The sequence below is a fragment of the Nitrincola schmidtii genome (assembly GCF_008973715.1).
Classification (GTDB): Bacteria; Pseudomonadota; Gammaproteobacteria; order Pseudomonadales; family Balneatricaceae; genus Nitrincola; species Nitrincola schmidtii.
Genome location: NZ_WBOL01000009.1, coordinates 57,672 through 115,342, shown reverse-complemented (window position 1 = coordinate 115,342; position 57,671 = coordinate 57,672). Strand labels below are relative to the sequence as shown.

Genomic DNA, 57,671 nt, shown 5'->3' with positions numbered 1-57,671 from the left:
GGTCAACAGATCAAGCACCTTGAAGCACAACAAGCTTTATGGAAGCGCTTTGGCTATGACCAATTAGAAATTCTGGATGCTAATGGTATTCGCTCTGTCGTCGATACCGATCGTTATGTCGGCGGAGCACTGGACCATCGAGGTGGACATATTCATCCATTAAATCTAGCACTCGGTGAAGCAGCTGCACTGGAATCACTGGGTGGTGTTATTTACGAACACTCTGCGGTTACTGACATAAAACAGGGTGAACCCGTTCAACTGGTTACCGCTAACGGCTCTGTGAAAGCCCGCTTTGCCGTGGTTGCTGGTAATGCTTACTTAGGTGACCTGCTGCCTCAACTCGCCTCAAAATCGATGCCATGCGGCACACAAGTGATTACCACTGAACCCTTGAGTGAAGAGGTGGCTGCTCGTCTGCTTCCACAAGATTATTGTGTAGAAGACTGTAACTACCTGCTGGATTACTATCGACTGTCAGGTGACAAGCGCCTTATCTATGGCGGCGGCGTGATTTATGGCGCACGCGACCCCGATGATATTGAACGCATTATTCGCCCTAAAATGTTAAAAACCTTCCCAGAGTTAGAGAAGGTTAAAATTGAATATACTTGGACAGGTAATTTTTTGTTAACCCTGTCTCGTTTACCGCAAATGGGCAGAATTGGTAGCAATGTCTATTACTCCCAAGGCTGCTCAGGCCATGGTGTCACCTTTACCCATGTCGCTGGAAAAGCTTTGGCACTCGCGATTCAAGGTCAAGCAGAGCGTCTGGATGCCTTTGCCAGCCTACCGCATTATCCTTTCCCAGGTGGTCGATTATTCCGTATTCCCTTTACCGCTTTGGGGGCAACCTACTACACCCTTAGAGATAAGTTAGGGATCTGATCAGGAGTTTATTTATGCGTAATGTCACAGTTGCCGCCACACAAATGGCTTGTGGTTGGGATGTAGAAGAAAATATTAGTCACGCTGAAGCATTGGTAAGAGAAGCACATGCACAAGGTGCTCAGATTATCCTGTTACAAGAACTATTCGAACGCTGCTATTTCTGTCAAAAACAGATTTATGATTATCTGAAATTTGCCACAACTATTGAAGAGAATCCTGCTATCGCTCATTTCAGTGCGCTTGCAGCTGAACTTCAAGTGGTATTACCTATCAGCTTCTATGAACGTTGTAATAATGCGTTTTACAACAGTATTGCCATTATTGACGCTGATGGAAGCATTCTAGGCATCTATCGTAAAAGCCACATACCAGATGGCCCGGGCTATTCGGAGAAATTTTACTTCACCCCAGGCGATACTGGATTTGAGGTTTGGGACACTGCTTACGCTCGTATCGGTGTTGGTATCTGCTGGGATCAATGGTATCCAGAGTGTGCTCGTGCCATGGCATTAATGGGTGCAGAACTGCTGTTTTATCCAACGGCAATTGGCAGTGAACCCCATGACACTGGATTAGATTCTCGTGACCATTGGCAAACCGTTCAATGCGGGCATGCGGGTGCGAATTTGGTTCCGTTAATTGCCAGTAACCGAACAGGGCGTGAAACCGAAGGTGACTCTTCCATCACTTTTTATGGATCTTCATTTATTGCCGATGAAACCGGAAAACGTGTACAAGAATTTGATCGCAACGATACAGGCGTTTTAGTTCACAACTTTGATTTAGATGCCATTGCTCATAAACGCCATAGCTGGGGGGTCTACCGTGATCGTCGTACCGACCTTTTCCCTGTGCTGTTGAGCAAAGATGGAGAAACTTGGTAATGGCAAGTGTCACTCTTAGCAGTACTCCGCAAGCCGATGGTTTTAGCATGCCAGCGGAATGGCAGCCACACAAGCAAACCTGGATGATTTGGCCTGAGCGCACTGATAACTGGCGTTTAGGTGCAAAACTGGCACAGAACGCGTTCTGCAACGTGGCAAAGGCTATTGCCGAGTTTGAACCGGTCACGATAGGAGTCTCCGCTCGACAATATGAAAATGCAGCCGCACACTTAGCTGAATATCCCGCCATACGGATTGTCGAGATCAGTAACAATGATGCTTGGATGCGTGACACTGGCCCTACCTTTGTTCGCAATGCAGCGGGTAAAGTCAGAGGCATCGATTGGGTGTTCAATGCCTGGGGAGGCTTGCAAGGTGGCTTGTACTTCCCTTGGGACCAGGATGATTTAGTCGCTCGTAAAGTGCTGCAAATTGAGGGTATCGATCGCTACCGTGCTGATATCATATTGGAAGGAGGAGCCATTCATGTCGATGGAGAAGGGACTCTACTGACCACCGAATACTGCTTACTCAATTCAAACCGTAATCCTGAACTCACTAAAGAGCAGATTGAAGAGCGGATGCGGGAATATCTCGGCATCGAAAAAGTACTTTGGTTACCGCGCGGCATAGTAGACGATGAAACCGACGAACATATCGACAACGTTGCCTGCTTTATTGCCCCCGGTGAAGTACTACTTGCTTGGACGGATGACTCAAGCGACCCTCAATATGCTCACTCAGTGGCAGCATTAGAATACTTAAGCCAGCAAACAGACGCGCAAGGGCGGCCAATCAAGGTGCATAAGCTGCCTGTGCCAGGTCCCTTATACATGACTGCAGAAGAGGCCGCTGGAGTCGACCCTATTGATGCCACCCAACCTAGAAGGGAAGGTAATCGCCTAGCTGGCAGCTACATCAACTTCTTGTTCTGTAATGGTGGAATCGTCATGCCTGCATTTGATGACCCAATGGATAGTGTGGCTAAAGAGATAATCCAATCACTTTGCCCGGATCATCGAGTGATTCAAGTGCCGGGACGAGAGATTCTTCTGGGCGGTGGAAATATCCATTGCATCACTCAACAACAGCCTATCGACAACTGGCTGTCGAAAACTGCTTAGTTAGTGATCAATATTGAAAATATTTGCAGAAAATTGATAAAGGTGTTGACGTAAGCGCTTAAATTTATTTTAATACGCGCCTCGGTTAGCCCGGATAGCTCAGTCGGTAGAGCAGAGGATTGAAAATCCTCGTGTCGGTGGTTCGATTCCGCCTCCGGGCACCATTACTTTAAAAGCTTGCACTCAAATGCAGGCTTTTTTTGTTTATGAAACACGATATCAAACAATCTCGTCACATTGTTTTACGCTCTAAGCGTTTAATTCCGGATCACTCGGCACTACACTCAAACGCATACACCTCAATTGGTAAATAAATATGCATGAAGCAAGCCGGCCCTCATTTGCCGTTACTAATTTAGTGCTTATCAAGATTTTTCTAGCGACCTTTCTTTACCTGCTTTTAACGTGGATTATTTTAACCCTGTTTTCTCCAGATCGCGGAGCTACTCTATTTTACTTAACAACCGGTTACGCACTCGCTATCGTTCTACTAGGTGGCAGGGTATTTTTACTATCGGTCTTAATAGGCTCTCTTACGGCCAACCTTATTTTGGGAGACCCGCTGTTTAGTAGCCTGATTGGGGCATGCGGTTCAGCAGGCAGTGCATGGCTGGGCAGCAAACTCATTGGAAATATTAACAACTTCGATAAGCGCTTAACTCGGCTCAAAGATACATTACATATTTTTGTGTACGGCGGACTAATTGGTTGCGTTATTTCGCCACTAGCTGGTACAAGTATGCTATTGATTAGAGGTATTATTGAAGCCAATGACATTGTTCCTACAATGGCAACCTGGTGGCTAGGGGATGTGCTAGGTGTTGTACTTTTAACTCCAGCAATACTTCTATGGGCGGACTTCATCAAAACACGCCGCACCTTGATGAGTAACAGCTCGATTTTCGAAGAAAGATTATTTGAACTAGTCAGTCTATTTAGCCTTACATTTTTGATTTCTTGTATCATTTTTTTTGATCTTGGACGCTTACAACTAGATGCCCCAAAACAACTTTGGCTAGACCTGGTTGCTGAACCTTATTGGCTATTCCCACTGGTAATCTGGTCATCGCTGCGATTTCATCAACGCATGGTGTCAATACTGATTATCATGATTGGAGGGATAGCGATCATGGGCGCCTATCAAGGCCTAGGAGCTTTTCATGCAGAAGACTTGAGTGCTAGCTTAATAAGTTACTGGGGGTTCATGGTCATTTTGTCGATTACTGCACTGTTATTAAATGCCTTTTTAGCTGAACGTAGAGAGGTAGAACAACAGTTACACAACAGTATTTTGGCACTTAATCAAATGGCTAATTATGATGCACTGACTGGGCTACCTAATAGAAGCTTACTTCTAGACCGACTTCAGCAAACGTTAGCCTACAGTCGTCGACATCAATCCACCTTTGCACTGTTATTCATTGATCTTGATGGATTTAAACAAGTAAATGACCAGTTTGGTCATGGTGTTGGAGACGAATTACTTAAAGCTGTCTCAAAACGAATGCGGAAAGAGTTACGAGAAATCGATACTTTATCGAGAATAGGTGGTGATGAGTTCGTTGTATTGATGCAAAACATAAATAAACAGGAGCTAGAGTTCGTTGCACAAAGACTATTGAAGTCTGTTGCTATGCCAATTTTAATTGACCAACTCTCCATTCAAATTTCGGCTAGTATTGGGGCAAGGTTGAACAACCCAGATACTCAACATGATCATCAATCATTACTGAACCAAGTTGATCAAGCCATGTACCGAGCAAAAGCTGCTGGTAAAAATAACTACATCATTGATTAAGTATATATTTCAACATTTGGAGTTCCATCATGCTACCTAACCTAACCCTTGAGCCGAAACAACCTGCCGATAGCTGCGTCATCTGGTTACACGGGTTAGGAGCAGATGGGCATGATTTTGCACCGGTTGTTCCAGAACTAAACCTACCTGTATCACTCGCAACCCGATTTATCTTTCCTCACGCCCCGGAAATTCCTGTGACCATCAATGGTGGCATGGTGATGCCTGCTTGGTATGACATTTTAGAAATGCAATTGGAACGCAAAATTGATATTGAACAACTAAACTCATCCGCTGATGAAATCGTAAAAATCATTAATCAGCAAATTGATCTAGGGATTCCTGCGGAGCGAATCATCGTCGCAGGATTTTCCCAAGGAGGAGCGGTGGCATATCAGGTAGCTCTCAGCTTTCCTGAGGCTCTAGGCGGTCTATTAGCGCTATCAACCTACTTTGCCACTGAGAAAACCATTCGTAAGCATCCAGCGAATCAAAACATACCTATCTTAATCATGCATGGCAGTCATGACGATATTGTTCCTGAAAGCTTAGGCACCAAGGCCAAAATCCATTTAACCGGGCTAAACTATAAAGTGGATTATGTGAGCTATCCCATGCCGCATTCTGTTTGTCTTGAACAGATCAAACAGATAGGCAAATGGTTCCAAAACTGTCTCAAAATAGGTTGAGTTGAAAGCAAGTCATTTCTGTACCAGACTATTAATAATTAACCCTACTCAAACCTATTCATGAGGCTCCTAGTGCTGAAACGCCTTATAACATTTATTCTGATGCTAATACTTTCAGGAGCTAGTTTTTCAGAAAGCGATTTCCCTAGCCGTCCTGTTACTCTCCTGATTGGCTTTGAACAAGGCGGCACATTATTTACACAAGCAGTCACTCTAGCTGAAATTTTATCCGAAAAACTTGGCCAACCAGTCACTCTTGAGACTAGAGCAGGGCATGGCGGTGGCACGGCTGCGGCAATGATCGCCAGTAGTAAAAGCGAAGGGTACATATTATTGTTCACCCCTTCTTTTCCTTTGACTGATTATCCTGCTCGTCTTCAGGTCTCCTATAAAATCGATGATTTTAGTTATATAGCAGCTATATCTGCCGATCAACACGCGTTTGTTACCAGTCAATGGACACCATTTGACGACTGGGCTGGCTTCTTAGACTATGCACGTCAACAAACTGAAATTCGCTATGCCTCTCAGAACCTCACTGACCGTTTAATTATTCAGGAAATCGCCGAAAAAGAGGGATTTAAAGTTAGAGTAATTCCTGTATCAGGTGGCGCCGGAATGGCACCCTTAATTCTTTCTGGTGACGTAGAACTCGCCTTCAGCGGTGGTACACATAGTCGCTATACTGATTCAGGCGAAATGCGAGTCCTCGCAGCAACTGGAGTAGATCGACTAAAACATTACCCTGAGGTTCCAAGTCTGCATGAGCTTGGATACGATCTAGGCATGCAATCTGTCAGGCTAATTGCTGCACCACAAAACACTCCTCAATATCAAATAGATATTTTATCCAAAAAAGTTAAACAAGTAATCAATGACGATCGTTTTATACATGTAACAGAAAATGTCATTAGACAACCACTATTAACATTTAAAGACAATGACTTAAAGTTATTTCTACACTCCCAAGAACAGCAATTACTGCGCTTAATAACCAAACAAAATTCTCAAGATTAAAAATATACATTGTGGAAATATACATTTTTATCTAAGGTCTAATCATTAAAGTTGTTATTTCCAATTACTGACAAACTCTTGAGATTACCATCAATGAAGGTATTAGTTTTTGTAATAATTAGCCTCTACATTTTGTCTGTTCCAGCAATTGCGAACGACTTCCCAAGTCGCCCGGTAACACTCTTACTCGGTTTTGAAAAAGGCGGCACCATGTACACGCTTGCAGAAACGGTTGCAGAAGTCCTTTCTGACAAACTGGGCCAACCTGTTAATATTGAAGCTCGATCTGGACATGGTGGAGGAACAGCAGCAGCAATGCTTGCAAATAGTAATAGTAAAGGTTACATACTGCTTTTAACACCTTCCTTTGCTATTACTGACTATCCTATCAGGCTCCAAGCATCCTATGAAATCGATGACTTTATTTTTATTGGCTCTGTGTTAGCTGATCAACATGCACTTATTACCAGTCATCATGCGACTTACAGTACTTGGGATGAGTTTATTAGCTTCGCACAAGAAAAAGGCGAGATACGCTATGCCTCTCAAAACTTAACTGATCGTTTAATAATCCAAGAGATAGCAAAGCAAGAGGGTTTCAGTGTCCGCATTATTCCTGTGTCGGGAGGCGCTGGAATGACACCTCTTGTTTTATCTGGCGATGTTGATCTTGCTTTCAGCGGTGGTACACATGCACGCTTTACAGATTCAGGAGAAATGCGTGTACTAGCGACTACAGGAAGCGAAAGACTAATACACTACCCTAACGTACCAACGCTTCAAGAACTTGGGTATATATTGAGGATTCAATCAGTAAGCTTAATAGCAGCCCCAAAGAACACCCCCGATTACCAAATTGAAAAATTAACTATCGCACTTGAAGCGATGATAGATGACCCTCGATTCATTGATGTAACTGAGAATGTTATTCGACAACCTCGTTTGTTTATTAAAGGTGAAGAACTCCGTGCTTCGTTACAACTTCAACAGCTAAATATTATGCGCTTGATGTCCAATCACATGAACAATGACTAATGGATAATTGCATGAAATTAAAAAGAAGCGTTAGCAAAATGAAATAAATACAGCTAAGATCATATTTAAACATAGCTTTAACATACACCTTTATTTTGTAGTGCTTTTAAGGGTTAATTGATACTAAAACTACAGGTTTAAATGCATGAAAAAGGTAGCGATTCTTCTGTTATTACAGATACTTTTATATTCAGCATGTGCTACCGCCAAAGACTTCCCCAGTAAGCCTCTAACGTTGCTTATTGGTTTTGATCGTGGTGGAACTGTGTTTACCCAAGCAGAAGCATTAGCTGAAGTATTAACTGATATACTGAATCAACCTGTGACGGTTCAGGTTAGATCAGGACTAGGGGGCGGCATAGCTGCTGCAATGGTTGCTCAAAGTCAAAGTGAAAGCTACATCATGCTATTCACTCCGTCTCTTTCCATTACTAATTCGCCTCATACGCAACCTGCTTTTGAAGTTGATGACTTTCGCTATTTGGGTGCCATCTCAGAAGATCAGAATGCATTAGTCACATACAGTGATGCTCCTTTTTCTAGTTGGACTGAGTTTCTAGAATACGCCAAACAAAAAGATGAAATTCTTTACGCTTCACAAAACTTAACAGACCGACATTTTATTAACGTGATCGCTGAACAAGAAGGTCTCAATATTAGGATCATCCCTGTATCCGGAGGGGCAGGAATGGCTCCTTTAGTTCTTGGAAAAGATGTTGATCTGGCGTTTAGCGGCGGAACTCATAACCGCTACGTTGACAGCGAGCAAATGAAAGTAATCGCTTCCGTCAGTGTTAATAGGCTTTCCGAACACCCAGATACACCGACCTTACAAGAGCTAGGCTATGGCATAGGTTCACAATCTCTTAGAATCGTAGCTGTACCTAAAAACATACCCGAAGATCATTTTACAATCCTAGCGAATGCTCTCAAACAAGCAGTGGCTGACCCAAGGCTTATTCAAGTTATTCGTGATGTTATTCGTCATCCTGTGATGTTTATGGATGAAAGTGAATTACATCGATTCATCAGAGATAATCGCTCCCAATATCTTGAACTAATCACTACGATAGAAAACGAGAATTAATATGCGTTTAGGTAAGCCATGGGCATTAACCTTTACCACCCGAATAACACTTATATTTGGTGCTCTTGGCTTACTCGCACTTTTAGTTGCTTCTGTTTATGCCGCTCGTACGAGTCAAATTCAATTAAATGCAGAGATTCAGAATACTCTTGAACAACGACATAGAGCGGTACAAAGTTTAATAGAAAATCGATTAGATATCCTAAACACCTATCTTGATGTTGCTTCTTTCAATCACTCTTTCGCTTCACTGATATCTAACGAAACTGAAATTAGACGCTTCTCAACTGATATGAGCTTGATGTTTCAAGACTCTGAAAGTGCAGCCATGCTGGATCTGTTTTTTTTACTTTCTCCAGATGGAACAATGCTCTTTGACGGGGGAATGCCATTATATGATTCTCAGTATGCCTTAACCCAGATTGACTCACCTATTCTTTTTACAACAAACTGGCGACAAATAGGTTTTGACAGACGTGCCGCTTTGATTCGGGCAACGCCCATCTTTGATCCTGCAACTATTCAACTTCAGGGATATATGGTTGCAGGGCTTGCCATTGGGCAGAATCGGTATTTCATCCAACATTTACTTCGCTCAGCAGATGTAGACCACATAGCGATACATAATCATAATGGAGAAGTATTACTTAGCGCGACTAAAGCTGATAACAATGATGATGTTGCTATATTAAACTTTTCTGACTTGGATGCTGCTGAGGTACATCGACTCTATCAAACGTTAAATTTATTTGGCCAACCTAGCGAATTATCTGTATCAATTAGCCTGAGATCTGATCGATTTTTAAGTCAAGCGGGACAATTTGTTCGATCCTTTCTATTTCTATCAGGGATCTTTTTGGGATTACTTGTTTTTGCAGGATGGCTTTTACATCTTAGCCACAGCCATGCTATTTCACGTTTATTGAAGTTTATCGATGAAACGCAGAAAGGAATGAAAGGTAGTAAATTTGAAGGCACTGGCATTACAGAATACAACCGTGTAGGCAAGGCAATGCAACACATGGTCGATGATTTAAATGTTGCAGCAACGGTTTTTGAGTCTGGTGAAGGCATGATCGTTGCTGACGTTCATTGCACCATCCTGCGCGTCAACCAAGCATTTACTCGTATTACCGGATATGAAGCTGAAGAGATCACCCGCAAACACCTAAACAGCATTAAAATTAAAGACGACAAGATTGATTTTGATGTGATTCAAAAAACTCTATTACATCAAGGTGTTTGGCAGGATGAAATATGGAGTAAACGAAAATCAGGCGATCGTTTTTTACAATGGACCAGTATATCTGCCGTATTTAATGAGCAAGACAACACCATCGTTAACTATGTTGTGACATTACTAGATGTCACTGATCGCAAAGAAGCTGAAATTAGAATACGTCAACTAGCATTCTATGATCAACTGACAATGCTTCCCAATCGACAGTTGTTAATGGAACGTCTAGAGCATGCTTTAGAAAGAAGTCAACGTAGTAAAAAGCTTGGGGCAATTCTCTATTTGGATTTGGATGATTTCAAAACTTTAAACGATACCCGAGGACATCATATTGGAGATCTTTTACTTAAACAGGTTTCAGAGCGTCTATCATCCTGTGTCCGACGTGTAGATACCGTAGCTAGACTAGGTGGCGATGAGTTCATTATCCTTCTTGAAGATATGGGAGACGACCGAGAACAAGCAGGTGTTCTTGTTGAAAAACTTTGTCAAAAGATATTAGACAGCCTGTGCAAACCCTATAAGTTTGATTCCATCGAACATTTCAGCACACTCAGTATTGGTATTGCGTTATTTATTGGCAGAGAAGAAGGTATTGATGAACTACTAAAGCAAGCAGACCTTGCTATGTACCAAGCCAAAGCTGCTGGACGAAATACCTACCGCTTCTTTGATCCAGCAATGCAGGTAAAAGTAACTGAACTCGCAACCCTTGCTAGAGACTTACGCTTGTGTATCCAAGAAAATGGCTTCCATTTGGTATACCAGCCTCAAGTAGACCAGTATGGTAATCTTTTTGGTGCAGAAGTGTTATTGCGCTGGCAACATCCTGAAAAAGGCTTTATATCTCCGGTTGAGTTTATTCCTGTAGCGGAAGAAACGGGTCTTATTTTACCAATTGGGCAGTGGGTGTTAGACGAATCCTGTCGTCAACTGGCTATTTGGCAACAATCTGATATGAGCAAAGACTTAGTACTCGCTGTGAATATAAGCCCAAAACAGTTTCAACAACAAAACTTTGTTAGCTCTCTTCTCGAATGCATCGAAAAACACAACATTAAACCAACTACATTAAAGTTAGAAATTACTGAAAGTATGCTACTAGACGATGTAGATGAAACAGTTGCCAAGATAGACACCCTTAAAGAGCACGGCATTAGTTTTTCACTTGATGATTTCGGTACAGGTTACTCATCGCTTTCATATTTAAAACGATTACCTTTGGATCAACTTAAAATTGACAAGTCCTTTGTAACAGATATGTCGCAAGATCAACATCATGCCGACATTGCACGAACCATTGTGTCTTTAGCTAAAAGCATGGATCTTGCCGTGATTGCTGAAGGTGTGGAAACAGAAGAGCAACTTAAAATGCTAGAAAGCTTTGGTTGTTATGCCTTCCAAGGGTATTATTTTAGCCGCCCACTCACCTTGGAAGACTTTACTAAGCAGTATCTATGATCCATATACTATTGTTTCAACCCGAAATCCCGCCTAATACAGGTAATGTTATTCGCTTAGCGGCTAATACTGGCTGCCAATTACACTTAGTCGAACCTCTTGGCTTTTCGATGGAAGAAAAAGGATTACGGCGCGCGGGGTTGGATTATCATGAATTTGCCAAGGTGAAAATATGGCCTGATTTTGAGCAATTCAAAAAAGAGGTTGCGCCTAAGCGAATATTTGCCCTATCTACCAAAGGGAAAGCCTACTATCACCAGGTCAGCTTCGATGATGGTGACTGCTTCATGTTTGGTCCAGAAACACGAGGCCTACCCATGGATATTCTAGAAAGTCTTCCTTCTGAACAAGTGTTAAGACTTCCGATGCATCCTGGTAGCCGTAGCTTGAATCTTTCTAATACGGTTGCAATTCTTGTCTATGAAGCACTGAGACAGCATAATTTCAGTGGTTTAAGCTAAGTCTGATAATTTGTTTACCAAGCCAATTCATCAGTGATGCCGAATATCGACAATGCACTCCTAATGCATATGACATTTACGACACGCAGCTTTTTAACGCTGTCATAAATGTCATATTCCCCACTTGACTTTTCACTCCCACCTGTCAAACCACTTCAGAAAATCCAATACATAATTTATATAAATCAGATACCTATCGAGAATTTCTGAGACAAAGGAAATTATTGGCATTGATATTGCTTTATACATAACAATCAAACTGACTTTTTAAAAGTTATGTATTTAATACTGGAGAAGTATATGAGCCATGCACATCAAGAAGCCTATGAAACTATTGGTCTTGTTCCATCAATTGCGCTAATCGTCGGCGGTTTCTTAGTCGCGATTTTGCCAGTAATTGTTCAAGTTAGCTTACACGTTGTATAAGCACTGAGTTACGCACTCAATTTGTTTAGCTGCAATAACTGATCTTCACCCGATTAGTTAGCACCTCACTCACCCAATTAAGATTTATGCAGCAGCCTGCTCAGTTTACTGAGTGGGCTTTTTTTTGATTGTTAATAAGTAAAACTCGAATTTCATACATAACTAGAAACCTAGTTATTGATTCCTATGTATTAGGCAACGAGAAACTAAATTAATAAATGTGCGGGTAATATCAAGAATGGTGCAGATGGGGAGACTCGAACTCCCACGCCCGTGAAGGCACTAGCACCTGAAGCTAGCGTGTCTACCAATTCCACCACATCTGCGTTTTGAGTGGGGCGAATTATACTCACCCCACCAAGGCTTGTGAAGCCTTTTAAACTAAAAAGATTATCCCTCTAAACAACCACTAAAAGCATCAGCTAACTGCTGAAGATACTCAAGATATGCAGTTGCAGAGGGCGTAAAATCACGGGCTAATGGATCCAGCACACCGTGACCAACACCGGTACCGCGCGTAATGGTTTCGACCACTGCGCTGGTGAATTGTGGTTCGCTAAACACACACACCGCATTACCAGCATCAAGCTGTTGACGGATTTGCGCTAAATGACGAGCACCCGGTTGACGTGCTGGATCAACAGTAAAGTAGCCTAGTTGATTCAAAGCATAATGATCAACAAAGTGCCCATATGCATCGTGGAAGACAAAGAAACCCTTTTCCTGAACTGGCTCTAATTGCGCTTTAATCGATAGATCCAGCTCTTCTAACCTTTCTTTAAAGGTTACGAGATTTTGCATCAACTGTGGTTCATGCTCCGGCATTAATCGGGTTAAAGCCGCTGTCATGCGAACAGCTATTTCTGCTGCATTTTTAGGGTCTAACCAAATATGAGCATCGTGATCATGATCGTGATGATCATCATGTCCATGTGAACTGTGATCATGCTTGTCATGGTCATGCTTGTGACCATGGTCATGTTTATTTTCATGCCCATGATCGTGCTTATGCTCTTCTGAATGATCATGGTTATGGCCTTGATCATGTCTGTGCTCTTTAGCATGATCGTGTTCGTGGTCATCGTCATCTTTATAAAGTTGTACTATCTTTGCATCAGTACGCTGTAATGGACGGACTAAAAACTGCTCCATATCAGGACCTACCCAAAAGATCACATCAGCATCGGTAATAATTTGCATATCCGAAGGACGCATAGAGAAGCTATGGGGGGAGGCATTATCAGGCAGAAGCTGCACAGGCTCTGCAACACCATCCATTACTGCCGATGCAATTAACTGCAAGGGTTTAAGAGTGGTAACGACTTGGTGCGCTTGAGTGTGACCAGCAAAAAGAAGCAGTGCTGCCATTGGCAAACTACGGGCTAGGTGTTTAAATTTTGGCATGTTAGTCTTAATCCTGTTTTTAACTTATTTAGGTTATAATATAACAAAACACTTTGGATCGCATCTGCCATGTCTGAAATTAACTCGGGTTTTGCTTGTTCATCTAATCACCAGCACTGTATCAATGATGCACTAGCAGCCGCAAAAGCCTTATGTCGCGAACAACAGCTACGTCTGACACCCATTCGCGAGCTTGTACTGCGCTTAATATGGCAAAGCCACAAACCCTTAGGTGCTTATGATTTGCTTCCAGCGCTTGCTGAAGCAGGTTTCAACTCGGCTCCACCTACGGTTTATAGGGCACTTGAGTTTTTACAGGAGCAGGGGCTTGTTCATCGATTGGCTTCGTTAAATGCCTACATGGGCTGCAATCATCCAGGCAAAGAACATTCGGGTTGTTTCTTTATTTGTGAATCTTGTCAACAAGCCTTGGAAATTGATGCCAACCCCATTCAACAAACCCTAAATCAACAGGCCAAGCACATGGGATTTAGTATTCATAAAGAAACCATCGAAGTGCTAGGAACCTGCCCTACCTGCCTTGCTAATCAGGATGACGCATAAAACCATGTCCACACCGCATCAAGACCTCGTTCGCTTAGAGGGAATCTCTGTTCGTTACGCCAGAGAAGATGTTCTAAGCAATGTAACGCTTTCATTACATGACAATTGTATAACCACCCTAATAGGTCCCAACGGTGCAGGAAAAACGACACTGGTTAGAGTAGTCCTAGGTCTGATTAAACCTACTTCAGGGAATCTTTGGTGTCAGCCTAATCTTCGCGTTGGCTACATGCCACAAAAACTGCATATTGACCGCACCATGCCATTGACGGTTAGACGCTTCTTGAATATCGGATTGAAACCTGAAAAAGCTCAACTGGAACATACCTTAGAGCAGGTAGGTGCTCAACATCTGTTAAAACACTCTTTTCACGACCTGTCGGGTGGCGAGACCCAACGTGTGTTACTGGCGCGAGCACTGCTGCGTGACCCACAACTGCTGGTATTGGATGAACCCGTACAAGGCGTTGATGTGAACGGTCAAACAGAGCTCTATCAGTTAATTAGTGCGATACGTCAACAACGACAATGTGGCATTTTGATGATCTCACATGATCTTCATCTGGTGATGTCGTCTACTAACCACGTGGTCTGTCTGAATAAGCACATCTGCTGCTCTGGGCATCCCGAACGCGTCAGCAACGACCCTAAATTTATTGAACTGTTTGGGCGCTCGCAAGCGGATGCCTTTGCTCTGTATAACCACCATCATGACCATACGCATGATCGGCTAGATAGCCATCCAGAGCTGTTACGCGAGAACTGCTTACATCAGGAGCCCTCCAAAAATGCCTGAATTTATCTTGATTGCATTACTGGGTGGCTTGGGTGTCGCGGCAATCACTGGACCTTTAGGTGCATTTGTTGTTTGGCGTCGTATGGCATACTTCGGCGATACCCTTGCTCATTCGGCGTTAATGGGCGTCGCTTTGGGCTTCCTGTTTAATATTAACCTTAATCTAGCGGTAATGGCCTGCTGCGTATTGCTGGCAATTTTACTGGTGGCGATGCAAAAACAGCACTTTGTCGCCACCGATACATTACTCGGTATTATGGCGCACAGTACTTTGTCGATCGGTTTAGTGGCTGTCTCTCTGTTAGATCATATTCGTATCGATTTAATGGAGTATCTTTTTGGTGATCTCCTAGCCATTGCGCCAGCAGATCTGTTGTGGGTGTTTGGTGGTGGATTACTAGTTTTACTCACCTTATGGCGACTGTGGCATCCCTTGTTAGCCATTACCATTAATGAAGAGCTTGCTCAAGTTGAAGGGGTGAACGTCACCGCTACTCGCTTAGCTTTGATGTTGATGATCGCTCTGGTCATTGCCGTCGCCATGAAACTGGTGGGTATTCTGCTAATTACCTCCTTATTAATCATTCCGGCGGCGGCCGCCAGAAGACTCGCTGCTACACCTGAACAGATGGCGGTCATTGCATCGTTTCTTGGGATGCTCGCTGTGACTGGCGGTATTTGGGGCTCTTGGACCTTTGATACACCTGCGGGACCTTCGGTTGTGGTGACTGCGTTGATCATTTTCCTAGTGCTTTACAGCTTGCCTCAACGTTACGGACGCTAATGTTTTCCTCGCTGATACGTTACCGTCCGGATCGCGCATCACATCAACGCGTATGGCAACTTGCTTGGCCCATGATGTTATCCAATATCACCGTGCCTTTGCTGGGTCTTGTGGATACAGCCGTTATGGGTCATCTACCGGAACCTCGCTACTTAGCCGCCATTGCAGTGGGCGGAGTTATTTTTACCAGCATCTATTGGACCTTTGGCTTTCTTCGCATGGGAACCACGGGGCTTGTCGCACAAGCACATGGACGTGATGATGGTTCGGGCATACGTCGCTATTTAGGACAGTCCTTGTTGATCGCCAGCGTCATCGGCATATTGATCTGGCTATTACGAGGTCCCTTAATTGAATTAGCTTTACAGCTTACTGGTGCGGCACCGGATGTTATTGATGAAGCGCGTCGTTACGCGCTAATTCGTGCTTGGGGTGCACCGGCAGTCTTGTGTAACTTTGTTCTTCTGGGCTGGTTCGTCGGTAATCAAAATACACGCATTCCTCTATTGCTGCTGACCCTGACCAATGTTATCAACATTGTATTAAACCTATTATTTGTTTTTGGTTTGGGCATGCGTACCGAAGGAGTCGCGCTGGGAACCGTGATCGCTGAATACGCTAGCTTATTAATGGGATTATGGTTTTGTAGAAAGCTGCTGTTAAATCTATCCGGTGAATTTAAAGCAAAAGCCTTACTTTACTGGCATGATTACGCTGAATTGTTTCACGTGAATCGTTATCTGTTTGTACGTACCTTACTTCTACTGTTTTGCTTTGCCTTTTTTACCGCGCAAGGGGCGAGAATGGGTACCGATGTGGTTGCAGCCAATGCGGTTCTGCTTAACTTTTTAATGCTGATTTCTCATGCCTTAGATGGATTTGCGCATGCAACCGAAGCACTGGCGGGCAGGGCATTAGGACGAAAGAAGAAAAGAGATTTCTATCAAATTATCCTGACGGCAACTCTATGGTCTTTAATCTCAGCGATGCTAATCACACTCTTCTTTGCTATCGCAGGAGAGACAGTGATTAGCTGGCTAACCAGCATCAATGAAGTCAGAGCCATAGCGGGGCAGTATCTACCTTGGTTAGTCGCCTTACCTCTACTGGCTGTCTGGAGCTATCTGTTGGACGGTATCTTTATTGGTACGACACAAGTGAAGGTGATGCAAAACACCATGATTATTTCGGTGATCTTGGTGTTTTTACCCGTCTGGTGGCTCACTCAGGGCATGGGGAATCATGGCTTATGGTTAGCCTTTTCAAGCTTTTTTATCGCCCGAAGCCTGACAGGTGGCTGGGTGTACTGGCGCCTTACTCAGCAAAACCGCTGGGGTTTAGCGCCAGAGTGAACCGGTAGAATAGCGATGAACCATAAGCCAGAATTGAAGATGGCTTTGATCAAGACTTCCCTGGATCAAGCAACCGAATGGGCTCGGCTTTAACCTCTTTGGGTTTGGTGGCTTGAGCAGAAAGTCGATCCTCGTGCTTTTCTTTGTGCACACGAGTGTCGATCTCTTTTGGTTCAGGACGGCCATCTAAGCGCAAAGAGTCACTAAAACCACACTCAATACACTCACGATGTTCACGCTCTTCGTCTCGATGCATTCGCACCGAGTCCATTTTTCCACAGCGAGGGCACACAGCCCCTGCAATAAAGCGCTTTACTGGTTCCATAATACCCTCAGGCTGCTTTAACAATACCATTGTGACGTAATAGCGCGTCGACCTTAGGCTCACGTCCTCTGAAGGCAACGAACAGTTCCATCGGCTCTGCAGAACCACCTTTCTCTAGAATGTTGCTACGGAAGGCTTCGCCTGCGGTTGGGCTAAATACACCGTCCTCTTCAAAACGTGAGAAGGCGTCGGCTGATAAAACTTCTGCCCATTTATAGCTGTAATAGCCCGCTGCATAGCCTCCCGAGAAGATATGACCAAAACTGTGTTGGAAGCGATTCTCTTTCGGCGGCGTCATCACAGCAACTTGTTTTCTGACTTCGTCCAACACTTGCTGAACGTCGGTGACACCGGCTTCAAAACATTGATGTAGTTTGAAATCAAATAGCGAGAACTCAAGCTGTCTGACCATCATCATACCGGCTTGGAAATGCTTAGCGGCAAGCATATTTTCCAGTAGTTCATTGGGCAGTGGTTCATTGGTTTCGTAATGACCCGACATCAGCGCTAAGCCTTCCGGTTCCCAGCACCAGTTTTCCAGGAACTGACTTGGCAATTCAACCGCATCCCAGGCAACACCATTGATACCGCTCACCTCTGGATAATCCACGCGAGTAAGCATGTGGTGTAATCCATGACCAAATTCATGGAACAAAGTCGTCACTTCATCATGCGTTAACAGCGCAGGCTTATTGCTCACGGGTGGAGTAAAGTTACAGACCAAATAGGCAACGGGAAGCTGTATTTGACCATCGGCTAGGCGACGACGATCTCGGCAATCCGCCATCCACGCACCACCGCGCTTATTGCTTCTGGCAAAGGGATCTAAATAACAGTAAGCGAGGGTCTCACCGTCACGTGACAATCGGAAGAATCGAACATCCTCATGCCAAGTATCGGCATCTGCTTGTTCTTCAATGCGAATACCAAATAAACGCTCCACAATGCCAAACAATCCATTCAACACTTTTGGTAAGGGAAAGTAGGGGCGAAGTTGCTGTTGAGACACCTGATAACGCGACTGCTTTAACTTATCGGCATAATAGCTGACATCCCAAGGCATCAACTGTTCAGTGCCATCCAACTCTTTGGCAAAGGCGGTTAGATCCGCTAAATCCTGTTCAGCAACGGGGCGGCTTTTTTCGGCCAAATCATTTAAAAAGCCAATCACCTGATCACCGTTTTCAGCCATCTTGGTGGCCAGTGACAGATCCGCATAGGTTGTAAAACCCAATAATTTTGCCAACTCTTGTCGTAATGCCAAAATCTCATTCATGATCGGGCCATTATCCCAACGCCCAGCATCCGGCCCTTGATCAGAGGCACGCGTCGAGTAGGCTCGATAAAGCTGCTCACGCACGGCTGAGTTGTTGGCATAGGTCATCACAGCGTAATAAGAAGGGAAGTCCAAGGTGATGACCCAACCATCCAATTCGCGCGTTTTGGCGGCATTTGCGGCAGCTTCAATCGCATCGTCAGGCAAACCTTGCAGATCTGATGGATCTTCCGTATGAAAATACCAACCTTGCGTGGCATCTAACACATTTTCAGAAAAGGTATTGGTTAACTCGGAAAGGCGCTGCTGTATCTCTGCATAGCGCTGTTGTTCTGCTTCCGGCAAGGCAATACCTGAAAGCTTAAAATCACGCAGCGTATTCTGTAATACCTTCTGTTGAGCCTTATCCAGCGAGGCGAAGTGCTCACTTTTCGCTAAAGCCTCATAACCCGAGAAGAGTCCTTTATGCTGCCCCATTTCAGTCCAATAGGCGGATAACTTCGGCAAACAGGCATTGTATGCCTGACGTAACTCATCGGAATTCATCACACCATTCAAATGTGATGCGATAGACCAAGCGTAACTCAACTTATCACTGGTATCTTCTAAGCGTTGTACAAAGGAGTCCCAATCATGGTCTTGCTCTGTTTCGGTGAGGGCGTTGACTAGATGACGATTTTCTTCAATCAATGCATCGATGGCTGGCTCTATCTGATCAACCTTGATTTGGCTAAAAGGCGGTAACTGCTGGGGATGAAGTAAAGGGTTTTGCATAATCTGCCTCGTATAAGTGAAAAGCCTTTCAACAGGCCAATCCGTGATCTGTATCAATCTTGTAGTATACAATGGGGAAAAGTCTGTCACTTTTCAACTGATCAATAGGGTATTCCATGCATATACGTTCATATCAGGGTAAACAGCCCATTCTTGGCAAGGCCGTTTTTGTCGACCCTACCGCCGTGGTTCTTGGAGACGTAGAAATAGGGGATGACTCTTCTGTCTGGCCGTTAACCGTGATTCGCGGGGATATGCACCGTATTCGTATCGGTCGTTGCACCAGCATTCAAGATGGTTCTGTACTACATATCACACATGCAGGCCCCTTCAACCCTGACGGCTTTCCGCTCGTCATTGGTGATGAGGTCACTGTAGGCCATCAAGTCACCCTGCATGGTTGTACCATCGGTAATCGCGTACTGGTTGGCATGGGTAGTATGGTGATGGATGGCGCGGTTGTGGAAGATGAGGTGGTGATCGGCGCAGGAAGCCTCGTGCCACCGGGTAAACGCTTAGAAAGCGGTTATTTATATGTTGGTCGTCCTGCCAAACAAGTGCGACCTCTGACCGAAAAAGAGATGGCGTTTTTTAGCTACAGTGCAAATAACTATCGGCAGTTGAAGGATCTGCATTTGCAGGAGGAGTGGAGTCAGTAAGCTGAGCTTAGATTTTGACCTTTCAAGCTTCTAAACAGATTTAGAAGCTTGAATCAGGCTCTTTTAAAAACTCAACTTCTTCATCAGTCGATACACGCCCTAAAATACTATTTCGATGTGGATAACGTCCAAACCTATCAATGATCACCTTATGTTTACGCTCGAATTCCAAGCTATTTGCATTGCCCAAAGCTTCAAAGAGCTTGATTGCCTGTTGATGAATGACTTTAGACTCACTGTGCATAAAGGGAAGATAAAGAAAACTCCTCTCCGTAGGTGGTAATTCAAGATCAAACCCTTTGGATATCGCGAACTGTGCTAATGCCAAGGCAAGAGGGTCAGATGCAAAAGATTCTGACGTGTCACGAAAGATATTACGAGAGAACTGATCAAGAACGATGACTTCAGCCAGACTACCTGACGGCGTTTCCCGCCATTCAAATAACTCGCCCGCTTTAGCCTGTTGATGTAGCGAGCCAAATTTAGTCTGAATCATTAAATCCAACTGGTGGTTTTTTTCCCACCATTGCTTAGGTTCAAGTTCTTTAAACCAAAAATCTAACACGTGTGACTGCATAAACCTTCTCCATTAAAGGGGATGGGGGATATCGACTTGAACCGATGCCAGCAAATGACTTGCTGCGGGAGATGTTACTCCGACCCCGATCTCCCTACATCCCCATCAATATCCAAACCAACGGCAGAAACAGTGCGGTAAACACTCCCGTTAATCCCATTCCCAAAGATGCAAAGGCGCCAGCAGTGGGACTGATTTCAAAAGCTCTGACGGTGCCGATGGCGTGGCCGTTGATGCCGAGGGCAAAGCCAAGGATGCGGTGATCTTCTATTTTCAGCCAGCGACCTAATAGGTTGACCCAGAGGGTTGCCATCACACCGGTGACCAACAATCCACCCATCAGAATGGGAATAGAACCACCCAGTTGTTCAGTAATGCCTATGGCAATTGGGGCGGTAACAGATTTTGGTGCAAAGGAAGCAAGGAGTTCAGGCGGAGCACCTGCTAACCATGCAAGTAGAATCGCGTATAAAGCGGCCATGATCGCTGCTAATGGAAGGGTAAACAGAATCGGTTTCCACAGTGCGCGAATATGATGTATTTGCTGAAATAGCGGTACCCCTAAGGCCACTGTAGCGGGACCGAGTAGCAGTATGATCCATCGAGCACCTTCTTGATATTGAACATAGTCGATACGCAGCAGGATCAATATCAACACCACAATTAATGCCGCGATTAATATACCCGGGCACCAGGTAGGGCGTCCCATTTTTTGGAAGATGGCATTACCCAAAAAGAAGGCAAGCAGTGTAATCGCAATCGCGGCGATCGGTGTGGCGGTTAAATGGTCAATTAAGGCTGTGTAGCTTGCTAGAAAGTCACTCATCTGCCTGATCCTGCTTTGGCTGGCGCGGCATCATTCGAGACATTAACCAAAGCGTGGTAAGCACACTAAGCAAAGTGCCCAATACTAAGGCTAGCAAGGCTGCCAACCAGTATTGTGAGTAATCCCCCAGTACAAAGAACACACCAACCACACCCGGCATAATCAGCATGGCGAGGAGGGTAATCAAAGGTTGGCTGATGGCGGCAATATCATCATGCATTCGACCTCTAACCAGCAACCAGCCTGTTAGTAACAGCATTCCAATCACGCCCGCGGAGATGGGCAAGCCTAGCAAAGTAACGACAACATCGCCCAGAAGCAGGAATCCAAGAAGATAGAGAAATCCTTTTATGACATTCATGCTGATACCGTTAGGGCTTAGCCTTAGCAATTTCTCGCAAACGTTTAACCACCAGTGCGTTAATGCTTCGCTGGGTAAAGTGACCATCGGCTTTAAGTTGACCAGCCTTACGTCCCATCAATAGCTCTAAACATTGATCCACATGACTGACGGCATGAACCGAGAATTGCCCCGCTTTAACGGCATCAACCACATCTTTTTTCAGCATCAAGTTACGCACATTGGCTTTGGGAATAATCACACCTTGATCGCCGGTTAAACCACGTGTTTGACACAAACGGAAGAAGCCTTCGATCTTTTCATTCACGCCGCCAATCGCTTGGACTTCGCCATACTGGTTAATCGAACCCGTTGTCGCAAACTGCTGCAGAATCGGTATAGCGGTTAAGGCAGAGATTAAGGTGCAGATTTCTGCCAGTGACGCACTGTCGCCATCGATATAACCGTAGGATTGCTCCATGGCGATACTCGCGGACAAGGTCATAGGGAAATCATGTGCATATTGATGACCTAAGTAACCGGATAAAATCAGCACGCCCTTAGAGTGAATCGGCTGTCCTAGCGTGACTTCACGTTCGATATCGACAATGCCTTTATTGCCTGGATTAACCGTGGCAGTAATGCGTGCGGGTGTGCCGAAGGAAACATCACCGACTTGCAACACAGTTAAACCATTGGCACAACCTACTGCACTGCCTTCGGTATCGATCAGCACGGTACGGTTAAGCATACTTTCTAGAATTTTTTCTGATAAGCGTCCTGTTCTGCGCTCTTTACCTTGTAATGCCATTTCGACGTGCTGAGCACCGATCAAGTCATCGCCTTTTTGACGGCGCCTGAAATCGGCTTCACAAAGCAGATCCACTAACTCGCCGATATGCGCTGAAAGCATCTCTTGATCTTCCGCCATCCGTGAACTGTGCTCTGTGAGGCGAGCTACGGCCTCACGCTTCAGTGGCGCCAAGCCTTCTTCTACAGCGAGTGTCTTCATTAAACGGGCATAGTTACGGACACTGGCAGGTGATCGTTTCACATCTTCATCGAAATCGACCACTACACGAAACATCTTTTCAAAGTCGTGATCTAGCTCTTGCAGCAGATAATAGATATCACGCCCACCGACCAAGATCACCTTTACTTTCAGCGGAACCGGTTGAGGGTTCAAGGTGATCGTACTCACCCCCGTGTATTCACTGACAGGGTTTTCGATGCGAATTTCATGCGACTTCAACGCGCGTTTTAATGCACTGTAGACAAAGGGCTGTTCTAATAGCTTTTCCGCTTCTAGTAGAAGATAACCACCGTTGGCTCTGTGTAAGGCTCCGGGACGAATCAGGGTGTAGTTAGTGACTAGTGCACCCATTTCGCTATTGTATTCCACTCGACCGAAGAGATTTTCATAACTAGGATGAGCTTCATAAACAACAGGCGCACCTTTGGTCTTGTGATTGTCAACGAGCAAGTTGATGCCGTAGTTTTCTTCTAAAAACTGCTGGCGCATCTGATCGGTTTTAATCTCTAAACTGCGCTCATCTCCAACGATTTCGGCGACATTTTTAATCAGATCTTTTTCAACATAACCCAAATATTTAATGATATTGGCATGGTGGACATAACGGTCACGTAACTGTGCAATTAACGGCAAAATCGATTTACGCGTGGTTTCACTGTCTAAATTACGGATCTGAGCCGCCGCTTCACGTCGCCATTTAGGTAGTTCAGTCAGCGCTTCATTCAACTGATCTTCTAGATCGGATATATTTTGTTGAATGGTATCTCGCTCTTCCTCTGGAAGTTGTGAGAAGGCCGCTTCATCCATTGCTTGACCATCTGCTAAGGGTGTAAAGCCGATGGTACCGGCATCACGATAAACAGCGATATTCACATCACGCGCTTTACGCTCGACAGAATCTACGGCTTGATCATAACGTTTGGTGAAATCACGCTCGATACGGCTTTTCATGCGCTGATAGCCAGGGCTTTCAAAGGCGGCAGGAAGCTCTGTTAACAGGTTTTCGAAAAGATTTTCGACATCTTTTTTGATTTGCTGTGCTTTTCCCGCTGGAAGCTGAAGCACAACAGGGTAACGACCATCGGATAGATTATTGATATAGCACCAATCCGCTGGTTTTTGATCCTTCTTGGCATAGTTTTTAAGATTTTCCATGGCAAAAGAGAAGCGACCGGTATGCGGGTTGCCCATGACAAACAGGTTATAGCCATGCCGCTGCATACTGATGCCGAAATCCATGGCTTCTATGGCACGTTCCTGCCCAAAGAAACCATTAAACGGCTCTATCGATTCAGTGGTCAGAAAAGGCAGGTCTTTGGGGTCACAAACACGGTATAACTGGTCTGCGCAAAGAAGGGTGGTGTCAAGTCGCGTGGAATCTGTCATATATGCCATCCAAAGACAGGAGTATTTAGTGTCAGGTTATAACGCTAATGTGACAATCGATGCAAGGTTATGAGTCCTGAAAAACCTACCAAACCATTATTGATGAGCCAAACTTTGTCTCAGTAAAGCGATCACCGGAGCGGTTTCAGGACGGACACCTCGCCAGCATAAAAAAGCTTCTGCTGCTTGCTCCACCAACATCCCTAACCCATCAATGGCTCTGGCGGCTGAGTGGTCAATTGCCCACTGACAGAAGGCCGTTGGTTTTGTCCCATACATCATGTCATAACAAAGTGTGTTAGCACTGACTACGCTTGTGTTGACCGGCGGAAGGTTACCGACCAAACTGGCAGAGGTACCATTGATGATCACATCATAGGCTTCAGTGTTTTCTAAATCTTCATAGCCACCCGCAGCTAATTGCTGATCTGATGGCAATATCTCACTAAAGTGAGTGGCTAATGCGTGTGCTTTTTCAGCTGTGCGGTTAACAATCATTATTTTACGACAACCTGCTTCGATAAGTGGCTGCAAAACCCCGCGAACAGCACCGCCAGCGCCAAGCATTAATAGGCTGGCACCCTCTAACTTGACACCGTTATTATGTATTAGGTCGTTAACCAAACCCACGCCATCCGTGTTGTCCCCGCAAATACGCCCTTGTTCATCACGCCACAGAGTATTCACCGCACCTGCGCGTTCTGCACGAGGGGTTCTTTGTTCTGCTAAGCTCCAAGCTTGTTCTTTAAAGGGAACCGTGACGTTAAGACCTTTACCTTCTGCTTGCAGAAACTGTGATACTGCTTGGGCGAAGCTATCTAAGGCTACTTCAATTGCCCGATATTGCATCTGCTGATTTTGCTGACGTGCAAAACAGTCATGAATAAAGGGCGAACGGCTATGGGAAATGGGATTGCCAAAGACTGCATACTGATCAAGCATCATCTTCTCCAAGCCAATCTTTTGATATTAGAAAATCTGTGTACAAACGCGCCTCTTCCGATCCAGCTTCCGGTGCCCAGTCATAACTCCAGCGAACCGTCGGTGGTAAAGACATCAGAATTGACTCTGTTCGACCGCCAGACTGAAGACCAAAGAGGGTGCCACGGTCGTACACCAAGTTAAATTCAACATAGCGGCCCCGACGATGTAACTGAAAATCACGTTGAGCCTCTGTCCAAGGGGTATCACGTCTTTTTTCAATGATGGGTCTATAAGCATCTATGTAGGCATCACCTACTGACCGCATAAAAGCAAAGCTGGTTTCAAAGTCTGGTGTATTGAGGTCATCAAAAAACAAGCCACCGATACCCCTAGGCTCATTTCGATGCTTCAAAAAGAAATAGTCATCACACCACTTCTTGTAACGCGGGTAATAGTCTTCACCAAAGGGTTGGCATGCCTGCTTTGCAACTTGATGCCAATGAACACAATCCTCTTCAACGCCATAGTAGGGGGTTAAATCGAAACCACCACCAAACCACCACACCGGATCTTCACCTTCTTTTTCTGCAATAAAGAAACGCACATTGGCATGGGATGTCGGAAGATGAGGATTATGCGGGTGTATCACCAGAGAAACGCCCATCGCCTGAAAAGAACGACCGGCTAATTCGGGTCGATGCGCGGTTGCAGAGGCAGGTAAACCTTCACCAAACACATGGGAAAAATTCACTCCGCCTTTCTCGATGATATTACCATCGGATAGTACACGACTGCGCCCACCACCGCCTCCGGGCCTATCCCAAGCATCCTCAATAAACACTTGTCCGTCTAACTCAGTGAAAGCCTGACAGATACTATCTTGCAGTGCTAACAGATAGTCTTTAACCCGTTTAGTATCAGGCTGTTGCATTGAGCTCTCCTAAAAAAGTTCTAAAACAGTAATTATCAATGTAAGTGCTCACTATGATCTTATCGTTGATAGACTGGTGATTGATCGAATGGTACTGGGCCTATTTGAGCCACCTAGTTCACCATTGACTATATAATCTAGCCTTGAGCCGAAGTATGTCTTCACTCTCAATGCAGATTTTGCGGGTTCAGCAGTCGCAGGATTCGCAGAGGTTGACACGATAGGTCCACCCCATGCATCACATAAATGCTTGACTAACGGATGCGCAGAAACACGAATGGCTACCTCTGAATGATGACCTTTAACCCAACTCGGAACAAGATCATAAGGATCAGGCAATAGCCAGGTGTTAGGGCCTGGCCACGTCTGCTTTAATTGCTCTAATTGTTGATCAGAAAGACCCTTCAAGAGTTCTGAAATCTGCGCCTCGGAACTCGCGACCAAAATTAACCCTTTGTGTTCGGGTCTACGCTTTAACTGTAATAGGCGCCTGACTGCACTTTCATTATAGGGATCACAACCCAGTCCCCAGACAGCTTCAGTGGGGTAGGCAATCACTCCACCTGAATGCATCACATCAACAGCTCTTTTAATTGGCCAGTTATTCATCTATAAACGCTCCTTACTTCGGCACGAAACGATAGGGGACAACTATACAGCCACGCAGGTAAACTTAGGCTCAGGAGCATTGGGAAGATGCTGTGATACTAGGCGCACTTGCTTGATCAAGCTGGTTAAGTCATCAGCAACAACGTTGATATGACCTAACTTACGTCCTGAACGTTCACTTTTACCGTACAAATGAAGATGAACGCCCTCCAAAGCCAAAATATGCTGGGTATCGCCCATTTGACCGATAATATTGATCATGCAAGTTGGCTTGAGAGCCTTAGTAGAACCAAGCGGCAGGCCTTGAATGGCTCGTAGATGATTTTCAAACTGACTGGTTATGGAGCCGTTTTGTGTCCAATGCCCTGAGTTATGAACTCTGGGAGCCATTTCATTGGCGAGTAAACGTCCGTCTGCACACTGGAACAACTCAAGTGTTAGGACACCAACATAGTCGAGACTATCTAAAAGTTTATGAATATAAGCTTCTGCTTGATGCTGAACTGCATCAGTGACATCGGGTAAAGGGGCCAGCGAATAGCGCAGAATACCTTCGGCATGATGATTTTCCGCCAAAGGGTAGAAAACCACATCACCTTGACGGCCCCGAACGGCGATAATAGATACTTCGCGAACAAAGTCTACAAACGCTTCAACAATCAGGCGTGAATGACCTATCTGTTGCCACGCAGTCTCTGCTTCTGATGGATCTTTCAACACCGCTTGACCCTTGCCGTCATAGCCCTCTGTAATAGATTTAGCCACCACGGCAGCCGCACCCTGCTGCATCAAGACTTGGCATGCCTGTGCAAGCTGTTCGGCTGATTCGACAACACGGTAAGCCGCTACGGGGATATTAAGACGATCAAAAAGTGCTTTTTCAGCTTCACGATTTTGGCAAACCCGCAAGGCCTCAACGCCGGGATACAAGGCTTTGCGCTCCGCAACACGCTTAACTAAATCTAAGGGTAGGTGTTCAAACTCATAGGTAACCAAGTCAACCTGAGACAGGAAACTTTCCAATTGATCGCCAGAGGGGTCGCAAAGGGTTTCACCAATTTCAGCACTCGGGCTGCCGGTGGTATCGAAAAATGAGAAACGATTACTTAATGGATAGCCCGAAAGAGCTAACATTTGCCCCAATTGTCCAGCGCCTAGCACACCAATTTTCATCGATCTAATTACCTATTATTCGCCACGTGGATCTGAATTTTCTAATACGGTACGTGTTTGTTCTTCTCTAAACGCTGTCAGTGCCTGCTTAACCTGGGCATCTTGAAGTGCAACAATTTGTGCAGCCATAATGCCAGCGTTAGTAGCGCCTGCTTTACCTATGGCCAACGTTCCAACCGGAATGCCGCCTGGCATTTGTACAATAGATAACAGAGAATCCATTCCACTTAAGGCTTTAGATTCAACCGGCACGCCCAACACAGGCAGGCAGGTTTGTGAAGCAGCCATACCAGGCAGGTGCGCTGCGCCTCCTGCTCCAGCAATAATCACTTGCAGACCACGGTCAGCGGCCGATTTGGCGTATTCAAATAACAGATCTGGCGTGCGATGAGCAGAAACAACTCGAGTTTCATAAGGAACGCCGAGCTTTTCAAGCATTTGCACCGCATGTTCCATGGTTGGCCAATCTGACCGAGACCCCATAATTACGCCTACTTTTGGCTGCATTCTTTCAATCCTGTATCAAAGTCATTATTACAAACGCTGCGCGCCTGCCGAAAAAGAAAGCTCGACAGGATACTCCTATTCCTATTGTGGGAAAAGCAAACTGACTCTAAAGTGATCAATTCAACACAACGCCAGATAACGATCACCCATGACATCTATTTTACCTTCAAGCTGTAAGTTTATCAGCATTTGCTGTAGCTCACTGATCGTGATGGTGGTTTCTGCATGTAATTGGTCTAAGGTTATTGCTGACTGCCGAATTCGCTGGAGTAACATTGTTTCTTTATCAGAAAGATTTTCCACTCGTGTTGTGACGTCTTTGAGTTTATCTTGAGCGACTTGAGTGATTTGATCAGCCAAAAATCCCAGCATTGGAGACAAAGGCTCACAAATCTGCTGCTGATTTTCAACGAGTAGAGCCCCTTGGCGAATAAGCATGTGACAGCCTTTAGCTAAAGGGTTATGAATGCTTCCAGGAATAGCAAACACTTCTCGACCTTGCTCCATGGCCAACCTTGCGGTAATTAACGAACCGCTTCGGACAGCAGCCTCAACCACTAAGGTACCAACGGCCAGCCCAGAAATAATTCGATTTCGTTTTGGAAAGTTTTCTGGTCGCGCTTTAGATCCCGGTGGAAACTCAGAGACGAGCAAGCCACCACTAGAGACAATATTGTCAGCCAGATGTTGATTCACTGCTGGATAAATAAACTCTGGACTGGTTCCCAACACCGCAAGCGTGGGTCTATCGGCTTTTAAAGCTCCTTTATGCGCTGCAGTATCAATACCCTGAGCTAAACCACTGGTGATAATGAAGCCACTGCTGGCTAGGGATCGGGCAAACTCAAAAGCACTGGAAGCGCCAGCTACTGAGGGCTTACGACTGCCTACGATGGCTAGCTGAGGTTGTTGTAGCAATTCAATGTTGCCTTTTAACCATAACAAGGGCGGTGGATCATCAATCTCTTTCAATAAAGAAGGGTAGGATTCACTGTCGATACTGATTAAGGTTAACCCTAGCGCTAAGCCACGTGTAATAACCGCATCGGCCTGTGCTAGTAACGACTTAAGATTGATAGTATGAAGGGCATGACGCGTGTCCGCTCTTAAACGAACATCTTCGGGTAATTGGAAAGCTAAGAGTTGAGCTGGAGAGATTCCTTGAGCTGTCAGCTTGGAAAGGGTTGCCGGACCTAAGCCCGGCAACTGGCTGACAGCGATCCACTCCCTTGGATCGCTAGACATGACGCATCCTTTTTAATCAGGGTTACGAATTTCATCACCGATAGAAACAACATTAGTCGCACGCATAATTAAGCCGTAACTGACTTTATCGAAAGATTTAAAGACCATCAGGATAGCGGCGTGCTCTGAAGGCAGTTGAATTTGACCACCTGCGATAGGATCGCGAACCACTTCACCAGTTCGGTAAACAGAGAACACATGTCCTGGCTCTACCGCTTCACGTTGGCCCACATTGAGCACGACAGCATCAAATTGACCTGCACTGGAGACCCCTTTCAATAAACCAATAATCAAACCTTCAACACCTTCTGGGGCAGGTTTGGGATGGAATACTGACTGAATACGAGTCTCTTCAGTTGGCAACACTCGATAGGTCGCACGAACTTCTTCATTCGAACGAACCAAATCCATCGTAATAATATCGTCGTTAACACTGGTCACCCGAGTGTCTGCAACCTTGAATAACTCATAACCCAGAAACTCACCAGTAACTGGATCAATGTATTCAGTTGCGGGACGATAAATTGCTTGGTTACGATCATCGCGAATTAACTCACCACGACCATAAACACGATCACCTGCACCACTGATTAAGCGGCGGTTTTCACCCGCTACGACATATGGAGCTTGACTAAGAACATCTTCTTGTACAACTAAGTTGTCACTAATGAAGCTGTTAATATCTCGAAGAGGTATTGCAGGAATAGCTTGTTCCAGCGGCAGTTCTCGTACACGTGGACTCAGTCGCTCTTCACCTGGACGCAAGCCAAGCCTCGGTTGTCCATCTACCCATGTCAGGTAAATAACATCCCCCGGATAGATAAGATGTGGATTGGCAATTTGCGGGTTAACCCCCCAAATTTCTGGCCAACGCCAAGGTCGATTAAGAAAATGCCCCGAAATACCCCAAAGCGTATCGCCCTTAACCACGACATATTCAGTCGGATGATTAGGCTTTAGCTCTAGTGGAGCCTGTGCAGTCTGTGCCGTAGCGACACTGGAAAAGAGTAAGCCTGCTACAAGCAGACCGCAAAGCAGTTGTTTCATATCCGCTTCCCTTTGATCAGAAAGTATTCAGCGTTCAATTTTTGATCTATTCAACGCAGATCAACCATCATAACAATGCATTCAGTTGTGTATTCAGTATAATAGGCATATTAAAGCATTACGACACCTATCTTATCCATTCTAGACCTATTAATGATGTATACCTATGTCCAAGCTCAATATTCTTGAATTTCCTGATCCCCGTTTACGCACCATTGCAGAACCTGTCGAAAAGGTAGACGATGATATTCGCAAACTTATCGATGATATGTTTGAAACCATGTACGAAGCCAACGGTATAGGTTTAGCGGCTACTCAGGTTAATGTCCACTTACAGGTTGTAGTTATCGACCTGTCTGATGACAGCACTGAACCTTTGGTTTTAATCAATCCTAGCTACACAATCATTGAAGAAGAATTAGACGAGATGCAAGAAGGCTGTTTATCAGTTCCTGGGTTCTACGATACCGTAGAAAGACCACGTCGCATCGCTGTCGAATCACTTGATCGCAACGGTAATCCACAAAATTTTGAAGCAGATGGTTTATTGGCGGTCTGTATTCAACATGAGCTTGATCACCTCGATGGTAAACTGTTTGTTGACTATCTTTCTAAACTTAAGCGCCAACGAATTCGCAGTAAGCTGGAAAAGCAGCATAAACTTGATCAGCAAGCACAGCGCTAAACGACTGGAGTGGTTTTGATGGAGGTTTTAATGGGGGGTGAGTTGGATAGTTCGAAGAATTCACCACTGCGCATTGTCTTTGCGGGCACACCTGATTTTGCAGCCAGTAGCTTAGCAGCATTGATTGATCATGATTATCAGATTGTGGGGGTTTATACACAGCCTGATCGTCCTTCGGGTAGAGGTCAAAAATTAACCGCGAGTCCGGTTAAACAATTAGCGTTGAAACATCAGCTCCCTGTATATCAACCTTTAAACTTCAAATCTGAAGAGGCTACTCAAGAATTAGCTGATTTGAATGCTGACCTAATGATTGTGGCAGCCTATGGATTGTTGTTACCACAAAAGGTCCTTGATTTACCAAAGCTGGGCTGCATCAATGTGCATGCTTCTTTGTTACCTCGCTGGCGTGGAGCCGCACCTATTCATCGAGCGTTATTAGCAGGCGATACCGAAACCGGCATTACCATTATGCAAATGGCATTGGGGTTAGATACGGGTGACATGCTTTACAAGAAGCATACTCCCATTTATCACGATGATACTGCGGGTAGCTTACATGATCGATTGGCAGTTTTGGGAGCTGAATCCCTTATTGAGAGCTTACCGCTTTTGGAACAAGGGAAACTAACGGCTGAAATTCAGGATGAAGGTTTAACCTGTTATGCCAGCAAATTGCTTAAGGAAGAGGGGAAACTAAATTGGTCGATGTCTGCAGAACAACTTGCTCGGCAAATAAGAGGCTTAAATCCTTGGCCGGTGGCTTTTTGTCACGTTGATTTTGATCAAAGCGGTGCTAACCCTGCAAATCTTCGTATCTGGTCAGCTGATTCCAACGCAGACCACTATCAAGAGGAACCAGGAACACTGGTCAAAATTGAAAAAAATGCGTTAGTCATCGCCACTGGGCAAGGAACATTAAGCGTTACCCAAATTCAGTTACCGGGTAAAAAAGCCCTTCCAGTCAACGCAATTTTAAATGGCCAACACTCATTTTTTGAAGGCATGAGGTTTAACTAGTGACTGATGTCCGTTTGGCAGCAACACAGATACTGACTTCGTTACTTCAACAACAGGGCTCATTGAGTTCACTGTTACCGGACTACCTTAAACAGGTCAGTGCAAGAGATACCGGACTATTACAACAATTGGTTTATGGCACTACACGAGAATATTTTCGTCTTGATGCATTGACGCAATATCTGCTTAAAAAACCTTTCCAAGCTAAAGATGCGGACCTTCAAGCCTGTTTACTCATAGGTTTGTATCAGCTTCGTGAACTACGTATTCCAGAACATGCGGTTATTCATGAAACTGTCGAATTAGCCAAGCGCCTCAATAAAGAGTGGGCGACAGGCTTAATCAACGCTGTATTGCGTCGCTATCAACGCGAAGCGGTTGAGCTGGATCAGCAACTGTCACAGCAGAGTGATTTGTATCACTGGAATCATCCAGAGTGGATGGTAACCAAACTGCAGCATAACTGGCCTGATCATTGGCAACAGATACTTATTCAAAATGATATTCGCGCACCGATGACGCTCAGGGTCAATAAGCACTTACTCACTACAGAGACATTCCACAGCAAGCTGGCAGAAGAGGGTATTCATGCTCAACTGGGTCAATTATCGGCCCAAGCGATTATACTTGAAGAGCCAATGGATGTGCTCGACATTCCCGGTTTTGATCTGGGTGAATGCAGTGTGCAAGATGAAGCTGCTCAGCTCAGTGCAGCGTTACTCGATGTTCAACCCGGTGAACGTGTGTTGGATGCATGTGCAGCACCCGGTGGTAAGCTCTGTCACCTATTAGAACATCACGCAAATAGCGCTGCTCAGGTCGATGCTGTTGAACTTAATCCCCTGCGCATCCCTCGTATTCGTGAAAACCTTAACCGACTTCAATTATCAGAATACTGTCGTGTTTTCGAAGGTGATGCGTCCAGCCAAGACTGGTGGGATGGGGTTGCCTACGATCGTATTTTGGTAGATGCACCCTGTAGTGGTAGTGGCGTCATTCGACGCAATCCAGACATTAAACTACTACGCCAAAATGAAGATCTGTTAAAGCTAGCCACCCTGCAAATGGCGATCCTTGAGAATCTATGGCAAATACTGAAACCCGGTGGAACCTTACTCTATGCCACTTGCTCGATCTTCCCACAAGAAAATGAACGCATCATAGAGCGTTTTTGCAAGCAGCACACAGACGCCCTTCATCAGCCTTTAGCTATTTCTACTGGGTTAGTGCGTCCATATGGCACACAATTTTTTCCTCAATTAAACAGCCATGATGGCTTTTTCTATGCCAAACTAATTAAGTTACCCGCAAACGGAATCAGCGACGCATGAACATCATTATTTTAGGCGCAGGGCAGGTCGGTGGAACTTTAGCTGAAAACTTAGCCAGTGAGTCCAACGATATTACTATCATTGATACTGACTCTGCTCGTCTAAGAGAACTGGCTGATAGGTTGGATATACGAACAATAGAAGGACCTGCTTCTACTCCTTCTATGCTTGCCCAAGCCGGCGCTCAAGATGCTGATATGCTGATTGCGGTAACCAACTCTGACGAGGTTAATATGATTGCTTGTCAGGTTGCCCATACCATCTTCAATATCCCGACTAAAATTGCCCGTATTCGTGAGCATGATTATCTTTATAACGATCGCTCTCTGTTCGGCTCTAAGGCGATGCCAGTTGATGTACTTATCAGCCCGGAAGAATCGGTCACTCTTCATATCAAAAAAATGATTCAACATCCTGGCGCTCTTCAAGTCCTAGACTTTGCTGAGGGCAAGGCTCAGTTAGTGGCTGTGCGTGCTTATTACGGCGGCCCTTTAGTCGGTCGAGAGATCTCCTACTTACGTTCTCACATGCCGAATGTAGATACGCGTGTAGCTGCTATTTTTAGACAGGATCGTCCGATTATTCCTCAAGGTGACACGGTCATTGAAGCCGATGATGAAGTCTTCTTTATTGCTGCTCAAAAGGATATACGCTCTGTTATGAGTGAGCTACGACGCTTGGACAAGCCGTATCGTCGTATCTTGATTGCAGGTGGCGGTAATATTGGCGCCAGATTAGCTGAAAGCTTAGAGAACAGTTTTCAGGTCAAGATCATTGAGCGTTCATTACCCCGCTGTCAAAGTTTAGCTAGACGCTTAAACAATACCATTGTGTTGCATGGCAGTGCTTCAGATCGTGATTTGTTGATTGAAGAGAATATCGAAGATACCGATGTATTTTGTGCGCTTACCAATGATGATGAAGCCAATATCATGGCTTCCATGCTTGCTAAACGTCAGGGTGCTCGCACGGTGATGACGTTAATCAATAATCCCGCCTATGTCGATTTGGTTCAAGGGGGTGTTATTGATATTGCGATTTCACCTCAACAAACAACCATAGGTTCATTACTGACCCATATTCGTCGTGGAGATGTGGTGGCTGTGCATTCACTTCGTCGTGGTGCAGCAGAGGCTATGGAGGCCATTGCTCACGGTGATCGAAACTCTTCTAAAGTAGTGGGTCGTGCAATTGAAGATATTAATCTTCCATCCGGTACGACAATTGGTGCGATTATTCGTAACGATAAGGTACTCATTGCTCATGATGATATCGTTGTTGAAAACGACGATCATGTCATTCTCTTCTTGGTTGATAAGCGCAAGATTCCTGATGTAGAGCGCTTATTCCAAGTCGGTCTGACTTTCTTCTGAGGCACGAACGATGCATTATCAGTTAACGCTTCGGGTCCTTGGTATACTGTTGATGCTTTTTAGCTTTGCACAGTTGCCACCTATCGCTGTTTCGTTTTATTACGCAGATGGCGCACATGGCGCCTTTATTTCGGCTTTCTTCATACTACTTTTGTGTGGCTTTCTTGTTTGGGTTCCTTTTTATCGCGTTAGAGGCGAGTTGCGCATACGTGATGGATTCTTAATCACGGTGCTGTTTTGGTCGGTTCTGGGTGTTTTTGGAGCGATACCGCTTTATCTTTCCACAGAACCTGACATGACCCTTGTTGATTCAGTTTTTGAGTCGATATCTGGATTATCGACAACGGGTGCAACGGTCATAACCGGTTTGGATTATTTACCTAAATCCATCCTCTATTATCGTCAGCAACTTCAGTGGCTTGGCGGTATGGGGATTATCGTTCTTGCCGTCGCCATTTTACCCATGTTAGGTATCGGGGGAATGCAGCTCTATCGTGCTGAGATTCCTGGTCCTGTTAAAGATACTAAGTTAACGCCTAGAATCACCGAAACGGCCAAGGCGCTTTGGGTAATATACGCTCTACTGACCATTCTTTGCGCTGTTGCCTATTGGGCTGCGGGTATGTCTTGGTTCGATGCCATAGGCCACAGTTTTTCAACCGTGGCTATTGGCGGTTTTTCAACCTATGACGCCAGCATCGGTCATTTTGATAATGCCAAGATTGAACTCGTTGGCATCTTTTTTATGATCCTATGTGGAATGAACTTCGCACTTCATTTCTTAGCTTGGCGTGCCAAGTCGATTACCCATTATTTTAAAGATTCTGAGGTTAAATTTTTTCTTAGTATTTTAGCCATCACTTTCATCATTACCTTCGCAGTACTCCTTATCCACGAGGTCTATGAACCAACACGATCACTCAGACAAGCTGCGTTTATGACGGTATCTATCGCAACAACAGCAGGTTTTGGTACTGGTAGTTTTGCCTACTGGCCTGTCATGCTGCCCTTTATGTTATTTGTTACCGCTTTCATTGGTGGATGCGTTGGGTCTACCGGTGGTGGTATGAAGGTTATCCGTATTCTATTGATTCTGAAACAGGGACATCGTGAGATAAAACGTCTTGTTCATCCCAACGCTATATTCCCTGTCAAAGTAGGTGGTCGGCCGATACCAGACAATGTGTTGCAAGCGGTATGGGGTTTCTTTTCTGTCTATCTTTTAGTCTTCGTAATTATGATGATTATATTGATGGGAACAGGGCTTGATCAGGTAACGGCTTGGTCTGCTGTTGGCGCCACCATTACAAACCTAGGTCCTGGTTTGGGGGATGTCGCTGACAATTTTGGTGGCATTAACGACACTGCCAAATGGATTTTATGCTTTTCAATGTTGTTAGGTCGCTTAGAGGTCTTTACCTTATTGGTATTATTCACCCCCGTTTTTTGGCGTCGTTGAGCCATCTCTTATCATCGACTATGACTAATCATTGTCTGTGTAAGTCTTCTAAGATTAGTAGATCTTAGCGCCTCCTTCAGGGCGCGTATTAAAGCGTTTGTATTCCCACTGATACTGTGACGGCAACTCTTTAACACAACGCTCTACTGAGCGATTCATAGCACTGGCCGCGACATGAATATCTTTTGTGGCTATCTCTGGATCGGCTTCACTAAAAAATATTTCAAACCCTTCCGCATTGGGTAGCCGTTTTGCGTAACCACACACCACTGTAGCACCCGTTTGTGCGGCTAACTGAGGCAGTAGTTTCATGGTTAGGGCAGGGGTATTAAAGAAATCAACAAAGATACCGCCTTCAATCTCTGGTTCCTGATCAGGAAGAATACCCACCATTTCACCCCGCTTAAGTGCTTTCATCACCTTACGAACACCCTGAACATTGGCTGGTGCCATATCTGTACCTAATCGAGCACGCATACGTTTTATTAGTTCGTCCAATTGTTTCTGTTTAGGTGGTTTGTACATCGCCGTGAAGGTATAGCGATTGGAAAGATACAAGTTTAGTATTTCCCAATTACCCAAGTGTGGTGCAATTAAAATGACACCTTTTCCAGCCTCAATACCTTGTGTAATAACTTCTTCGTTATTTACTTTCTTAATCTTCTTCAGTGTTTTATTGACTGGCCACAACCAAGACATTCCCATTTCAGAGACAGATTGCCCTGTTTGCTCTAAGCTTTCTTTAATCAATAATTGTTTCTCTTGCTCTGTCAGCTCACTAAAACAAAGCTCTATATTTGACTTGGTGTGTTGATACATCTTGTTTTTGGCACCTTTTTGATACATTCGACTTCCTAAAAAGGCACCAAATTTTTGTGCATATTTTAATGGCAATAGTGCCAATACACCCAAGGCTAAAACTGCAAAGATTCCCTTTAGACTTTTCACTCGACTTACACTCATCTATTTTTTTGCCATTATACCTGATCGACCGTTTAAGATTATTAGTTAGATACACGATCTAGCGCGACTGTTCATGTATAATTCTGGCTTTATTTTGATCATTCTATTATTAAGGTGATTCACGTGACTGACAAGGTGACGACAGACGTTAGCACATTTCAGGGCTTAATCCTTGCCCTGCAACAATATTGGGGCGATCTTGGCTGTGTTATTGTCCAGCCTCTAGATCTTGAAGTAGGTGCGGGTACTTTCCATCCAGCCACTTTTTTGCGTTCCATCGGACCTGAATCCTGGCGTTCCGCTTATGTGCAGCCCAGTCGACGTCCTACCGATGGTCGCTATGGTGAAAACCCCAATCGCCTTCAGCATTATTATCAGTTTCAAGTCGTATTAAAACCATCGCCTGATAACCTTCAAGAGTTGTTTCTCGGATCTTTAAAGCACATAGGCATTGACCCTCTAATTCATGACATTCGCTTTGTAGAGGACAACTGGGAATCACCAACACTGGGTGCTTGGGGTCTGGGTTGGGAGATATGGCTTAATGGCATGGAAGTCACTCAGTTCACCTACTTCCAGCAAGCAGGTGGTTTAGAGTGCTACCCAGTGACAGGGGAGTTAACTTACGGTCTTGAGCGTATAGCCATGTACCTTCAGGGTGTAGACAGTGTTTATGACCTCGTCTGGGCAAGACAACCTGACGGTAGTGTAACGACTTATGGTGATGTGTTTCATCAGAACGAAGTCGAAATGTCTACCTATAACTTTGAACATGCTGACGTTGCTACGCTATTTAGTAATTTTGATCACTATGAGCGTGAATGTAATAAGTTACTTGAAGCACAGCTTCCGTTACCTGCATACGAAATGGTGCTTAAAGCATCCCATACGTTTAACCTACTTGATTCTCGTCATGCAATTTCAGTCACCGAGCGCCAACGTTTTATTTTACGGGTAAGAACCTTGGCACGCTTAGTAGCACATGCTTATTTTGATAAACGTAAAGCACTTGGCTTCCCCTTGGCTCCAGAAGGAATACGTCAAGAAGTACTCGCTGCCTGTGAGGAGAAAAACGCATGATAAATCAGGATTTCTTAGTCGAATTAGGCACTGAAGAATTGCCACCAACCTCTTTATTAACACTCGCTAGTGCGTTTGGCGACGGAATAGAGAGAGGATTACAAGCTGCAGGTTTGAGCTATTCATCTGTACAGGTACACGCTTCACCACGACGTTTAGCTGTGGTTGTTAAAGATCTTCTTGTTGCTCAACCCGATCGCGAATTCGAAAAGCGTGGGCCCGCCACACAAGCTCCAACTCAAGCAGTTGAAGGTTTTGCTCGTTCCTGTGGTGTATCACTGGATGAACTGACTACCCAAGAAGTTGGCAAAGGACAATATTATGTCTATAAAGGAATGGAGAAGGGCAAGCCTTCAACAGAGCTATTGCCTGCAATCGTTTCGGATTCATTAGCAGCGCTTCCGATTCCAAAGCGTATGCGCTGGGGAGCAAGTCGTACAGAGTTTGTTCGTCCGGTTCATTGGCTAGTGATGCTGTTAGGTGAAACGGTTGTACCTTGCACTATTCTAGGACTAACTTCAGGTCGCAAGACTCAAGGACACAGGTTTCACTATCCCCACAGTATCGAACTTCTCTCACCCAGTGATTACACGACTAAACTGCTTTCCCCAGGTATGGTGATCGTTGATATCAACGATCGTCGTGAGAAAATTCGTGCTCAAGTTCTTGCAGAAGCTGCAAAGATCGATGCTCAAGTCGTTATCGACGAAGATCTGTTAGATGAAGTCTCTGCGCTTAATGAATGGCCAGTGGCTTTGATGGGTCGTTTTGAAGAACGTTTTTTGCAGGTTCCTGCCGAAGCGTTAATCTCTTCAATGAAGGCTAACCAGAAGTATTTCCACCTAATCGATGCGCATGGAAAACTCTTACCTTACTTCATTACTGTTTCTAATATTGAATCAAAAGATCCTTCGCAAATTATCTCCGGCAATGAAAAAGTAATTCGTCCACGTCTTGCGGATGCAGCTTTTTTCTTTGAGCAAGATCGTCAAACACCATTATCAGACCGTACTGAAAAATTGAAGTCGATCGTATTCCAACATGACTTAGGTACGCTTTACCAGAAAACTGAAAGGGTACAAGGGCTAGCTTCTAATATAGCTAAGCAAATAGGCGGCAACCCTGAATTTGCTTCCCGAGCTGCTTTGCTTTCTAAGTGTGACTTAATGACTAATATGGTCTTTGAGTTTACCGAACTGCAGGGGTTGATGGGTTACCATTATGCACTGCATGATGGCGAGGAGAACGAAGTTGCTTTAGCACTTAATGAGCAGTACATGCCTCGCTTCGCGGGTGATCAGCTGCCAACTACTAAGACGGGCATGGCATTAGCAATCGCCGACCGTTTAGATACGATCACTGGTTTATTTGCCATTAACCAACCACCGACGGGTTCAAAAGATCCGTTTGCACTTCGTCGTCAGTCCCTAGGTGTACTTCGCATCATCATCGAGAACAATCTTGATCTCGATCTTGAAGAGCTAGTTGCGCTATCAGCAGCAAATTATCCTGAGCTAGCCGGAAGTAAAGATGTAGTTAAGCGTGTTATAGACTTCATGCTGGAGCGCTTTAGAGCATGGTATGAAGAGAAATCTATATCTGTTGCCGTCTATCTTTCAGTACAGGCCATGCGCCCAACAAGACCTTTAGACTTTGACAAGCGTGTCCAAGCTGTCGCTCAGTTTTCTGAATTACCAGAAGCTATAGATCTTGCCGCAGCGAATAAGCGTGTTGCTAATATTTTGGCTAAACTTGAATCTCCGATTGCGTCAAGCAAACTTGATACAACGCTTCTTTTAGAGCCCGCTGAAATTGCTCTAGCTGATTCTGTGAATGAGTTGACCCAGTCGCTTCAGCCTTTATTTGAGCAGGGAAACTACACTCAAGCAATGCTTCAGCTTGCTTCCCTAAAGGATCAGATCAACTTGTTCTTTGACGACGTGATGGTCAACTCGGAAGACGATGCTATTAGAAATAATCGACTAACGCTTCTTTCTAATCTACGTAAGCTCTTCTTAGGCACTGCCGACATTTCACTTCTATAGAGTTCTATTACCCTTATATCTTAGCCCGCATCAGCGGGCTTTTTTTTGTTTCACGTGGAACACGTCAATATTTTTTAATTAAAGATTTACAAGAAAGGAGGTGTATTCCAGACTAAGATTGCCATTGATTCCAGACCAAGCCTTCCACCCGTTCCACGCCAAAACTGCCGCTGATTCCACATCAAAGCTGCCACCCTAGAACCCCGTTCCAATTGTATCATCCACGCTGTACGACAAAGGATAACTAAACGCTATTCTGTCCATATTCATTCGGAGATGTGTCAAATTCCGGCAAAGAGGCTATCCTACAAGCTCAGATCATTACTGTCGCCGTGGTAAGAGCTTCTAATTACATCTATCCACAGACCACGCGGAGCTCAGACTGGATCGGTTCGCATAACTAGACAATTAAATTCTTAGGCGGGGGCTTACCAGAGTTCATGGTGCCGGATAATTTGAAATAAGAATATAAGTTCGCCTTGGTCTGATAGATGATCGTGAAATCTATGAACGAGATAAACGACGCAGGAAATCTCAGCCTGCGCCAAGCGAATCTAGAAAGAGGCCATGTTTCACGTGGAACAAGTAATGAGTATAAAAGGCACTAATGCCTGAAGAAGTGATAAAAAACTAATATGTAAAAATGTAGCGGAAGATTGGAGGCCTATAAAAAGATACAAAAAAAGGGCAGCCTAAGCCACCCTCAGATGAAACGGAAATCGATTAAACGTCTAGGTTAGAAACGTTCAATGCGTTCGCTTCAATGAAAGCTCTTCGCGGTTCAACATCATCTCCCATTAAAGTAGAGAAGAGATGATCAGCTCCAATAGCATCATCGATGGTAACTTGAAGCATACGACGTGCATCGGGATCCATGGTGGTTTCCCACAACTGATCCGGATTCATCTCACCTAGACCTTTATAGCGCTGCACGTTATTGCCCTTGCGGGAGATATCTAAGAGCCACTGAATACCATCACCAAGATTGCGAAGTTGATACTGACGCTCACCTCGCTGCAAGTACGCTGACTCTTCGAGTAACTGCTGCAACTCTTCACCAAGAGTGGCAATAGACTGATAATCTCTCGAACGGAAAAACTCCTGATCAAAACGATAGTTAATATCGATACCGTGTTGAGTGAATTTAACTTCAGGAACAAACTGACTATGTTCACGATCTTCAACAACCGTACAGCCGTACCAAGCAGAAGATGAACTAACAAAGTCTGAAAGGTAGACCGAAAGCTTTTCAACCCACGCTTCAACAGCAGCACGATCATATAGCTGATCAAGCTCGAGCTTAGGCAGGTACATTAATTGACGTAAAACGGACGCTGGATAGACACGACTAATACGTGCAATCAAGGACTCAACATGACGATAACGTTCAATTAACTTTTCAAGAGATTCACCTGAGATAGGTGGAGCTTCTGCTGAAGGGAATAGCTGAGTGCCATCAAGAGCACCTTGTAGTAAATACTGCTCTAGTGCTGGCTCATCTTTTAGGTACTGTTCTTGCTTACCTTTACGGACCTTGTATAGAGGCGGTTGCGCTATATAAAGATGACCACGCTCAATCAATTCAGGCATCTGGCGATAAAAGAAGGTCAACAATAAAGTACGAATATGCGATCCATCGACGTCAGCATCCGTCATGATAATGATAGAGTGATAACGCAATTTATCCGCATTAAACTCATCACGACCAATACCACAACCCAAAGCAGTAATCAGTGTTCCGACTTCGGCAGAGGTCAGCATCTTATCAAAACGCGCTTTCTCAACGTTAAGAATCTTACCTTTTAAAGGAAGAATGGCTTGGGTACGACGATCACGACCTTGCTTTGCAGAACCACCTGCAGAGTCACCCTCCACAAGGTAGATTTCAGAAAGTGCAGGGTCTTTCTCTTGGCAATCAGCTAACTTTCCGGGAAGACCTGCAACGTCCAATGCACCTTTACGGCGTGTCATCTCACGAGCTTTTCGGGCAGCTTCACGCGCGCGAGCAGCATCAATCATTTTGGAAACAATTGATTTAGCATCCTGAGGATTTTCTAGAAGATAGTCAGATAAGTGTTGCGCCATTAATTGCTCAACAGCCGTTTTAACTTCTGATGAAACCAATTTATCTTTCGTTTGTGAAGAGAACTTAGGATCAGGCACCTTGACGGATATAATCGCATTAAGACCTTCACGACTATCATCACCGGTAGTGGCTACCTTACCATTCTTATTTAATTGCTCAGCTTCAATGTAGTTATTTAAGCAACGCGTCAAAGAAGCACGAAAGCCGGATAAGTGGGTACCACCATCACGCTGGGGAATATTATTGGCAAAACAATGAATGCTTTCCTGAAAACTATCATTCCATTGCATAGCCACTTCAACACCAACACCGTTTTCATGCATCGCATTGAAATGAAAAATAGTATTGACGGTAGTTTTGCTCTGGTTCAAATACGAAACAAAAGAAGCTAGACCACCTTCATATTCAAAGATCTCTTCACGACCTGCACGCTCATCTTTCAAACGAATACGAACACCTGAATTTAGAAAAGAGAGTTCACGAAGACGTTTTGCAAGAAGATCAAATTGAAAATGGATATTGGTAAAGGTTTCCTCAGAAGGCTTGAAGCGAACAATTGTACCGGTAGAAGAGGTTTCACCAACAATTTTTAAGGGTGCTTGAGGAACGCCGTGTACATAAATTTGCTCATGCACTTTTCCATCACGACGAATCGTCAAGGTTAACTCACTGGAAAGGGCGTTTACAACAGACACGCCGACACCATGAAGACCACCAGAAACTTTATAGGTGTTATCGTCGAATTTACCACCGGCATGAAGAACAGTCATAATAACTTCAGCAGCCGAAACACCTTCTTCTTCATGAATATCCGTAGGGACACCACGACCGTTATCAGAAACCGTTACACTTTCGTCAGGATGAATGATAACTGCAACTTCAGTACAGTAGCCCGCTAAGGCTTCATCAATACCATTATCGACTAACTCAAACACCATATGATGAAGGCCACTTCCGTCATCAGTATCACCGATGTACATGCCTGGACGCTTTCTGACGGCATCGAGTCCCTTCAGAACTTTGATACTCGTTGAATCGTAAGTAGAGTTTTCACCACTCATTGTACACTCCTAGCGTTACCGGCAAGACAAGCTACCGGCATCCAGATGAAAGAGCGCCAGATCCGTATCTGGCGACCAAAATTTAATTAAACTGTCAGGATCGACACAGGTGATGAAACACTGATCATCACTCTGTTCTAAAAAATTACAAAACAACTGTGCATGAGGCTCATCTAATTCAGATGGCAAATCATCCACTAAATAAATACAGGCACGATCAGAATGCTGCCGATACACCTGACCTTGAGCTAAACGCAATGCACTCACAACCAGTTTTTTTTGGCCACGAGACAAACGGTCAGCAGCATTGATACCATCACAACGAAAGCGTAAGTCAGCTCTCTGGGGACCCGCTAAGGTAAACCCTTGTTGGATTTCACGGTCAACTTGATCGGACAGTACCGCCTCTAAAGTGCGCTTACTGTCCCATCCAGTAAAGAATTTAAGTTCAATGCTTATATCATCTAAAAGAATAGATAAAATACGATTAAACTCAGGTATCAAACGATCTAAATAAGCGCGTCGATGCTCAGTTAATTGCTCACCATAGGCAATGAATTCACGATCCCAAACCTGCATCTGCAATCGATCAACTTTACCATATTTCAGCAAAGAATTCCGTTGTTTCAGTGCACGTCTAAATCCACGCCATAAATTAATAAATTGAACATCTGCATGGAAACCACCCCAATCGAGAAACTGTCTTCGAACAGCAGGAGACCCGTCCAATAACTCAAAGGTACCGCTATACAAAACCTGAACAGGTAACAAGCTTGCTAGTTCCGCAGAATCCAAGGATCGTCCATCGTAACGAACCCGAACATCACCTGAGAGGCGTCTTTCTACTCCTAACGGAAGAGGGTGCTTGCTATGGCTATCAAGGACACGAGAAAAGACTAAGGCAGCCTCTTGACCTTGGGTCAGCAAGTGGCGGATCTCATGCGTACGAAAGGAGCGAGTGGTCGATAAAAAATGAATTGCTTCTAAGATACTGGTCTTACCACTACCATTTTTACCCGAGATAATATTGATGCGAGCAGAGGGATTAAACTCAGGTGCCATAAGATTACGGACACCTGAGATGTTTAAATAAGAAATCGACATAGATTAGGAATTAAAACAGGTAATAACCTGCTACATTCTCATCGGCATCACGACATAAAGCGCATCATGTTCATCGTAGCCTTGAACCAAAGCACTTGAATTTGCGTCAGAGAGAATTAAACGAACCACGTCAGAATTCAAAATAGACAATACATCTAACAAGTAATTAACATTGAACCCTATCTCTAGATCTTGCCCCTCATAATCAACCGCCAATGTTTCTTCAGCTTCTTCTTGCTCTGGGTTATTAGCGGTGACTTGTAACATGCCATTACTCAGATTCAGTCGAACACCACGGTATTTTTCATTCGATAGAATCGCGATACGGGTAAAAACCTGACGGAGTTCTTGTCTATCACCGAGTAAAACCTTATCACCATTACGGGGGATAACCCGATTATAATCAGGAAACTTACCATCAACTAATTTTGAAGTGAACGTATAGTCGCCGACCACAGCACGGATGTGATTAGAACCAATTACTAGGGTGACAGGAGAATCGCCACCTTGAAGAAGCCGAGCTAATTCTAAAATACCTTTACGAGGAATGATAATTTGGTGATCAAGCGAAGCATCGGCCTCAACAGGGGAAGTACTCGTTGCTAATCTATGTCCATCCGTTGAAACTGCACGAAGGGTAGAATCTCTCACCTCCAGTAACATACCGTTTAGGTAGTAACGAACATCTTGTTGCGCCATAGAGAAACCAGTTTTTTCGATTAACTGACGCAACGAAGACTGAGGTAAAGAGATAGTTAAGGCTTCCGGGCTGTCTTCAACATTGGGGAAGTCTGCTGCTGGTAGCGTCGCTAACGAGAAACGGCTTCGACCTGCTTTAATTTTAGCTTTGTCATCAGCTACGTGAACCTCAACCAAAGCATCGTCAGAAAGAGACTTACAGATATCCATCAGCTTACGGGCTGGGATCGTCACAGAGCCAGCTTCAGCCATTTCATTAAGAGGTATGCGAGCTACCAGCTCTACCTCAAGATCGGTACCCGTCATCGACAGCATACCATCAGCGGCAACTAACAAAATGTTTGAGAGTACCGGCATTGTCTGACGGCGTTCTACAACCCCTGCAACTAACTGTAAGGGTTTGATCAGTGCTTCTCTGGAAATCACAAATCTCATGGCTTCATTCCTTGGTCAGGATCTGAACACTACGCCGTCAGGTGACGCAGCAGGTTTTTATAATCTTCACTTATGTCATTATTGCTTTCACGAAGCTCTTTAATTTTACGACAAGCATGAAGAACCGTAGTATGGTCTCGTCCACCAAACGCATTACCAATTTCAGGTAAGCTATGGTTGGTTAACTCTTTCGATAACGACATAGCCACTTGACGTGGACGTGCTACAGAACGGCTACGTCGTTTCGATAATAAATCATTAGTTTTGATTTTATAGTAATCTGCAACAACTCGCTGAATATTATCAATACTGACTTGCTTATCTTGAAGGGCAAGTAGATCCTTCAAGGATTCTTTAATAAACGAAGTATTGATGACGCTACCAGTGAAGTGAGCATTCGCTATCACTCGTTTCAGAGCACCTTCGAGCTCACGAACATTGGAGCGTATTTTTTGTGCCAAAAAGAAAGCAGCATCATCAGGAAGTACAATACGCGCTTCATCCGCTTTTTTCATCAAAATAGCCACCCGAGTTTCAAGTTCAGGGGGCTCTATAGGGACCGTTAAACCCCATCCAAAACGCGACTTCAGGCGCTCTTCAACTCCATTAATCTCTTTCGGATAACGATCGCTGGTCAGAATCAATTGTTGACCACCTTCAAGCAAGGCGTTGAAGGTATGAAAAAACTCTTCTTGCGAACGTTCTTTACCAGCAAAAAACTGAATATCATCAATTAACAATGCATCTACAGAACGATAATAACGCTTAAAGTCGTTAATCGCATTTAATTGAAGGGCTTTAACCATATCGGCTACAAAGCGCTCAGAATGAAGATAGACAATTCTTGCATTGGGATTTCGCTTAAGCATCTCGCAGCCAACTGCATGCATTAAGTGAGTCTTACCTAAACCAACGCCGCCATAGATAAACAACGGATTGTAACCACCACCGGGATTATCAGCGACTTGCTGAGCAGCGGCCAATGCCAATTGGTTGGACTTACCTTGAACAAAAGCTTGAAAAGTAAAAGCAGGATTTAAGTTGGATTGATGTTTGACACCACCTTCAACATCCACTTTGCGTGATTTACGGCGACGGGAGTCGTCAAGGTGATGTTCGTTTTGAATAGGGTCATGCAACGGAAGATGTACCTGACTTGGTGACGACTGTTGCGGAATCATGGTATTTGGAATAGTAATGCTGGAGTTAACTGCTAACGGTGGTTCAATGGCTTGAATTACCGAAGCAACAGATTCATTGCTATCAGTAGCTAAAGGGTAATCTGATATACTGTGCGATAAAGTAGAGTAGTTATCAGATACATCATGGTTTGTGTTAACCGCAGGTTGAGTGGTTAAAAACGCAGCCTTACCATTCGCGACGGTTTGTTTACCGGCAATATCAATACTGACTTCTGCGGATAAATTTCCACTGACATTAATAAAGGTTTGACGTATATGTGATAGATACTTGTCACAAACCCAATCTTTTACAAATCGATTAGGGGCGGTTAAGACAAGGTGATCTGCCGAACAATCAGCTAGCCGCAACGGACGGATCCAAGTATTAAACTGTTGCGATGGGAATTCTTCCCTGAGACCGGAAAGACACCGCTCCCATAACGCTACTGACATGCACAAACCCCAAACCGGATAAAGCCACGTAATTGAATGCTAATTTGAATTCATTCTATCCTTTTTAGGATAAGTTATCCACAGCCCATTGCCATATTGGGCGTTGTTATTTGTTGAAAAATGTCACAAATCATTTGCAAGGGCAAGCCGCAACCCCTATAATTTCGCGTCTGATTTTTTACATACATCATCGTGGCTGCGAGGAGATAATTTCCAGCGGACCGCGCAGCAATACATAACGTAAGCAGGACTGGGCAATGAAAAGAACATTTCAACCAAGCGTACTGAAACGCGCACGTACTCACGGTTTCCGTGCACGCATGGCGACCAAAAACGGCCGTCAAGTACTCAATCGTCGTCGCGCCAAAGGTCGCAAAAGCCTGACTGTTTAATCAGTCAAGCGGCTACCGACTGAATGGCCGAATTCGGATACCCCCGGGCATTAAGACTTTTAACACCCGGGGACTTCAAAAGGGTATTCGACAGAGCCACTCTAAAGGTCTCTGACCCCTCTCTGTTGATCCTTGCCCGCCAAAACGAACTCGGTCATCCCCGATTGGGTTTTGTTATTTCCAAAAAAAATGTCCGTCGGGCTGTTAATCGTAGTCATATTCGACATATTATTCGCGAATCTTTTCGTTTGCGTCAGCATCAGCTGCCGAATGTTGATATCATCATTCTTGCACGCAAAGGCCTAGACAATCTAAACAATAAGGAATTACAGAACCTTATTGAACAAAGCTGGTCTAGACTGGAACGAAAAGCTTCTAAAGCCCAAACTGACAACTAATGGTTTATCGCGATGGATGTACAGCGAGTTATATTACTCTCAGCCCTGGCACTGATTACCTATTTGGTATTTCTGCAGTGGAACCAGGACTACAATCAACCTGCTTCAGCGCCACAGGTAGCAGTCACTAGTACTGCCAATGGTAGCGACATTTCTCTGGGCTCTGACTTACCCAGTGGCGTCGCTGACAGTGGTGATATACCCGCAGCTGCCGATCCTAGCGCACCTGTCATTGTTGAGTCTGTTGGCTCACAAGCTGCTCAAGTTCGTGTACGTACCGATGTTCTTGATGTCATCATCGATACTCGAGGCGGTGATATCATTCATGCAGCTCTCCCTCAACATAAAGCACGCTTAGGTTCTGAAGAACCTTTTGTTCTTCTTGAACAAAATGCTTTCAGAACCTATGTGGCACAGAGTGGATTGGTTGGGCGCGATGGGCCAGATGCTAGTCCAGATGGACGCCCTATATTTCAAGCCAGCGCAAGTGAGTTTGTTCTGGACGATCAAGACAACTTAATTGTCGACTTGTCCTATACCACTGAAACCGGTGTTGAAATTACTAAGCGCTATCGTTTTGAACGTGGTAGCTACCGTGTAGGTATCGACTATCTCATTAACAACCAAAGTGATGCGCCTTTCCGTGCAACTCTTTTCGGTCAGTTAAAGCGTGATAAATCTGAAGACCCTACCAGTTCGACATCTGTCGGTATGGCTTCTTACCTTGGGGCTATCTTCTCGACCGAAGATAACAAGTACCAGAAAGTAACCTTCCGAGATATGGAGCGCGGCAACTTCAACCAAACCAGTCAGGATGGTTGGGTTGCGTTCAGTCAGCATTACTTTGTGACAGCATGGGTTCCTCAGCCAGGCCAAACCAATAACTTCCAAACTCGTCGCGTCAATGATGAGTTTATTGCTGGTTTCTTATCATCGGCTATCGATGTTGCGTCTGGAGACAGCACAGAGGTTAGTTCAACCCTGTTCATAGGTCCTAAAGATCAAGAACAGTTGGAAGCAACGGCTCCTAACTTAAAGCTTACCGTAGACTACGGTTGGTTATGGTGGATCGCTTATCCTCTGTACTGGTTACTAACCTTTATTCACAGCTTCGTGGATAACTGGGGCTTGGCGATTATCGGTATTACCATTGTCGTAAAAGCAGCACTGTTCCAGTTGAATGCAAAAGCCTTCCGTTCGATGGCGAAAATGCGCAAGTTCGGTCCCGAAATGATGCGCATGAAAGAGCTTTATGGCGACGATCGTCAGAAAATGTCAGCAGAGATGATGAAACTCTACAAGAAAGAGAAGATCAATCCTCTCGGTGGCTGTTTACCGATCTTAGCTCAGATGCCAGTATTTATTGCACTTTACTGGGTGTTGATGGAATCTGTAGAGCTGCGTCATGCACCGTTCTTCTGGTACATCCAAGATTTGTCAGTGATGGATCCTTATTTCGTCCTGCCAATTCTGATGGGGATTACCATGTTCCTTCAACAGAAGTTGAATCCAACACCGCCGGATCCTATGCAGGCGAAGATTATGAAAATGCTACCCATCGTTTTCACTTTCTTCTTCCTATGGTTCCCAGCAGGTCTAGTACTTTACTGGCTAGTGAACAACATTTTGTCAATCGCTCAACAGTGGTACATTACTCGTCAAATCGAGAATGAAGACAATAAAAAAGAAGCCAGTTAAACTGACTTCTGCTTAATCAAAAAGGCTCCTAATGGAGTCTTTTTTGTTACTAAAACCCAGTACACAAGAGGATAACCATGACACACCCGACACAGGATACCATCGCTGCACAAGCGACAGCGCCCGGCAGAGGGGGTGTGGGCATCATTAGAGTTTCAGGTCCACTCGCATTAAGCATTGCAGAACAGGTTCTACAACTCACGCCGAAGCCTCGCTACGCCCATTATGGTAATTTCTTTGCTGATGACCAACAGACCATCGATCAAGGGATTGCGTTGTATTTTCCTGGACCTAACTCATTTACAGGTGAAGATGTGTTAGAACTTCAAGCGCACGGTGGTCCGGTTGTGATGGATTTTATCCTGCAGCGCGTGATTGCCCTTGGAGCAAGACCTGCAAGACCCGGAGAGTTTTCTGAGCGTGCTTTTTTGAATGATAAGCTAGATCTTGCACAAGCGGAGGCGATAGCGGATTTAATCAATAGCACCTCTGAACAGGCTGCACGCTGTGCGCTTCGTTCTTTACAAGGTGCCTTTTCGGCACGAATCCATGCCTTGGTTGAGCGCTTAATTCACCTAAGAATTTATGTAGAAGCAGCCATCGATTTTCCAGAAGAAGAGATCGATTTTTTAGCCGATGGTAAAGTAAAACAGGATTTATTAGCGATCATCGCTGACCTAAAATTGGTTCAAGCAGAAGCGCATCAAGGCAGTTTGATGCGCGAAGGGATGCAGGTGGTCATTGCCGGTAAACCCAATGCTGGTAAGTCTAGCTTACTGAATGCCTTAGCTGGGCGTGAAACGGCTATTGTCACTGATATAGCCGGAACGACTCGAGATGTGTTGCGCGAGCATATACATATTGATGGTATGCCACTGCATATTATCGATACTGCTGGCTTACGTGATGCGCCAGACCAAGTAGAACGCATCGGTATTGATCGCGCTTGGCAAGAGATACATAAGGCAGATCGTATTTTAATGGTGGTTGATAGCAGCGAAACCAGCGCACAAACACCAGCTGAGATTTGGCCTGAATTTGTTGCTCAATTAAAGGATGCCAGTAAGATTACTGTGATACGCAATAAGATCGATTTACAGGCAGAATCTCCCTGTATTCATGATGAAAGTAATTACTCACTTATAGCTTTATCCGCGAAACATGGGCAGGGGATAGAGCTGTTACGTGAACACTTAAAAACCTGCATCGGCTTTAGCAGTACCACTGAGGGTGGCTTTATGGCCAGAAGACGTCATCTAGATGCCTTAGACCGCTGCTCTGTTCAGCTGCATGAAGGACTCAACCAGCTCGAAGGTTATAGTGCTGGAGAATTGTTGGCAGAAGACTTACGTATCGCACAACAAAGTCTGGGAGAGATCACCGGCGAGTTTACCCCTGATGACCTGCTTGGCAGAATATTTTCAAGTTTTTGTATCGGGAAGTGATTCTCCTCTCTCAATAGCGAAATCAATGTTTCCGAAAATCTGCTAATAACAGCCTTCAAATCGAAGTAAAACCTTGTCTAAGGTATCGGTTAACAGATCAACATGTTCTTCAGCAAAAACTAAGGGTGGTCGGATTTTGAGTACATTAGCATCGGGACCCGTTGCACTGATAAGCACACCCGCTTCTCTCATAGCGTTAACAACCATACTGGCTAGTTCTGAAGCAGGTGCAAGACTTTCGCGGTCTTTCACCAACTCAATACCATAGAACAATCCTGAACCACGAATATCTGCTATACAGTGGTAGCGTCCTGCCAACTTATCAAGATTATACCGCAGGCGCTGACCTTGACGTTGAGCATTCATTTGAAGCTGTTCATCTTCAATCACATCCAACACGGCATTTGCAGCCGCACAAGAGACAGGATTGCCGCCGAAGGTATTAAAATAGCGCTGTTTTTCACCGAACTGATCCAACAAATCCGAACGCGCAACCAACCCAGCAACCGGATGACCATTACCCATAGGTTTTCCGATGGTCACCATATCCGGCTTTACCTGATAGGCTTCAAATCCCCAAAAGTGGTTACCTGTTCGAGCAAAACCCGATTGCACCTCATCGGCTATGTAGATGCCTCCCGCTTGACGCACCCACTCAACGGCTTGTTGAATCTCTTCGGCGGGAGGAATAAAGATACCGTCGCTGGAGAAAACACCATCCATGATCAGCGCTGCGGGGTTAAGTCCCTGAACAGAAAGCTCATCAAGTGTCTGTCTGAGTGAGGCTAACCATTTACCTTTGTTACGGAAGGTATCGGGAGCATCGAGTATTCTGACATCTTTACCGATATCGATACCTAGCGATGGCGATATCTCGGCTATGCTGCTTGTCGTACCGTGATAAGCCCAACGCGTGATCAAGGCGATCGGATTGCCAGTAACTTCTCTCGCGATCCGCAAAGCTAGATCGTTAGCTTCGCTACCACTGCACGTCATGGTCAGATTGTTGAGATGCGCTGGATACCGCACTAGCAAACGCTCAGCATAATTTAGAATCGAATCATGAAGATAACGGGTATGGGTATTAAGTTGAGATGCTTGAGCACAGATCGCTTCCACTACTTTAGGGTGGCAATGCCCAACGGAAACAACATTATTATAGGCATCTAAATATCGCTTACCATCCGCCTCATATAGCCAAACGCCTTCACCTTTAACGGGATAAAGAGGATTTTGATAAAAGAGTCGATAGCTTTTACCCAACAACCGCTGACGGCGTTGAATGAGTTCAGCATGATCTGCCATGATTGGCTCCATGAATAGTGGTGGTCGTCGTGGGTAGAAGGTCCTCAATCCAGTCATTCGGCAGCAGGCTTAAGGATTCTAAACTGCGCTTTGCCAAGGCAAAATTGCGCATAATATACGCCCGATTTTCAGGATAGAGAGTCGCTCGCCACGAAGTGATTAACAGCGTCAAGCACATACGAGTCGCTATCAGTACAGGTAGCAAACTTAGCTCTTGTGGCGTTAATGGCTGGTGTTTTAGATAAGCCGCTATAAAAGGACGCACACAACCAAACGGATCCTTACCATCAACCCATTGATAGGAAAGCGCTGTCGCTAAATTATTCACCCTAGGAACATAAAGCGCATCGCCAAAATCAATGATGCCACTGATCGACTGCTGATCTGAGCTCACCAACACATTATGAGGGTTTAAATCGTTATGACTGACCTGCCAAGGGAGGGAGTCAAGCTTAGGTAATACTTGATGGGTATGACGATCGATGACAGACAAAACCAATTTCGCTAACGGCTGATCCTGCAAACAGTCGATCTGGTCCAACAATCGCTGTGGATAAGTAATATCCCACAACAGGTCTCGTTTTGCGCCCGGATGAGAAAACTCGGCTAAGGCAAGATCAAGTTTGGCTAACACCTCTCCTAAATCATAAGCGAGTAGTGAGTTACCTTGATGCAGATGCAGTGGCGTCCCTTCTAGATAAGTCACTATCCGTAAACAATAGCTCAAATCATCCTGAAGAATGATCGGTTGATAGTCTCCACCTAGGGAGGGCACTAACTTAGGAATAGGCAGCTCAGCTGCATGCACTTCTAAATAACGCAACAGCTCCGTTTGAAAGGCAACTTCGACGGGGGCTTCAGCCGTATTAATGAAACGCAGCATGTATTGCTGCTTAGGTGAGACACGAAGTCTAAAGTTAGCATCACGCTCACCAGGTAAGGGCTTGATATCGCCCTTTAACCCGTAATAATTGTCTGCGATTTCAGCAACCTGTCGCAGATCAATATTAGGCGACGATTGAGTTAACAAGGTCGATTGTTTAGCCGATGACATCCCGAAATCCTGATGACAAAACGTTGTTTACCGGATCATAGATCGCACGATGCTGGATGTCATCTTATCAACTCATAAGCAATCGCAATGTACCTAAGACATTAACCAATGAGTGATTTCTGCTGCAGGTATCGCCTGACAACCCGAACGATTTTGACCCGCCCAAAGGGGCGAAAAATCACTAGAGCTCTGTGCTTCAGCGGCAGCTCTTAGGGGTGCAATGGCAGCGGTTGCTAAAGGAAAGGCGGGTACAGCATCACCTAGTGGTCCGAGTTCGCGCATAACCCGATTCACGATACCTCTGGCAGGGCGACCTGAGAAAAGATTCGTTAGAGCCGTATGAGGTTCTGCGCCAGAAAGAGCCTGTCGATGCACAGCAGAGGTGGTTGCTTCAGGGCATAGCAGGTAGGAAGTGCCCACTTGCACACCCGCTGCACCTAATGCCATTGCGGCTTTGACCGCCTTGGGATTGGCGATACCACCGGCAGCAATCACCGGAATGCTTAAGGCATCCACACACTGAGGTAATAGGGCAAATAAGCCAGATTGTGTGGATAAATCCTCTGTCAAAAACATACCGCGATGACCACCGGCTTCCAATCCTTGTGCGATAACGGCATCGACACCGCGCTCTTCAAGCCAGAGTGCTTCTTCTAGCGTGGTGGCGCTGGATAGAATTTTAGTTCCCCAGCTACGTAGCTGATCGACTAGGGCTTCATCAGGTAAACCAAAATGAAAGCTCACCACGGACGGTCGAAAATCATTTAATAAGGCTAAGGTATCCGCATCGAATGGACGTCGTCCCGAACCATCTGCAATATCATTCAATGACAAACCGAGTTGATCATAATAGGGTTTAAGCGATGCCTGCCAACGTTGCTCTATTTCTAAATTAGGAATAGGGGAAGTATGACAAAAGAAGTTGACGTTATAGGGCTTAGTGGTGGACTCGCATAACTGTGTTAAGGCGTTGACTAACGCCTCCGGTGTTAACATGGCGCAGGGAAGAGAACCTAAACCACCCGCCTCTGAAACAGCAATCGCTAACTCACTTCCTTGAACACCGGCCATCGGCGCTTGAATAATCGGTTTATCTATCGCCAATAAATCGTTAATTAAAATTTTGCTCACACTGCTTTCCTATTAAGTGAACGTTAGACACAAGTAGCGGCATCTTTATGGGTCAATACCTGAACTTTCATCCCTTCAGCTATCACACCTGTCTGACGTACCAGCAAATTCTGTCCAAAAATCGCACCACCCTCCGACCAACGACGATACTGTAATAGGGTTCTTAACGGCTCCTGGTTGTCATCAAAGGTTGTCTTACCCGGTGGAAGGGTAATTAGTTTGCAACGTTCACAGGGAGAATGAACCCTTAACCTAACCTCACCGATGGCGATATCTAACCAACCATCTTCAGCGAAAGGTAAATCACCACTGACAATGATGTTGGCACGAAATTGCTGTCGATCAATAGCAACAGGACAGCGCGCTTGTATCCAGTCTAAAGACGACTCAGAGGTTAACAGCAGGGGATAACCATCGGCAAACGCGACTTGATCCGTTGCACTATCTTTGACCACTCTTTCGCTATTGTTGGCAAAATAAACCAGTCGACAAGGCACCCCTATAAGTGACGAAACCCAATCATCCGCTTGCTGACCACAAGCTTGTGCCTTGACGCTTTGTTTCCAGACCTCAACATCGAGCCATTCATCTGGAAAATGCTCTGTTTCCAGTAATAAAGACGGCATCGAATCGGCTGCCAATGCAAGACCCTTAGATAAAGGCGTTGCCAGTAAACGCGTTAATACAGGATAGCGTCTTGCCGTCAGAAATTGTCCTGAAGGATCGACCACCATGTAACGGCGATCTGCCTCTAAACCTTGTTCACCCACCCAAGCTCTTGTGACTCGGAGAGGTGCACAGGATTTAACTGGAAAGATAAACAGCTCCGTAACGTAAAGATCACTCACTGGGATTTTTCCCTAGCTAGAAACTTATCCACATACCAGCAGCTGGTAGTGATTTCATAATTCTGCTCACGCGCCCAGGCTAGACCGGTACGCACCAGCTTTTCAGCAATGCCCTGACCACGCATCGAGTCTGGAACATAGGTGCTGGTAAAGTGAACTTTTGGGGGATGGAGTTGGTATTCAAGCACGGCTAGCGCTTGTTGATTTCCATGGCTAAAACGCTGTTGTTCGGGTTGATGCTCTATCATGGTAAGGACTCCTAAGCTGGTGGTAAGCACTTACTTTAACGAGTGCCAACCGATAACCATGAAAATAACTTCTAAACGCAAAGGTTAGATCTTAAGATAATGATTGGATCTGTGTCACTAAAACCGCTTTAATAAGTGTTAAAGATTAAAACCCTTAAGGATGACATTATGGAAATATCAACGATCGTTACCATCGTTATTATCGCTGTGCTGGTGTTTTACACCATCACCATCTTTAACCGTTTAGTAGCGCTGAAAAATCGTTTTGAGAATGCCTTTTCGCAAATCGAAGTACAGCTCAAGCGTCGTTATGACTTGATACCCAATTTGGTTGAAACTGCTAAGGGCTATTTAAAGCATGAGCGTGAAACACTTGAAGCGGTCACCGCCGCTCGTAATACTGCAATGGCCAGTTTGCAGGCTGCCGCAGCTAATCCTGGAAGCGCCGCTGCGATTGGTCAACTGATGAGCTCTGAAGGTGCCTTACAATCCGCCCTCAGTGGACTCAAAGTGACCATGGAAGCTTATCCTGATTTAAAAGCATCGGCGAATATGCAACAGCTTTCTGAAGAACTGATCAGTACCGAAAATCGCGTCTCCTTTGCCCGTCAGGCGTTTAATGATGCCGTCATGGCATACAACACCTACAAGCAAAGTTTTCCACAGCGAGTGTTTGCAGGTCTATTTGGTCACACCGAAGATGCGTCCTTGTTAGTCTTTGAAGATAGTGCAGCGATTCAGGCTGCGCCAAAAGTGTCTTTCTGAGGATGTTTTTTGAAGACTAGACTGCGAGGCTGCTAAGTGAATTTCTTCGAACAACAAGAGAGAGCGCGTAAGAACACGGTTAAATTAGTGTTTTTATTTGGTCTGGCGATTTTCAGCTTAATTATGACCCTGACGATCGCCTTGGCGGCATTAATCTACTTTCAAGAACCTAATGCTGCTTCTTATGACCTTCAACAACAAGTAGAAACCTCACTACCCTTAATCGCCGGTGTCACGTTAGTTGTTTTTCTGATTGTCTTTCTTGGCGCTATGTTTCGACGTGTTCAACTCAGTGGCGGTGGGAAAACCGTCGCTGAATCCTTAGGTGGACGATTACTGAATACGGCAACACAAGATCCTCAAGAACAGCGATTACTCAACACCGTTGAAGAGATGGCTTTGGCCGCCGGTATAGCCGTTCCACCCGTCTATATGCTGGATGAAAGCAGTATTAATGCCTTTGCCGCTGGATTTCGTCCTCAGGACGCCGTAATCGGGGTGACGCGTGGTGCTGTGGAGCAACTCAGTCGAGACGAGCTTCAAGGCGTTATCGCACACGAATTCAGCCATATCTTACATGGTGATATGCGCTTAAATATCCGCCTAGTGGCGTGGCTCTATGGCATTTTACTGTTAGGGTTTATCGGACGAATGCTACTAAACAGTCTACGCTTTCGTCGTCGATCTAAAGATGATAAATCCTTGCCTGTCATTCTGGCGCTCGGAATAGGGTTGCTGATCATCGGCTACGCTGGATCTTTTTTTGGTAG

Annotated in this window: 53 protein-coding genes and 2 tRNA genes (2 of these 55 cut by a window edge); 30 read left to right on the top strand and 25 right to left on the bottom strand. The window is 44.9% G+C overall.

What is annotated here, in order from left to right:
- The 12 genes from F7R24_RS09560 to F7R24_RS14920 all read left to right on the top strand — a co-directional run.
- Positions 1-888: the 3' portion of an NAD(P)/FAD-dependent oxidoreductase gene (locus tag F7R24_RS09560; RefSeq protein ID WP_151671029.1), read on the top strand. It extends 396 nt beyond the left edge of the window; only the last 888 of its 1,284 coding nucleotides appear in the window; the start codon falls outside the window, past its left edge; it ends in the stop codon at positions 886-888.
- Between the two features lie 14 nt (positions 889-902).
- Positions 903-1,775 carry an N-carbamoylputrescine amidase gene (gene aguB / locus F7R24_RS09555; protein ID WP_151671028.1) on the top strand — a complete coding sequence of 291 codons (873 nt, stop codon included), beginning with the start codon at positions 903-905 and terminating at the stop codon, positions 1,773-1,775.
- A complete protein-coding gene (aguA, locus tag F7R24_RS09550) occupies positions 1,775-2,899 on the top strand; it encodes an agmatine deiminase (protein ID WP_151671027.1) in 1,125 nt (374 codons plus the stop codon). Before aguB ends, aguA begins: the two co-directional genes overlap by 1 nt.
- 88 nt (positions 2,900-2,987) lie before the next feature.
- Positions 2,988-3,063: transfer RNA gene (locus F7R24_RS09545), tRNA-Phe, on the top strand.
- A gap of 152 nt (positions 3,064-3,215) precedes the next feature.
- Positions 3,216-4,697: a diguanylate cyclase domain-containing protein gene (locus F7R24_RS09540; protein WP_151671026.1), complete on the top strand. Its 1,482-nt coding sequence runs from the start codon at positions 3,216-3,218 to the stop codon at positions 4,695-4,697.
- 29 nt (positions 4,698-4,726) lie between these two features.
- The gene (locus F7R24_RS09535) at positions 4,727-5,386 is read left to right on the top strand and encodes an alpha/beta hydrolase (protein ID WP_151671025.1); all 660 of its coding nucleotides are present in this window, start codon (positions 4,727-4,729) and stop codon (positions 5,384-5,386) included.
- 72 nt (positions 5,387-5,458) lie between these two features.
- Positions 5,459-6,403 (top strand): tripartite tricarboxylate transporter substrate-binding protein, encoded by a 945-nt coding sequence (locus tag F7R24_RS09530; RefSeq protein WP_168926809.1) that lies wholly within the window; start codon positions 5,459-5,461, stop codon positions 6,401-6,403.
- 93 nt (positions 6,404-6,496) lie between these two features.
- On the top strand, positions 6,497-7,438 hold the full coding sequence (locus F7R24_RS09525) for a tripartite tricarboxylate transporter substrate binding protein (protein ID WP_151671023.1): 942 nt from the start codon (positions 6,497-6,499) through the stop codon (positions 7,436-7,438).
- Positions 7,439-7,583: 145 nt separating this feature from the next.
- Positions 7,584-8,525 (top strand): tripartite tricarboxylate transporter substrate binding protein, encoded by a 942-nt coding sequence (locus F7R24_RS09520; protein WP_151671022.1) that lies wholly within the window; start codon positions 7,584-7,586, stop codon positions 8,523-8,525.
- Between the two features lies 1 nt (position 8,526).
- Complete coding sequence (locus F7R24_RS09515) at positions 8,527-11,223, top strand: EAL domain-containing protein (RefSeq protein WP_151671021.1); 2,697 nt, start codon at positions 8,527-8,529, stop codon at positions 11,221-11,223.
- Positions 11,220-11,684, top strand: a complete 465-nt coding sequence (gene trmL / locus F7R24_RS09510) for a tRNA (uridine(34)/cytosine(34)/5-carboxymethylaminomethyluridine(34)-2'-O)-methyltransferase TrmL (RefSeq protein ID WP_151671020.1) — start codon at positions 11,220-11,222, stop codon at positions 11,682-11,684. Before F7R24_RS09515 ends, trmL begins: the two co-directional genes overlap by 4 nt.
- A gap of 300 nt (positions 11,685-11,984) precedes the next feature.
- Positions 11,985-12,110 (top strand): hypothetical protein, encoded by a 126-nt coding sequence (locus F7R24_RS14920; protein ID WP_276613249.1) that lies wholly within the window; start codon positions 11,985-11,987, stop codon positions 12,108-12,110.
- A gap of 239 nt (positions 12,111-12,349) precedes the next feature.
- Here F7R24_RS14920 and F7R24_RS09505 read toward each other — a convergent pair.
- Together F7R24_RS09505 and znuA are read right to left on the bottom strand one after the other, a co-directional pair.
- Positions 12,350-12,436: transfer RNA gene (locus F7R24_RS09505), tRNA-Leu, on the bottom strand.
- Between the two features lie 64 nt (positions 12,437-12,500).
- Positions 12,501-13,514 carry a zinc ABC transporter substrate-binding protein ZnuA gene (znuA, locus tag F7R24_RS09500; RefSeq protein ID WP_151671019.1) on the bottom strand — a complete coding sequence of 338 codons (1,014 nt, stop codon included), beginning with the start codon at positions 13,512-13,514 and terminating at the stop codon, positions 12,501-12,503.
- A gap of 69 nt (positions 13,515-13,583) precedes the next feature.
- Here znuA and F7R24_RS09495 point away from each other — a divergent pair, with 69 nt between their 5' ends.
- From F7R24_RS09495 to F7R24_RS09480, 4 genes are read left to right on the top strand one after another with little or no spacing between them, the layout of a single operon-like run.
- Positions 13,584-14,078: a Fur family transcriptional regulator gene (locus tag F7R24_RS09495; protein WP_151671018.1), complete on the top strand. Its 495-nt coding sequence runs from the start codon at positions 13,584-13,586 to the stop codon at positions 14,076-14,078.
- A gap of 4 nt (positions 14,079-14,082) precedes the next feature.
- On the top strand, positions 14,083-14,874 hold the full coding sequence (gene znuC, locus F7R24_RS09490; RefSeq protein WP_151671017.1) for a zinc ABC transporter ATP-binding protein ZnuC: 792 nt from the start codon (positions 14,083-14,085) through the stop codon (positions 14,872-14,874).
- A complete protein-coding gene (gene znuB / locus F7R24_RS09485; protein WP_151671016.1) occupies positions 14,867-15,658 on the top strand; it encodes a zinc ABC transporter permease subunit ZnuB in 792 nt (263 codons plus the stop codon). The genes znuC and znuB overlap by 8 nt, the downstream gene beginning before the upstream one ends.
- Positions 15,658-17,010, top strand: a complete 1,353-nt coding sequence (locus tag F7R24_RS09480) for an MATE family efflux transporter (RefSeq protein ID WP_151671015.1) — start codon at positions 15,658-15,660, stop codon at positions 17,008-17,010. The genes znuB and F7R24_RS09480 overlap by 1 nt, the downstream gene beginning before the upstream one ends.
- A 49-nt stretch (positions 17,011-17,059) precedes the next feature.
- On the opposite strand, the gene F7R24_RS09475 is transcribed toward F7R24_RS09480, so the two are convergent.
- Positions 17,060-17,335: a YheV family putative zinc ribbon protein gene (locus F7R24_RS09475; protein WP_151671014.1), complete on the bottom strand. Its 276-nt coding sequence runs from the start codon at positions 17,333-17,335 to the stop codon at positions 17,060-17,062.
- 7 nt (positions 17,336-17,342) lie between these two features.
- Positions 17,343-19,385: an oligopeptidase A gene (prlC, locus tag F7R24_RS09470; RefSeq protein ID WP_151671013.1), complete on the bottom strand. Its 2,043-nt coding sequence runs from the start codon at positions 19,383-19,385 to the stop codon at positions 17,343-17,345.
- A gap of 116 nt (positions 19,386-19,501) precedes the next feature.
- On the opposite strand from prlC, the gene F7R24_RS09465 reads away from it, so the two are divergent.
- Complete coding sequence (locus F7R24_RS09465) at positions 19,502-20,044, top strand: gamma carbonic anhydrase family protein (RefSeq protein ID WP_151671012.1); 543 nt, start codon at positions 19,502-19,504, stop codon at positions 20,042-20,044.
- Positions 20,045-20,084: 40 nt separating this feature from the next.
- On the opposite strand, the gene F7R24_RS09460 is transcribed toward F7R24_RS09465, so the two are convergent.
- From F7R24_RS09460 to F7R24_RS09410, 11 genes are all read right to left on the bottom strand, one after another.
- Positions 20,085-20,621, bottom strand: a complete 537-nt coding sequence (locus tag F7R24_RS09460; protein WP_151671011.1) for a DUF924 family protein — start codon at positions 20,619-20,621, stop codon at positions 20,085-20,087.
- Positions 20,622-20,715: 94 nt separating this feature from the next.
- Entirely contained in the window at positions 20,716-21,447 is a 732-nt protein-coding gene (locus F7R24_RS09455) for an LrgB family protein (protein ID WP_151671010.1), read from the bottom strand.
- Positions 21,440-21,808, bottom strand: a complete 369-nt coding sequence (locus F7R24_RS09450; RefSeq protein WP_151671009.1) for a CidA/LrgA family protein — start codon at positions 21,806-21,808, stop codon at positions 21,440-21,442. Before F7R24_RS09450 ends, F7R24_RS09455 begins: the two co-directional genes overlap by 8 nt.
- 10 nt (positions 21,809-21,818) lie before the next feature.
- A complete protein-coding gene (locus tag F7R24_RS09445; RefSeq protein WP_151671008.1) occupies positions 21,819-24,206 on the bottom strand; it encodes a Lon protease family protein in 2,388 nt (795 codons plus the stop codon).
- Positions 24,207-24,302: 96 nt separating this feature from the next.
- Positions 24,303-25,148 carry a shikimate dehydrogenase gene (aroE, locus tag F7R24_RS09440; protein WP_206057514.1) on the bottom strand — a complete coding sequence of 282 codons (846 nt, stop codon included), beginning with the start codon at positions 25,146-25,148 and terminating at the stop codon, positions 24,303-24,305.
- Positions 25,141-26,061 (bottom strand): oxygen-dependent coproporphyrinogen oxidase, encoded by a 921-nt coding sequence (gene hemF / locus F7R24_RS09435; RefSeq protein ID WP_151671006.1) that lies wholly within the window; start codon positions 26,059-26,061, stop codon positions 25,141-25,143. The genes aroE and hemF overlap by 8 nt, the downstream gene beginning before the upstream one ends.
- A 51-nt stretch (positions 26,062-26,112) precedes the next feature.
- Positions 26,113-26,670, bottom strand: coding sequence for an L-threonylcarbamoyladenylate synthase type 1 TsaC (gene tsaC, locus F7R24_RS09430; RefSeq protein ID WP_151671005.1), 558 nt, complete (start codon positions 26,668-26,670; stop codon positions 26,113-26,115).
- Between the two features lie 42 nt (positions 26,671-26,712).
- The gene (locus F7R24_RS09425) at positions 26,713-27,843 is read right to left on the bottom strand and encodes a 5-(carboxyamino)imidazole ribonucleotide synthase (protein WP_151671004.1); all 1,131 of its coding nucleotides are present in this window, start codon (positions 27,841-27,843) and stop codon (positions 26,713-26,715) included.
- Between the two features lie 15 nt (positions 27,844-27,858).
- Positions 27,859-28,350, bottom strand: a complete 492-nt coding sequence (gene purE / locus F7R24_RS09420) for a 5-(carboxyamino)imidazole ribonucleotide mutase (RefSeq protein ID WP_151671003.1) — start codon at positions 28,348-28,350, stop codon at positions 27,859-27,861.
- A gap of 120 nt (positions 28,351-28,470) precedes the next feature.
- The gene (gene dprA, locus F7R24_RS09415; protein ID WP_151671002.1) at positions 28,471-29,595 is read right to left on the bottom strand and encodes a DNA-processing protein DprA; all 1,125 of its coding nucleotides are present in this window, start codon (positions 29,593-29,595) and stop codon (positions 28,471-28,473) included.
- A gap of 12 nt (positions 29,596-29,607) precedes the next feature.
- Positions 29,608-30,642 (bottom strand): LysM peptidoglycan-binding domain-containing protein, encoded by a 1,035-nt coding sequence (locus F7R24_RS09410; protein WP_151671001.1) that lies wholly within the window; start codon positions 30,640-30,642, stop codon positions 29,608-29,610.
- 166 nt (positions 30,643-30,808) lie between these two features.
- On the opposite strand from F7R24_RS09410, the gene def reads away from it, so the two are divergent.
- Genes def through F7R24_RS09385 form a run of 5 tightly spaced genes read left to right on the top strand, consistent with a single transcriptional unit; the run spans position 30,809 to position 36,510 of the window.
- Positions 30,809-31,327: a peptide deformylase gene (gene def / locus F7R24_RS09405; protein ID WP_151671000.1), complete on the top strand. Its 519-nt coding sequence runs from the start codon at positions 30,809-30,811 to the stop codon at positions 31,325-31,327.
- Positions 31,328-31,345: 18 nt separating this feature from the next.
- The gene (gene fmt, locus F7R24_RS09400; protein WP_240776069.1) at positions 31,346-32,347 is read left to right on the top strand and encodes a methionyl-tRNA formyltransferase; all 1,002 of its coding nucleotides are present in this window, start codon (positions 31,346-31,348) and stop codon (positions 32,345-32,347) included.
- Complete coding sequence (rsmB, locus tag F7R24_RS09395; RefSeq protein ID WP_151670999.1) at positions 32,347-33,678, top strand: 16S rRNA (cytosine(967)-C(5))-methyltransferase RsmB; 1,332 nt, start codon at positions 32,347-32,349, stop codon at positions 33,676-33,678. The genes fmt and rsmB overlap by 1 nt, the downstream gene beginning before the upstream one ends.
- Positions 33,675-35,051: a Trk system potassium transporter TrkA gene (trkA, locus tag F7R24_RS09390; protein ID WP_151670998.1), complete on the top strand. Its 1,377-nt coding sequence runs from the start codon at positions 33,675-33,677 to the stop codon at positions 35,049-35,051. The genes rsmB and trkA overlap by 4 nt, the downstream gene beginning before the upstream one ends.
- A gap of 10 nt (positions 35,052-35,061) precedes the next feature.
- A complete protein-coding gene (locus F7R24_RS09385) occupies positions 35,062-36,510 on the top strand; it encodes a TrkH family potassium uptake protein (protein WP_151670997.1) in 1,449 nt (482 codons plus the stop codon).
- 54 nt (positions 36,511-36,564) lie between these two features.
- On the opposite strand, the gene F7R24_RS09380 is transcribed toward F7R24_RS09385, so the two are convergent.
- Positions 36,565-37,473 (bottom strand): lysophospholipid acyltransferase family protein, encoded by a 909-nt coding sequence (locus F7R24_RS09380; protein ID WP_151670996.1) that lies wholly within the window; start codon positions 37,471-37,473, stop codon positions 36,565-36,567.
- Positions 37,474-37,596: 123 nt separating this feature from the next.
- Between F7R24_RS09380 and glyQ the strand changes: the two genes are divergently transcribed.
- Positions 37,597-38,553, top strand: a complete 957-nt coding sequence (gene glyQ / locus F7R24_RS09375) for a glycine--tRNA ligase subunit alpha (RefSeq protein WP_420812984.1) — start codon at positions 37,597-37,599, stop codon at positions 38,551-38,553.
- On the top strand, positions 38,550-40,598 hold the full coding sequence (gene glyS, locus F7R24_RS09370) for a glycine--tRNA ligase subunit beta (RefSeq protein WP_151670994.1): 2,049 nt from the start codon (positions 38,550-38,552) through the stop codon (positions 40,596-40,598). The genes glyQ and glyS overlap by 4 nt, the downstream gene beginning before the upstream one ends.
- Before the next feature lie 723 nt (positions 40,599-41,321).
- Here glyS and gyrB read toward each other — a convergent pair.
- From gyrB to dnaA, 4 genes are read right to left on the bottom strand one after another with little or no spacing between them, the layout of a single operon-like run.
- A complete protein-coding gene (gene gyrB / locus F7R24_RS09365; RefSeq protein ID WP_151670993.1) occupies positions 41,322-43,745 on the bottom strand; it encodes a DNA topoisomerase (ATP-hydrolyzing) subunit B in 2,424 nt (807 codons plus the stop codon).
- 15 nt (positions 43,746-43,760) lie between these two features.
- Entirely contained in the window at positions 43,761-44,849 is a 1,089-nt protein-coding gene (gene recF, locus F7R24_RS09360) for a DNA replication/repair protein RecF (RefSeq protein WP_151670992.1), read from the bottom strand.
- A gap of 30 nt (positions 44,850-44,879) precedes the next feature.
- Positions 44,880-45,983: a DNA polymerase III subunit beta gene (gene dnaN, locus F7R24_RS09355; RefSeq protein WP_151670991.1), complete on the bottom strand. Its 1,104-nt coding sequence runs from the start codon at positions 45,981-45,983 to the stop codon at positions 44,880-44,882.
- 29 nt (positions 45,984-46,012) lie between these two features.
- The gene (gene dnaA / locus F7R24_RS09350; protein WP_151670990.1) at positions 46,013-47,617 is read right to left on the bottom strand and encodes a chromosomal replication initiator protein DnaA; all 1,605 of its coding nucleotides are present in this window, start codon (positions 47,615-47,617) and stop codon (positions 46,013-46,015) included.
- Positions 47,618-47,874: 257 nt separating this feature from the next.
- Between dnaA and rpmH the strand changes: the two genes are divergently transcribed.
- The 4 genes from rpmH (at position 47,875) to mnmE (ending at position 51,550) form a co-directional block, all read left to right on the top strand.
- Entirely contained in the window at positions 47,875-48,009 is a 135-nt protein-coding gene (rpmH, locus tag F7R24_RS09345) for a 50S ribosomal protein L34 (RefSeq protein ID WP_036512751.1), read from the top strand.
- Positions 48,010-48,032: 23 nt separating this feature from the next.
- Positions 48,033-48,407 (top strand): ribonuclease P protein component, encoded by a 375-nt coding sequence (gene rnpA / locus F7R24_RS09340; protein ID WP_151670989.1) that lies wholly within the window; start codon positions 48,033-48,035, stop codon positions 48,405-48,407.
- Positions 48,408-48,419: 12 nt separating this feature from the next.
- Positions 48,420-50,105, top strand: a complete 1,686-nt coding sequence (gene yidC, locus F7R24_RS09335) for a membrane protein insertase YidC (protein WP_151670988.1) — start codon at positions 48,420-48,422, stop codon at positions 50,103-50,105.
- A gap of 77 nt (positions 50,106-50,182) precedes the next feature.
- The gene (gene mnmE, locus F7R24_RS09330; protein WP_151670987.1) at positions 50,183-51,550 is read left to right on the top strand and encodes a tRNA uridine-5-carboxymethylaminomethyl(34) synthesis GTPase MnmE; all 1,368 of its coding nucleotides are present in this window, start codon (positions 50,183-50,185) and stop codon (positions 51,548-51,550) included.
- Between the two features lie 42 nt (positions 51,551-51,592).
- Here mnmE and F7R24_RS09325 read toward each other — a convergent pair whose 3' ends face one another.
- The 5 genes from F7R24_RS09325 to F7R24_RS09305 all read right to left on the bottom strand — a co-directional run bounded on the left by F7R24_RS09325 (position 51,593) and on the right by F7R24_RS09305 (position 56,136).
- Positions 51,593-52,855, bottom strand: a complete 1,263-nt coding sequence (locus tag F7R24_RS09325; protein WP_206057513.1) for an aspartate aminotransferase family protein — start codon at positions 52,853-52,855, stop codon at positions 51,593-51,595.
- Positions 52,839-53,909 (bottom strand): phosphotransferase, encoded by a 1,071-nt coding sequence (locus tag F7R24_RS09320; RefSeq protein WP_151670985.1) that lies wholly within the window; start codon positions 53,907-53,909, stop codon positions 52,839-52,841. The genes F7R24_RS09325 and F7R24_RS09320 overlap by 17 nt, the downstream gene beginning before the upstream one ends.
- 93 nt (positions 53,910-54,002) lie before the next feature.
- Positions 54,003-55,040 (bottom strand): NAD(P)H-dependent flavin oxidoreductase, encoded by a 1,038-nt coding sequence (locus F7R24_RS09315; protein WP_476703643.1) that lies wholly within the window; start codon positions 55,038-55,040, stop codon positions 54,003-54,005.
- Between the two features lie 23 nt (positions 55,041-55,063).
- Complete coding sequence (locus tag F7R24_RS09310) at positions 55,064-55,888, bottom strand: MOSC domain-containing protein (protein ID WP_151670984.1); 825 nt, start codon at positions 55,886-55,888, stop codon at positions 55,064-55,066.
- Positions 55,885-56,136 (bottom strand): GNAT family N-acetyltransferase, encoded by a 252-nt coding sequence (locus tag F7R24_RS09305; RefSeq protein ID WP_151670983.1) that lies wholly within the window; start codon positions 56,134-56,136, stop codon positions 55,885-55,887. The genes F7R24_RS09310 and F7R24_RS09305 overlap by 4 nt, the downstream gene beginning before the upstream one ends.
- A 168-nt stretch (positions 56,137-56,304) precedes the next feature.
- On the opposite strand from F7R24_RS09305, the gene F7R24_RS09300 reads away from it, so the two are divergent.
- Positions 56,305-56,901: a LemA family protein gene (locus F7R24_RS09300; RefSeq protein ID WP_206057512.1), complete on the top strand. Its 597-nt coding sequence runs from the start codon at positions 56,305-56,307 to the stop codon at positions 56,899-56,901.
- A gap of 36 nt (positions 56,902-56,937) precedes the next feature.
- On the top strand, positions 56,938-57,671 hold the 5' portion of the coding sequence (locus F7R24_RS09295) for a M48 family metallopeptidase (protein ID WP_151670982.1). 1,195 nt of this gene lie beyond the right edge of the window; the window shows 734 of its 1,929 coding nt (coding positions 1-734); the start codon lies at positions 56,938-56,940; the stop codon falls past the right edge of the window.

Excerpts from the sequence above, each read along its gene's own strand:
- aguB (WP_151671028.1), top strand. The coding sequence starts at position 903 with ATGCGTAATGTCACAGTTGCCGCCACACAAATGGCTTGTGGTTGGGAT.
- aguA (WP_151671027.1), top strand. The coding sequence starts at position 1,775 with ATGGCAAGTGTCACTCTTAGCAGTACTCCGCAAGCCGATGGTTTTAGC.
- F7R24_RS09540 (WP_151671026.1), top strand. The coding sequence starts at position 3,216 with ATGCATGAAGCAAGCCGGCCCTCATTTGCCGTTACTAATTTAGTGCTT.
- F7R24_RS09535 (WP_151671025.1), top strand. The coding sequence starts at position 4,727 with ATGCTACCTAACCTAACCCTTGAGCCGAAACAACCTGCCGATAGCTGC.
- F7R24_RS09525 (WP_151671023.1), top strand. The coding sequence starts at position 6,497 with ATGAAGGTATTAGTTTTTGTAATAATTAGCCTCTACATTTTGTCTGTT.
- F7R24_RS09520 (WP_151671022.1), top strand. The coding sequence starts at position 7,584 with ATGAAAAAGGTAGCGATTCTTCTGTTATTACAGATACTTTTATATTCA.
- F7R24_RS09515 (WP_151671021.1), top strand. The coding sequence starts at position 8,527 with ATGCGTTTAGGTAAGCCATGGGCATTAACCTTTACCACCCGAATAACA.
- trmL (WP_151671020.1), top strand. The coding sequence starts at position 11,220 with ATGATCCATATACTATTGTTTCAACCCGAAATCCCGCCTAATACAGGT.
- F7R24_RS14920 (WP_276613249.1), top strand. The coding sequence starts at position 11,985 with ATGAGCCATGCACATCAAGAAGCCTATGAAACTATTGGTCTTGTTCCA.
- znuA (WP_151671019.1), bottom strand. The coding sequence starts at position 13,514 with ATGCCAAAATTTAAACACCTAGCCCGTAGTTTGCCAATGGCAGCACTG.
- F7R24_RS09495 (WP_151671018.1), top strand. The coding sequence starts at position 13,584 with ATGTCTGAAATTAACTCGGGTTTTGCTTGTTCATCTAATCACCAGCAC.
- znuC (WP_151671017.1), top strand. The coding sequence starts at position 14,083 with ATGTCCACACCGCATCAAGACCTCGTTCGCTTAGAGGGAATCTCTGTT.
- znuB (WP_151671016.1), top strand. The coding sequence starts at position 14,867 with ATGCCTGAATTTATCTTGATTGCATTACTGGGTGGCTTGGGTGTCGCG.
- F7R24_RS09480 (WP_151671015.1), top strand. The coding sequence starts at position 15,658 with ATGTTTTCCTCGCTGATACGTTACCGTCCGGATCGCGCATCACATCAA.
- F7R24_RS09475 (WP_151671014.1), bottom strand. The coding sequence starts at position 17,335 with ATGGAACCAGTAAAGCGCTTTATTGCAGGGGCTGTGTGCCCTCGCTGT.
- prlC (WP_151671013.1), bottom strand. The coding sequence starts at position 19,385 with ATGCAAAACCCTTTACTTCATCCCCAGCAGTTACCGCCTTTTAGCCAA.
- F7R24_RS09465 (WP_151671012.1), top strand. The coding sequence starts at position 19,502 with ATGCATATACGTTCATATCAGGGTAAACAGCCCATTCTTGGCAAGGCC.
- F7R24_RS09460 (WP_151671011.1), bottom strand. The coding sequence starts at position 20,621 with ATGCAGTCACACGTGTTAGATTTTTGGTTTAAAGAACTTGAACCTAAG.
- F7R24_RS09455 (WP_151671010.1), bottom strand. The coding sequence starts at position 21,447 with ATGAGTGACTTTCTAGCAAGCTACACAGCCTTAATTGACCATTTAACC.
- F7R24_RS09450 (WP_151671009.1), bottom strand. The coding sequence starts at position 21,808 with ATGAATGTCATAAAAGGATTTCTCTATCTTCTTGGATTCCTGCTTCTG.
- F7R24_RS09445 (WP_151671008.1), bottom strand. The coding sequence starts at position 24,206 with ATGACAGATTCCACGCGACTTGACACCACCCTTCTTTGCGCAGACCAG.
- aroE (WP_206057514.1), bottom strand. The coding sequence starts at position 25,148 with ATGCTTGATCAGTATGCAGTCTTTGGCAATCCCATTTCCCATAGCCGT.
- hemF (WP_151671006.1), bottom strand. The coding sequence starts at position 26,061 with ATGCAACAGCCTGATACTAAACGGGTTAAAGACTATCTGTTAGCACTG.
- tsaC (WP_151671005.1), bottom strand. The coding sequence starts at position 26,670 with ATGAATAACTGGCCAATTAAAAGAGCTGTTGATGTGATGCATTCAGGT.
- F7R24_RS09425 (WP_151671004.1), bottom strand. The coding sequence starts at position 27,843 with ATGAAAATTGGTGTGCTAGGCGCTGGACAATTGGGGCAAATGTTAGCT.
- purE (WP_151671003.1), bottom strand. The coding sequence starts at position 28,350 with ATGCAGCCAAAAGTAGGCGTAATTATGGGGTCTCGGTCAGATTGGCCA.
- dprA (WP_151671002.1), bottom strand. The coding sequence starts at position 29,595 with ATGTCTAGCGATCCAAGGGAGTGGATCGCTGTCAGCCAGTTGCCGGGC.
- F7R24_RS09410 (WP_151671001.1), bottom strand. The coding sequence starts at position 30,642 with ATGAAACAACTGCTTTGCGGTCTGCTTGTAGCAGGCTTACTCTTTTCC.
- def (WP_151671000.1), top strand. The coding sequence starts at position 30,809 with ATGTCCAAGCTCAATATTCTTGAATTTCCTGATCCCCGTTTACGCACC.
- fmt (WP_240776069.1), top strand. The coding sequence starts at position 31,346 with ATGGAGGTTTTAATGGGGGGTGAGTTGGATAGTTCGAAGAATTCACCA.
- trkA (WP_151670998.1), top strand. The coding sequence starts at position 33,675 with ATGAACATCATTATTTTAGGCGCAGGGCAGGTCGGTGGAACTTTAGCT.
- F7R24_RS09385 (WP_151670997.1), top strand. The coding sequence starts at position 35,062 with ATGCATTATCAGTTAACGCTTCGGGTCCTTGGTATACTGTTGATGCTT.
- F7R24_RS09380 (WP_151670996.1), bottom strand. The coding sequence starts at position 37,473 with ATGAGTGTAAGTCGAGTGAAAAGTCTAAAGGGAATCTTTGCAGTTTTA.
- glyS (WP_151670994.1), top strand. The coding sequence starts at position 38,550 with ATGATAAATCAGGATTTCTTAGTCGAATTAGGCACTGAAGAATTGCCA.
- gyrB (WP_151670993.1), bottom strand. The coding sequence starts at position 43,745 with ATGAGTGGTGAAAACTCTACTTACGATTCAACGAGTATCAAAGTTCTG.
- recF (WP_151670992.1), bottom strand. The coding sequence starts at position 44,849 with ATGTCGATTTCTTATTTAAACATCTCAGGTGTCCGTAATCTTATGGCA.
- dnaN (WP_151670991.1), bottom strand. The coding sequence starts at position 45,983 with ATGAGATTTGTGATTTCCAGAGAAGCACTGATCAAACCCTTACAGTTA.
- dnaA (WP_151670990.1), bottom strand. The coding sequence starts at position 47,617 with ATGTCAGTAGCGTTATGGGAGCGGTGTCTTTCCGGTCTCAGGGAAGAA.
- rpmH (WP_036512751.1), top strand. The coding sequence starts at position 47,875 with ATGAAAAGAACATTTCAACCAAGCGTACTGAAACGCGCACGTACTCAC.
- rnpA (WP_151670989.1), top strand. The coding sequence starts at position 48,033 with ATGGCCGAATTCGGATACCCCCGGGCATTAAGACTTTTAACACCCGGG.
- yidC (WP_151670988.1), top strand. The coding sequence starts at position 48,420 with ATGGATGTACAGCGAGTTATATTACTCTCAGCCCTGGCACTGATTACC.
- mnmE (WP_151670987.1), top strand. The coding sequence starts at position 50,183 with ATGACACACCCGACACAGGATACCATCGCTGCACAAGCGACAGCGCCC.
- F7R24_RS09325 (WP_206057513.1), bottom strand. The coding sequence starts at position 52,855 with ATGGCAGATCATGCTGAACTCATTCAACGCCGTCAGCGGTTGTTGGGT.
- F7R24_RS09320 (WP_151670985.1), bottom strand. The coding sequence starts at position 53,909 with ATGTCATCGGCTAAACAATCGACCTTGTTAACTCAATCGTCGCCTAAT.
- F7R24_RS09305 (WP_151670983.1), bottom strand. The coding sequence starts at position 56,136 with ATGATAGAGCATCAACCCGAACAACAGCGTTTTAGCCATGGAAATCAA.
- F7R24_RS09300 (WP_206057512.1), top strand. The coding sequence starts at position 56,305 with ATGGAAATATCAACGATCGTTACCATCGTTATTATCGCTGTGCTGGTG.